Raw genomic sequence first — 57,671 nt, forward strand, 5'->3', positions numbered from 1 at the left:
TGGCAAAGTCTCCTACTTCTCTGAAACTGCGATTGATCCATGCTAGCGGTCGATTCCTATCCTCCGTCAAGGGAGAAACAACCGCGGAAGAAAAGAGGAAAAAGTTCAGAGAGACATTCTACCAAGTTCTCAAAGAAGAAGCCGAGAAAGAAGACTGCGAGTACATTCTTCAGGGGACCATTGCTCCTGACTGGATTGAGACGCAGGGCGGTATCAAGACCCAACACAATATCCTGGAACAAGTGGGAATAGATCCTTCGACAACCTACGGTTTCAAGATCATCGAACCTCTGGCAGACCTCTACAAGGATCAGGTGAGAGCGCTCGGACGCCATCTGAATCTTCCAAGCGAGCTGTCAGAGAGACAGCCGTTCCCTGGTCCAGGGCTTCTTGTCAGATGCATTGGAAACGTAACTAAGGAAAAGGTTCGAGTGCTTAAAGAGGCAACAAGAATAGTTGAGACAGCGCTAGCTCCCTTCAACTACGAGCAGTACTTTTCAGCCGTAATCGAGAACAGGTTCGCTAGGGAGCCCTCGACTAAAACACTCTCAGGGGCGGCAGGTGATGCCCTTGGACTTCCAAAGTCCGAGATCCAGGCCGAGGTTTTTGAAGACCGAGTGACTGGAGTGAAGGGCGACCAAAGATGCTACGGACTACTGGCCGGGGTCAAACTCTCAGAAGAATCCCGCGAAACCTACGGCTGGCTCCAAGATCGACTTCGACTGCTCCAAGCTGGACTCGTGGAAAGATTTCCGGACGTCACTAGGGTCGCGTTGCTCGTCAAGGAGCGAAGAGGTGGAGGACCCTTTTCTATGATCGTCAGAGCTGTTTCGACCAGGGACTTCATGACCGCCGCAGTCTCCCCTGCACCGTGGAAAATCCTCAAAGACATCGCCCAGGAGATCCTGAAAGGAGAAGACGTCAGCCGAGTCTACTACGATATTACGCCCAAACCACCCGGAACCATCGAGTTCGAATAGCAAATGACCACAATACCAGTCGTTTACGTCAAAGGCCAATACAATCATTTGATTGTCCGAAACCTCAAGGAGCTGGGAGTGGAATCCAAGCTACAGCCACCCTCTATTCCCCTCGAACAACTCGAAGCGATGCACCCAGACGCGCTCGTTATGGGCGGTGGCCCGCAAAGCGTAAGATCTCCTGATCAGCTCACGGGAGAGTTGGCCGATGCTGCTCGACTGATAAGACAAGTCAAACTCCCAATGCTGTGCATCTGCGTTACCCACCAGCTACTTGCCACGGCTTTCGGTGGAGTCACTGAAGCTGCTCGGAAGCCTGAGTTCGGTCCAGTCGAAATCTCGGTATTAGAAGATGGTCGGATTCTCGAGGGATTAGGGCCGCGTTTTACCGCGTGGGAGTCGCACAACGACGAAGTGGTGAAGGCCCCCGAGGACTTCCAGGTTATGGCAAGATCGAGCAACTGCGCCGTTGAAGCTATCAGACACAATAGTAGAGACGTCTATGGAGTCCAGTTCCACCCGGAAGTATCGCACACAACGAAAGGGGTAGACTTGTTCAAGAACTTCCTACAAATCGTCGAAGAGGACAAGTAAGCTTAGCCCCGCTGCTCGCAGATACTCATTCGAAGGGAGCTGGTATATTCCTAAGCTGCCAGGTGACCTCGCCTTTCACGGTATCGATCCAGATGAGGAACGCCCTACCTGTCGGCCTTTGCGATCGATACGAGTTCAGATCCGCAACAAGCTTAGGATCGACGAGAGCCTCGGCAGACGCTCCTTCACCGGTGTTTGGATCGACGAGTTCGAAGCTCAGCCTAGTCATTCCTTCCTCGGGAATCGCTGAGTATCGTAATACATGGAATCCTCGGCCGTCTAGACTCAGAAGGACTGGCTTTTCGGCAGGATCAATGGTCAAGCCAAAACCAAATTCGCTGTCCCAGGCAGGTGTAATAGAGTCTTCTCGTCGACTCCTAGGTTGTGGGAACGACTAGGCCCCTGCGCTTCCAACGGGTCGCGATGAACCGAGTCCCATGTCCACTACTGACTCTCTCTCGATGAGAGATGTTCGGATCTTTTTCGCCAGGTCTTCGGCGTTCGTCGAGAAGAGAATCGGCCATCCGTCGGGGGCGTTCGCGATTGGGTGAACGATGATTCCTTCATCCTGAATCATCTTCATCTCGTCGGAAGCGTTCTTGAAATTGGACTCAGGCACCAGTAAATCGGTGACCTTGATCTTCTCAGCCTTCAGAATGCCCACCAGCTTCCCGGCCTCTCTGCCTCTTCCACCGAGCCCGCCTACGGGGCCAACGTCCATTTTGAGTCCTATCGTTCCGGTCATCACTCTCGACTGTGGGATCGGGATTCCCGACAGTTCTGAGACTAGCGCGTTCAGCATCGCGTAGCCCGCGCTTGGACCCGACACTCCCTGGCCGGGGGCGCCTTCAAGAATGGATCGTATCTGGAACGCTACGTGGAACCTTGAGAGGTTCGCCCGAGCTTTCAGCCACAGCCATGACCTGACGGCCTCGACAGCATTGGTTGCGCTTTGTATCACGGAATCGTCGGGAACGAAGCTCTGTCCGAGCATCATCGAGCTTGCTTGGCCAGTAACCGACACGTGCCTCTCCCCAGCATTGATGGGTCTGACCGTGCACTGAATAGTCAGGATACCTCCACTTCCCCTATCACTCGTGTAGAGACCATACGTGACTCCAGGTATCGCTTGGGAGAGAATCAAGGCCTCCGCGATTTCTCTATGCTCTTTATCTTCCAAGGATTCAAGGCTTGAGATCGCACGCTGGAAGTGGAAGAGTCGTATCTTGTAGTTGTCTTGGTTCACCTGGTCAGGGGTGAGGGGAGTCCCTTCGTTTTTGTAGATCGCTAGTAACTGGTCGAGCCGGTCGAGATCGTCTTGATACCTGAGCGAGATGGCCTGAAGAGAGGTTTCCTTGCCCTTAGCCTGGGCGACCTCTCGAGCCGCAGCAACTTCCGATGCCCACATTCGATGAGCCTCAGAGACTGTCTCCGCAGCACCTCTTGGGCTGAGAATTCGCTGTCGCCGGAACATCTTGGTGATCTTTGCGGCGTCGACTTCCGAGTGTAGGTATCTGCTGAACTTTCTCAGGTGTATTCCGACGACTTCGTTCCATTCGCTGTCGTTTTGTGGTGGGTGGACGTAGTAGATGTTGGGTTCGAACCTGTCACGGGTGGCCTGGTCGATCAGTTGTTCTTTGTTTGAGGTTGCGATGACAACAACTCTGTCCTCTGGTCTCAGTTCACTCAGCTCTGCTTTTACTTGGGCGAGGATTTTGTTGCTCGAGGGGTCTCCTCCCCAGAAGATTGCGTCCGCTTCGTCCAGCAGCAGTATGCAGGGACTCTTCTGTCGCACCAGTGAAAAGAGATCCTTGACCCTTTTCTCGGGGTCACCCATGTAGTTCGCCCCGCTCATGAGTTCGCCGCCTCTGACCTTGATGAATCCCACGTTGTTCTCCGCGGCAGCTACCATCGCCAGCAGAGTCTTGCCCGTGCCCGGTGGACCCATCAGGAAGAATCGCGGGTTGGACTGGTGTCCCAGCTCGGCCATTGAGGGATTGAAGGCAAGTGCGATATGGTTGAGAATCTTGTTCTTGACATCGTGTAGGCCTCCAACATCTTCTCGGTTCACCTTGGGTTTGCTCACGTAAACGGCGTCCGTCACTTCTTGCGACTTTTCTTGCTCTGAGTATAGCTTGATGTTTCTTGCCGCCACGACGAAGTCATCAATCTTCACAGATATTTTTGGTCTCTCGATGTTCGCGTAAAGGTTTCGACTATCTCTGAACTTCTCCCTCAGTGGTGCTTCCTTGGATTTCCTAACCTCACGAAAGATTTCCTGAATGTCGCTAGGCGTGAGTGAGGCTCTCCGTCTCATAGTAACTTCCCTCTCCATCAAGTCGAGGAGGTCCTCCGCCTTCAGTCCTGTCCATGCTTCTCGTTTTATCGAGTCCTCAACAACGGCAAGAAGCATTTCTCGGGTTACTCCATCGTTAAGACTGACCTTGGTCAACCGCCGCCGTATGTCTTCTCGAATTTTCTCATAGGCATTTGTCGCGACGACAACAAGCGTCCGGGTTTTTCCGCTAACTATCTTGTCGAGCCATCGGTTAAGCTCGTCTTGCAGCCTTGTATCCTCTATTTCCGCACCAGTTTCTCCCCTCACTTTTCTACCGAAGCTTTGGAATTCGTCGATGTAGACTACTGACGGGACCGAACTCGCATAGTCCAAGAATCGACCTAGTTGCCGGGTGCTCTTTCCGTAGAACTCTGAATATACATCTGAGCCTTTCAGAATGACGGGTGTGACTAACACGCCGCTTCGATAGCCCTCCAGAAGCATTTGTCTCAACGCGACCATGGTGAGAAACGTTTTTCCTGTTCCGCTATCACCGGCGAGGCAGATTGCCTTTGGGAGCTCTTCGCGGCCGAAGTACTTTGCAAGCATCGGATGTCTTAGAACGTGCAGTCTGAAGGAATCCATTAGAATGTTGAACTCCTTGTCTCGCCCGATGAGGTTTGCTGGCGAAAATTTCTCCGGCGGATACTCTCTGTCTAGGCGCTCTTGAATTTTCTTGAAACGTCGGGGCGATACCCTGGCCTTGCTCCATCTGGAGTAGGACTTGTCTACCGACTTCAGTGGAATGACGAACAATCGCCTGAACCATGGTTGTCTGTCCCACCATGGTCTTACGGACCCGAAGAGGAATTCTGACAATTGATCGTCGTTTGACGCGACTCTTCTTTTCGATGCCACTCTTGGATCAGTCCTCCATGATGGGTTTGAGGTCGAGGATACGATCGAGGCCTTCCCTTGCAAGATAGACTAATGTTCCCAGGGCTGCAGCGAAGAATATGGAGAAGAAATCAACGAGTGATATGAGGTTCAAGTTGACAAAGAAGAGATACTGTGCAATTAGGAGAACTAATACCTCGCCGATCATTATTGCCAGACTGATCGCAAAACCTGCGATGAGGGCGCGGAAAGCAACCTCAGTCCAAAGATAGATCTTGTTCCCTCTATCCAGCGGAGGCAAATGCCCTTCAATTCTCCTCCGCTCATCTTCGAATTTTATCCATCGGTACCCAACGAACGCGAATTGTACTCCTAGAATTGAGTAGAGTATTTTTATCCAAAAGGGAAATGCTCCCCCGAACTGTGATACCCAGCCATAGAAGGACGACCAACCTAGGGGCGTGCTTGGCCCTGGTGATGGCGCTACTTGGAATGACGCGAAAACGGTAAGGTTGAGATCACCACCCGAGATGAAATAGGAGGTGTACTGGGTTTTCGACCCTGAGGACGGGTCGCTGATGAGAATGTTGGTCGTGTAGGGCGCTTGATACGATAACAAGAGGTCGACTGTGTAAAGCTGGGTCGAATTGGTGGTGAGCGTGAAGTTGCGCGCGGGATACACATTATTCGACAGTTTCGCCGCCGTGAGGTTTCCGCGAATAACTACAGATTTTATCGAGGGTTGGTTTGAGGTGATGATCAAACTGTTACCGGAATATAGATTCACGTTCTCTATTGGATTCATCGTAGCCGAGTAGACTGGGAGAATGAGCACTGCGATTGCCATCACAATGAGGACAGCTATCACACCACTCGGTTTTTTCAACTAACGAGTCAACCTCTGAAGTTCCAGCTCGGGCAACTACCGCGCGACCATAGAATCGCGTACCGCAACGTGAGGGCTGTTCGAGGAATAGACTAAGCGTCCGTAACTCTGAGAGAAACTATGCGGTTACAGAGTCCATTGGTTTTTTAACAAGGCCGAGAACGGTCAACAGACGCTTCGGGAACATAGAATTGTCTGAACAATACCATAGACTCTTCCTAAGGTGGGAGGTTCTCCGTGGTTGGATTCCAGCAATTATTTTCGCCGCGATCTGCGTTGGGATGGAACTCTTGTTCTTCTATAACGCACTGAACACCGGCTTCGTAGACAAGGCAGTGTCTATTCCCATTGGCTCATGGAATGTGCCCATTTCCATTGCGCTTAGCCTCTCACTCGCAAATGCCCTTGTGGTGGTTACCCTCTGGATGAACGTATTCGAAAGCACGGCCTACGTTAGGGCAGGATCAGACAAGCAAGTTCGAAGAATATTGTATCCTCTCCGAATGATCAGGACAGCGGCATTGGTGCTGGCTCCTTTTGCGATCATCCTGTTCGCACCGTATATCGTCGAGGCAAATTGGTTCGTAAACACCGCCTCATCCATTCAACAATTCAAGCAGACATCAGAGTCGTTCTACAGTTGGGCGTTCAGCGTCTCGCAGATTGACGGTGCCACGCGGTTCATAATATCCCAGATAGTGGCTGCCTGGGGCGCGCTAATAGTCGCAGGACTACAGCTTTGGCGCGTAAAAGGCACCAAGAACATAGTAAGAGCGTTTCGACGGCGCAAGTAGGACTGCATAGAGTCAAGTTGATTGTCATGTGGATTGTCCGCGCATCGCGATCTTAATTATAGAGGCGAGCGCTAAACCTCCTACCTTGGCCTCCGCCCGTGAGAAACTCTTCTGGAGCAGTCTGTGGATATATTCCTTAGCCACGGGTTTGGCGAGCATGATCTTCATGGCTTGGGCGTTCTACGTCGAAACAACCGGACGGGGCGCGCTGTTCATAGAACCTAACAGAATGCTAGCCGCGGGGGAGCTTGCCACTGTCGCTTCGGGGATGCTGGCCCTTTTCATCCTCTTTCTTCGAAGCCTCGGCCGCTCCGAGTGACTCCTCACTTTCGAATTTCAACCGGAAAATATCCGCCAACACGGGTTTTAGCCTACTAGAGTATCCCCTTGGAAAGCTAGCTACGAGCAAAGCGTTCTCCGTTCTCAAAAAGAGCCGGCTTTTGATGAGTCTTACCTCCGACAGATCATCATATTCAATCTTGATATCATCCTTTCCAACGATGGTCAATTCGTTCTCCCGACTGATCTTGTTTCGCATTCTCTGTGTAAGAAACTCTTGCAGAGAGAATCCTGTAATCCCTCCCATCAAAGCTCCCACAATGAAGAGAATCTCAAGTCCGACCACCGCCAGGACAAGGGCGAGGATGACGGTCACGCCAACCGAACTTAGCCGCTTGAGTACTAGCTTGGAATCCAGAAAAACGAACTGGTATATGCTTGCCCGCACAACTCCTCTGTCGATCAATAGTTTGATGCCGGCAGACTCGGGCTGAGTTTCCAGCCCTCGAGACGCTTTGGTGAACAGCCCGAGAATTATGTTCAGAGCAGCAACGGGAAGGCCAAATAGAAGGCTGCTCGGATACGAAGCTCCATAAACGAGGGCCAATGCAAGCAGGGCACCTCCGGCAACAAGAACGTTCTTTCGCAACTCGTCTCACTTAACGAAGGGAAATTCGTCCTGATTAGTCTCTGGACCCCGTGCTCGGATCCACAGTACTCGAGGCTCACCGAGACGAGGCTAGTTTCGTCATGTACTTCTTTACAAGTTCTTCGAACATTTTTTGCACGATTTCGGGTGAAGGACCCGCAACTTCTACCTCGTAGTTCCCTTTTTTCACCCTGAGCTTCCAGGAATTGGTTTGGTCAGGCATACCCTTCTAAAAGAAATCCATCCGCTATTAACCATTCCATATTTGCCTAGGACGAGACGCGTTGTCCAACTTAACGCTGATAAGGTGATGATTTAATTGAGGTGCTCGGGGCCGGTAGTCGAGCCAGGACCAAGACGGCGGCCTGCGGAGCCGCAAATCGTGGGTTCGAATCCCACCCGGCCCGCTTTCTAGCTCGAACCGGGTCGGGGAACCGAGGTAACAATCGGAACTTATCGACCATCTCCCAAGGCTACCGAGAATTGGGACGAGAAGGGGAGTTGCAGATGTGACCAAACTGCCGGTTACGACTCGAATTGGGGTGAGGAGAATAGTAATCGAGGTGAACCGAGACTTGACCGTAGAGCAAATTCAGATGCTGGATGAGACCCTGAAAAAGCTCGGCCTGAAAAGCACAACGAAAGTTACCCTCCATGATCAACAGCCCCACAGGGTTCGCTCGCCGCGAGCGTCTCACCTTAACAGGCTTCCAGCCCACGGCAAGTACTCAAATGACCCACCAACCGAGGTTCAGGGCACGCAGAGCGCCTCATCCTGAACATATTTTTGTTAACGTCCAGGTATTTTGGGTAAACTGTTAAATTCTCGTCGAGATTGCAATTACTATTCATAGCTACCCAGTATGACCGCACAAGCGTCTCGGTCCAGTTACGTCAAGACCGACCAGTTCCGACGAAGTAGACGGGACAGAACTGCGGCCGATCTCAAACACAAATTCATACAAACCGTAGGTGATGAAATGTTCAAGGAACTGGAAATGATTGCCGACGAAAAGGGGATACGGGTTCAGACTCTGCTTAGAGCAGTAATAATTCCTGAATGGGCTCAAAGAGAGAGGCTGTCAAGGGACCGTGGTTGGACGCTGGTGAGCACTCAAGACTCGCGCGCAGAGAAACGTAGCGTAGACCGGCCTGCGAAAGTCTAGCTCTCCACCAAGGCTTCCTTGACGGGTATCTTCTCCATGCTGAGGGCGTCTTCACCATCCGCGTAGTATCCCTCAGTTACTCCGGTTTTTGCGAACCCCATTTTCGTGTAGAGCCTGATTGCGGCCATGTTGCCTTGACGAACCTCCAGTCTCAGAGGCCTATCCTTTGAAAGTCGTTTTTCGAGTTCCCGAAGCAACGCCTCTCCTAGACCTTTCCGTCTACTCTCGGGAACTACGGCGACTGAAATCAGATGATCGTGGTCCTCCCAGCGATCAACCACGGCATACCCTAGTATCGCCTCGTTCTGGGTGCTGACGAGAAAAGTATCTGGATTGTCTCGCGCAAGTTCAGAGAGGAAGTAGGATGGATAGGGATCCGTGAAGCTTGCTTGTTCCAGGGCTGAAATTTGTTCAATGTCCTCTTGTCTCACCGGTCGGATTTCGTGTTTCGCGATTGCGAGCAATCTATTCCTGTCCCTTCGAGGATCGTGCTGCGGCGGTTAGGGCGGCTGCAACGTTTTCCCTTCCCATAGCGAGGATGTACGGTCCTAGTCGGGGCCCGGAATCCGCTCCGATCAGTATCCGATACAAGGTCTTGAAGAACGGGCCGGTTTCTAGCCCATGTTTTTTTGCAATGGTGAATACCGAGTTTTGCAAATAGACCTCGTCATTGCTGGCGTTCATTATTCCCGCTAATTCGAGGACCGCGTCTCTCTCCCTACCCTCGATGTGCACCTCTCTGGTTGAGATGACATCGATGTTCCGTGCCCAATTGGTCGCTCTCTCCAATCTTGCCAGGAAGTCAGGGTCCGTTGGGTTAACTTTGTAGCCGTAGCCAGCGAGTTTCTCCCGAACAAACTCTGTCTCCTTGCCCTTGGGAGCGACTTTGGCGAGGTAGACCAGCAGGTTGTTTGGGATGTGAGTTACCGGTGCGGCTGGGGGTTTCATGTTCCAGCAGTATTCATACAGTCCCCTAAGCTTCGCAAGCTCTTTCGGATCTCTCACCAGTTTTCGGCCGAAGTACACGTCCTCTAGCTCATCCAACTCGGCGATGTACATCGGTATGTCCTTGACCCAAACGTGTCTGGAACCAACGCTCCTCTTGAACATTAACAGAAGCAAGGATTGAGGAGGCCCGTACCTTAGCCAGAGCTGGGGAGCTATGACGTTTCCGACCGATTTTGAAATCTTAGATCCTGTCTTGTCGACAAAATGCTCGTACCTGGTGTGGAAGGGAGCAGGCTCGCCTAGGATCTCTTCCATCACGCGATCGTTTGCCTTTACTGCCTCTATCAGGTCTTTTCCGTAGCCTTCGTAGTTAACTTTGAGTGCGGACCATCTAGCTGCGAACTCCACCTTCCAGCTGAGCTTTCCATCTCCACTTCTAACATCAACTTCACCGCGGTAACCGCAGCCCAGGAGGGTTTCGGCTCTGAGTTTCGTTCCTTCACAAATGTACTTGACGATATGTCGCTCAGGAATATACTCAACGGCTCTTGTCGTGTAGATTCGGCCACAATTCTTGCAAACGGGGAAGTACGGTAGAACTTCGGTGTATTTCTCCTGGCCCATGGTTTCCTTGATGATCAGTCCGACTTTTGTCGCGTTGCGGAGAATCTTGTCGATTTGTTCATTGAACAAACCGTCCTTGTAGGATTTGGTCCCGGATACTGCGCGATATTGTATTCCAGTCTTGTCCAGAGAATCGAGCACAAGCGAACTCATGTGACTCCCATAGCTATCATGGCAACCGAACGGGTCTGGAATGCTGGAGACAGGAAATCCAATGTATTTTGATAATGATTTTGGAAACCCTGCCGGGACCTTCCTCAGCCCATCCTTGTCATCTGAGAAGGCGATGAGTTCCGTCCGGACCCCGATGTTCTCCAGGGCCATCTTGACCCCGTGAGCTCTCGCGAAATCTCCAAAATTCCCTATGTGAGGTATGCCCGATGCGCCTAGCCCGCTCTCAACTCGCAAAGAATCTATCCTGCGTCCGAGCTTCCTTTCCCGCTCGACGATGTCGGCTGCGACCTTGTCGAGCCAGGTTCCTCTTCCGATGATCTGCGGAGATTCGAGGATCAAGGGGTTCGCACGACATTATGTCATGAGTGGTTCATAAAGAATGACGAAGGCGTGTTCGACCGTAATTCATCCACCGGAACATATTAATTACAACGGTCGATTTTCGCCAGTGCTGACGTATGGACTACCGAAGACTCGGGTCTGCGGGACTCAAACTGAGCGAACTCTCACTTGGATCCTGGGTGACATACGGTGGGCAGGTTGGCGAAGAAGTTGCCGTAAAGTGCATGTCAATCGCCTACGATAATGGTGTGAATTTTTTCGATAGCGCGGAGGCCTATGCTGACGGGAAGGCCGAGATCGTCCTGGGAAACGTGTTCAAGAAACTCGGATGGCCCCGCGAGAGCCTGGTCGTCTCTAGCAAGGTCTTCTGGGGAGGCGATGGACCCAATGACAAAGGATTGTCTCACAAGCACATCTTTGAGGCCTGCCGCAAGTCTCTCAAACGATTGCAACTGGATTATCTCGATCTCTTCTTTTGCCATCGCCCTGACCCGAACACTCCGATTGAGGAAACCGTTCGTGCTATGGATGATCTTGTTCATCAAGAAAAGATACTCTACTGGGGAACCTCCGAGTGGGAGGCCGCGGACATCATGCGCGCACATGCCCTGGCTCGAGAATACGGACTGACTCCTCCCCAGATGGAACAGCCACAGTACAATATGCTGCACCGGGAACGCGTAGAGAAAGAGTATCTGCCGCTGTATCGAGAAATAGGCCTAGGCACTACGATTTGGAGCCCTCTTGCTTCGGGACTCCTCAGCGGAAAGTACGCCAAAGGCATACCCCCAGGTTCTCGTGCGACACTCTCAGGGTACGAGTGGCTCCGGAAGAACGTCATTACCGCTCAGAACATCGAAAAGGCCAAGCAGCTTGAAGCAATTGCTCTCGACCTTGGTTGCACCGCGGCTCAGCTTGCAATCGCTTGGTGCCTGAAGAATCCCAACGTGAGCACCGTAATCACGGGTGCCAGTCGACCTGAACAGGTGACTGAGAACATGAAGGCCATCGATGTCGACCAAAAACTTGACTCGGGTGTCTTGGAACAAATAGATGACATTCTGGATAACAAGCCGCAAGAACCCTCTGACTGAGAAACCTTGAATTTGTTGAATATCTAGGCGGGACCGGTGGGATTCGAACCCACGATCTTCGGGTCTCTCCACTTTCTCGGTGCCGGAGCCCGATGTCCTATCCTGGTTATCCTCACGGGGCAGTCTCTTCCTTCCCCGTGATCTAGACTACGGTCCCGTATCGCGTTTTCCGGGGATGAGCATCATAAAAACTAGCGATGGAAACTTAATGATAGTCGAAACCAGCGGCTTGGCTGGCTCTGGTATTACGGATTGCGAAGGCTAGACCTTTGCTATCAGAATCTCGGCGATCCTGCTGAAAGCGCCGAACGAATCTGATTCTACAGCCGTGAACTTCTGGCCAGCCACACCACCCGTGCCCCTGCCATAGGCGATCACACGTAACTTTCCGCCCGTGTCTTCTATCAGAGTATTCGCGTCAATCAGCTTCTTTGCCGCCATCTCGGTTATCAGCGGCACCGCTAGGATGTCGGGTTTGTGGCGTTTGACCTTGCTAGCGACCTGTTCGGGTGAAAGATCGGTTCCTCCGTCTATGGCTGTGAAGCCTCCGATTTCGAGCATCGTTAGAAGAAGGGTTCTGTCGAAACTGTGAGGATCGCCCAGGAGAGAGCCTACCATGACTCGTCCCTTAGTCTTCTTCTGGTCGATCTTGATCTTCGGTCTAATGGCCGCAAGTGATTTTTCTGCTGCATTCTCACATTTTTCCACTTCGGCCCCAGAATAGCGCTCCATTTCGTGAAGGTCGGAGACTATGTTCATGGCGTCCGATATGGTGTCCACCACGTCGTTGGCGCTACCGCTTTTTGCCACGATCTCTACCGCAACTCTGGCAGCATTTTCATGGTCGCCTTTCAGAATCATGTCGGTGAGTTGCTTCGCCCCATCGGTGATTTGGGCCTGTTCTTCAGTAGTCATAGAAGCCCCTCTTTGTTTTCCTTCCCAGCTTTCCTTCTATGACCATCTGTTCCAGAAGAGGCGTTGGCGAAAAGGTTTCGCCGAATTCAGTTTCTAGAACCTTCAGAGTGGAGAGTACGACATCGATTCCAATGAAGTCCGCAAGTTGTAAGGGCCCCATGGGATGATTTGTTCCTAGCAGGAATGCCTTGTCAATGTCGTCGCGAGTTGCGACTTTTTCTTCGAGAAGCTTAACGCTTTCGTTGATGAATGGCATAAGGGCCCGGTTCACTATGAACCCTGTTTTGTCGGCTGATTGGACCACGGTCTTGCCGAGGGTTTCTACAAAAGATGTTGCCGCTCTGACTGCGTCTTGAGATGTGCGTTCGCCTTTGATCAGCTCGACTAGTTTCATTGTAGGTACCGGGTTGAAGAAGTGCAGTCCTAGGACCCTTTCAGGTCTTTTTGTGGCAGAGGCAATCTTGCTGATGCTTATTGACGATGTGTTCGAGGCTAGAATCGTGTTTTTTGGGCAGACCTTGTCGAGGGTCGAGAATACCTCTTCTTTGATTCGGGGATCTTCGAAGACGGCCTCCACGACTAAGTCTGCGTTGTTACACGCTTTCGCGAAGTCTACGCTCCCCTTCACCTTGGCGTGGATTTGAGACGCTTGGTCCTTGTTGATGTGCCCACGGCTGAGGTTCCTTTGTACATAGTCGTCGACACGTTTCATTCCCTCGTCGAGGAGCTTCTTGTCTTGCTCGATCACGGTGACGGTGTGTCCAGATGCGGCGGAGGAGTAGGCTATGCCTGAGCCCATTGTGCCTGCTCCGACGACGACGATGTTCATGAGTATCTTGACCGTTGTTAGCTGGATTGACTCATAGGGTTTTCCACGGTAGCAGGGGTCGAGGCGATGAATGGAAGATCTTCGTCGTAGGGGGTTACGGCGCTCAAGAAGTTCGGAAATCTATCCGCCGAGACGAGTATTGCGTCAGCAGACAGTTGAGTAGGGGGTTCGCGCAGTGTCAGGATGACGGGTAGCGCTTGCAGTCCCGTGTTTCTGTCAGTCATCCTATTCGTTAGTGTCGCAAGGAGATGCAAAATGGCATGCCGTTGGTGGCTCGCCGGCATTTTGAATCGTGAGAGATGTCCTGGGGTGTTCCAGTGCTTACAATCGATCGCGAGAACCAATTCTCCTCGTAACCCAACTACATCGATCTGCCAGGCACGCCCTTCGCCTTTGACTCTTACATTCCTCTTCGCTTCAAACCCCGCTTCCTTGAGGCATTCTTCGGTAAGCTTTTCGAACTCTTGCCAGGTGAGAACATTGGCGGCGTCTCTCAGCCTTCCAGAACGAGCGACATCGAGGGCAAGCTGGATTCGAAGTCTAGGGTTCAGAGAAACCCAAGCGTTGTCAGCTTCGTCAAGGGCTGTCGTTAAGGTGCGCTTTGCGAATGATTCAGAGACTTTGGCGCTCGATGCGATATCCACCAGTTCGAGTCTGTTCGTAGCCTTACTCAGTTTGAGAGTCTCGGTGAGAACTCGGAGGGTCTCCTCTTTCATGGGAGGACGCATCGTGAATCTTCTAGAACGGAGAGAAGGCGAACGTCAATAGTAACATGGCAAGACCTAGGACGTAGAGCATTTTTCTCGAGTTGCTGACTGGGCTGATGTCGTCGAGAGGTTCTACTCCCGCGAATCCTCGGCGCGAGAAGATCATGAAAGCGAGGACTAGAAACGCGAATGGATAGTATCTTCCTGCTATGAGCACTAGCAGCCCGATTACGGTTGCTGTGCGGTGTCCTCCTTCACCGAAAACCGATCGCGAAATGTGACCTCCGTCGAGTTGCCACATAGGAACCAGATTCAGGAAGGTGAGCAGGGCTCCGATTTGAGCAGCAAACGCAAGTTGTGAGTTAACAAGGATCACACCTCCTGTTACCGGCCGGAGAAACGTGGCTAGGCTGCCCACGATAATAGTGAGAGCGGGTTGCTGGAAAGGCCACGAACTCCAATCTACGCTTTGGACGCCGTATTGCTGTGCTTGCGGGAGCTGAGAAGGAGAGAGATAGATACCGAATACCACGCTCAAAACAATTACCGCTACCGTCACAATGAAGCCAACTAATGGGCCACTCAGCCCTAAGTCGAAGAGTTGATCTCGGTTTGCAGGAGGCGATCTTAGCGAGATGACCGCGCCAAATGTTCCAATCGGCGGAAAGCCAGGAACAAAGTATGGTAGAGTAGCATCCATCTTGTGATGCATCGCAGCGGCTTTATGCCCGAATTCGTGAAGGCCGATTATTGCCAGCAATCCCGCAACAAACGCAACCGCCTCAACGTAGATGTTTGAGTTTGGTTCTATTGTCTGAATGAAACCTTGCTGGAGCTGGCCCAGCCAGAGAAGGTAGCCCGATACAAATACCGTTATGATGGTCGCCGCAAAGAGCGCGAGGTTGATGGTCCGCCGAGGCGGCTTCATCTTTGGTTTCTGGAATACTTTGATGGTTAGAATTTCCTCTGATCCTCTCGAACCCCTAATGGCAGCGATTAGTCCTTGCTGACTCAGCTGCTCGAGTAAAAGCTTGAACTTCTCTTTAGCTGGCTCGCGGACGACTTGGACAGTTGGAATGCCGTAGGGATCTATGAACGCGTCTTTGACTTTGAACTCTGTCGCGACCATGGTCTTGATAGAATCCAGCGAGGGCCCGGAATAAGACCCGAAACTATTTTGAGTTCCCGGCAAAGGAGTCGGCGTTTGGGGCGCGTCACTCACTCAAGAGTCGCCTGTCTTTCGCGGCTCGCTCCGTTCTGAGCGATTTAAACGTGTTGTCAAACTCATAGAAATTATCGAATTCGACGACAAGATATTATACATCAAGATTCCCAATTATCTTAGGTAGAGAGTTGCTCGAAGCGCCGTACCTGTTGCGTCCGTTCCGCCCGGACGATCTCTCATCGGTTATCGAGATCAACAGGGTCTGTCTTCCCGAGAATTACAGTCCGTACTTTTTCATGGAAGTTTACAAGAGCTGTCCCGAAGCGTTCATTATCGCAGAAAAAGAACGAAACGTGGCAGGCTACATCATGTGTAGACTCGAGTTTGGCTTTTCGGATGTTCGCAGGTTCCGAATGGTCCGAAAGGGACATGTCGTCTCTGTCGCTGTGATGCCTGATTTCAGGCGGCAAGGAATCGGGAAAGAACTCGTTCTGGCAGCGATGAAGGCTTTGGAGTTGCACGGTGCGGAGGAATGTTTCTTGGAGGTTAGGACCGCCAACGAGGACGCGGTACGGCTATACAAGAACATGGGATTCGAGACCGCCAGAGTGGCGACGCACTATTACCATGATGGCGCTGATGCTTATGTCATGAGCATCAAACTGCCTCATAACCCGATCGTCAACTAGTCGAACTGTCAGTCTTTCTTCTAACCTTCGCTAGGAACGGGCCGATAATCAGAACCGCCGTCGGTAAATAGACGAACGCGATGTTGAAGGAGATCGCGAAAGGGTTCGCGTTTAACAGGTTGGCCACGCCCGCAACCAGAGACAGTATTAGCATTGCTACGAGAGCGACTCTCCATGAGAATTTCTCGTCCTCGGCGTTTACTCCCGTGACGGGGGCCGGTTCTGGAGATGGCTGGATGGTTACTCGTCTTCCTTCTTTGACCGGGGCTTCTTCTCCTCAACAGGATGGAGAAGCCATTTCAACGGAATGTTCTGGCTTGTCCCGTCAGGCAGCGCTCGGCGTATGCTGATGGGGAGAACACCTTCTTCCAGCTCTAGAAGAGCAACATCAATCGGCGACAGCCGATCCTGTTTCAGGTCGAGAAGAACCGGGGCGCCCATTGATATTTGGAGGGCCCTAGCCCCTACTACTCTCGCTTTCTCGAAGCGTGTGAGTTTTGGGGGTCCGATCTCGATGCTGTCGGGCTCTCTAGTAATCGCTGCTTCCCTCGTCGTCACCCTCGTCCTTTCCCTTCGGACCGCCCTGACCACCAGGGCTAGATTTTGCAGCAGCGATCACATCGTCGATTTTGAGTATCATGCCCGCTGCCTCAGCCGCCGATTTTATCACCTGGACTTTTACTCCAAGGGGTTCAAGAATGCCTCGTTCCTTGAGGTCGGCGACTTTGGACTCGTTCACGTCCACCCCGGCCCAGAGCTGTCCTTTCTCATGAGCAACTCGGAGCTGGACGAGGATGTCGATCGGGTCGAGACCTGCATTTTCAGCCAGGGCAGTCGGAAGCGTTTCGAGGGCCTCGCCAAAGGCTATGACTGCCAACTGTTCTTTTCCGGAAAGTTTCTGTGCGTACTCTCTGAGGCTCCTGGCAACTTCGGCTTCAGGGGCCCCTCCACCTCCAACGACTCGTGGATCCATCACGACGTCGCGCACAACGCATAGTGCATCGTGGATTGCTCTTTCGGCTTCATCAACGAGTCTCTCACTTCCACCACGCACGAGGATCGTAACAGCCTTGGGGTTCTTGCTTCCTTCCACGAACGTCATCTTATCGTCTGCAACTTTTCGTTCTTCGACTAATTTTGCGAATCCCAGATCTGCGGGACTTAGATCGTCAACGTTGCTGACGACTTTTCCTCCGGTTGCTTTGACGAGCTTCTCCATGTCAGATTGTTTTACGCGTCTGACTGCTAGTATCCCCTTCTTCGCGAGGTAGTGTTGGGCGACATCGTCTATTCCTTTCTCGCAGAGTAGAACGTTAGCTCCCGAGCTCGAGATCTTGTCTGTCATATCCTTGAGCATTTTTTCCTCCTCGTCGAGAAATGCCTTCATTTGCTCTGGATTCTCAATGTTGATCTTTGCGTCAAACTCTGTCTTCTCCACCTCTAGGGGTGCGTCTACTAGGGCGATCTTTGCATCTTCCACTCTCTTGGGCATGCCGGGGTGAACGATTTCCTTGTCGAGAACTATTCCTTTGATGAGTGCCGTGTCGGTCAACGACTCGCCTGGCTTCTTCTCCACTTTTACATCGTCAATGTCTACTTTGTATCCGTCGGCTGTTTTTTCAGCGACTTGGAGGATCGCGTTTACCGCGAGCTCCGCCATTGCCTCCTTGTCTTCCGCGAGGATTTTGCTCGCGAGAGAGACCTCGGCTACTCTTCTAAGGGTCGCCTTGTCAGTCGGATCGATTTTGATGGCGATTTGGTCGAGCACTTCTAATGCTCGGTTCGAAGCTTGCCTATAACCGTCAACTATGACCGTTGGATGAATTCCCTGATCCAGCAGTCCTTCGGCTTTCTTGAGCAGTTCTCCTGCTACAACGACAGAGGTTGTTGTTCCATCCCCAACTTCATCGTCCTGTGTCTTTGCAACTTCCACCATCATTTTTGCGGCAGGGTGTTGTACTTCCATCTCGTCGAGAATCGTAGCTCCATCGTTTGTGATCGTAACATCTCCGAATCCATCTACTAGCATCTTGTCCATCCCTTTCGGCCCGAGTGAGGATCGGACAGATTCGGCGATTATTTTTGCGGCCATGATATTCGCTTTCAGCGCGTCCTGGCCGCGGCTTCTCGAAGTCCCTTCTCTAAGAATTATTACCTGCTGACCTGCTAGTTCTGCTGACAATTTCTTGTTATCCCCAAGTCTCGTCGGGCGAGAGATTTCGCGTGCAATATAAAATTTATCAAGCGCTAGGGCTCCGAAACTGGAAGCAAACATGACCTAGACGGGTTATGAGGCGCTAATTCCGTATTATCGACTCATTTCTGACGATTTGCCCGTTTCCAGACTCCACCAAGTCTTGGATTGAGATCAAGGTCGTAATGCTTTGACGTTACCATCTGTTCCTGCACGACCGTTTTCCATTTTGCGATTTCTAATCGAGACAAACCTGCTCCGAGACCTGATTTTGGGCCAACTCTTTTAGGCACCAGGCCGCACGATGCTGAAAACCGGAGCCAAGCTAAACAATTGCGGGAATTGATCAGGATCAACCAACCATTTCTTGGAAAGGAAGAGATCGATGCAGCTGTTGAAGTCTTACGCAGTGGAATCCTGACCGACAAGAGCGGGATGGGGCCTCGGGTTCTAGAGTTTGAAAGAAGCTTCGCAAAGTTCGTCGGAGCAAAGCATGCCGTAGCCGTAGTGAACGGAACAGCGGCGCTACACGCGTCGTTACTGGCCGGGGATGTTGGTCCCGGTGATGAAGTAATTCTTCCCTCATTCACCTTTGTCGGGGCTGCCAACGCTGTCGTGCTCACCGGCGCGACCCCAGTTTTCGCTGACATCGACAAAGACACGTATTGTCTCAGGACTGAAAGTGTCGAGGAGTGTGTTTCACGAAAGACGAAGGCGATAATTCCAACGGATCTCTATGGCCTCCCCTCCGACATTTCTGGGGTAACCAGCCTGGCACATGGGAAGGACATTGTTGTAATTGAGGACGCGGCCCAGGCTCACGGTGCCCAGCTTGACGGAAAGAAAGTCGGCTCTATTGCTGACATGACCTGTTTCAGTTTCTACGCCGGCAAGAATATTACGACTGGAGAAGGAGGAATGGTCACGACGAACGATGATGGGTATGCTCAGGCTCTGAGAATGGTTCGTTCTCATGGGGAACAACGTCCCTACTGGACCGTCAGACCGGGTCACAATTACCACATGACCGAGATCGCGGCAGCGATCGGCTACGCGCAGCTGAAGAAGCTACCTTCTTTCCTTGAAAAGAGAAGAAAGAATGCTGAGCTAACTACTGAGAAATTGAACATGACCGGCAAACTACTCTTGCCTAAGGAACCTGACGGTCGGAGGCACAGCTGGTATCTGTACACCGTTCGCTTGAGAGGTGTGAACGCGGCGAAACGAAACAAGATTGTAGATAAGTTGTGGAACAAGAACATCGAAGCGGGAGTATACTATTCCTCACCCGTGCATTCTACGCCGCTTTATCGGGACTCGAATATTGCTCGGAGAGGGCGATTGCCTGAGACTGAGAAGGCGTCGAGACAGGTGTTCTCTCTTCCCGTTCACCCGAGACTTGGAGAGACCGAGATCGACTATGTGGCCGAGACGCTCCGGAAGACGATCGCCTAGCTGTTAGATAATCTAGATAATCCCTTTTGTGCGGAGGACGTCCTTGATTCCCGGCCTGGTCTGCTCCTTAAGCTCGTAACCCACTCTAGCCGTGGGTTTGGGGAACTTCATGATTCTCCTAATATCGGCAGGAGTCGCGATTATGATGGTATCACAGTCTACCTTAGCGATGGTCGCTTCCATGTCGCGTACTTGCCGGTTTCCGTATCCGACTGTAGGCAGAACCTCGGTGACATGAGTGTATTTCTTGAAGATATCTTTCACAATTCCGACGGCATACATTCGGGGATCAACGATTTCTTTAGCGTGGAAGGATTTCGCAGCTATGTATCCGACTCCATAGGCCATGTCGCCATGAGTTACGGTTGGACCATCCTCTATGACAAGGACTCGTTTCCCTCTTACCAGCTCAGGCTTGTCTACTGTAACTTCTGAAGCTGCCTTGATCACAATGGCCGTTGGGTTCAATGCTTTCAGATTTGATTCTACCAGCTGTATTTTTTTCGGTTCCGCGACGTTGACCTTGTTGATGATTCCGACATTAGCGATCCGAACGTTGACCTCGCTGGGATAGTGTGTCAATTCGTCGCCAGCGCGTAGTGGATCTAGGACGGCGAAGTGGACGTTTGGCTGGATGAAGGGTATGTCGTTATTTCCTCCATCCCAGAGTATTATGTCAGCTTCCTTCTCAGCCGATCTCAGAATCTGTTCGTAGTCTATGCCCGCGTACACGACGAACCCGTGTTCAATATGCGGCTCGTACTCCTCTCTTTCCTCGATTGAGCAGTCTGCTTTGTCTAGATCTTCGAATGATGCGAATCTCTGCACTCCCTCCCTGGTGAGGTCGCCATAGGGCATGGGATGTCGAATTACCACAACTTTCTTGCCCGCATCTCGAAGAGTTAGCGAGATCTTTCTCGAGACGGTACTCTTTCCAGCTCCGGTCCGGACTGCGCCAACCGAAACCACTGGCAATCTCGAGCTAAGCATGGTGTTCCTTGGGCCAAGCAACTCGAAGTCCGCTCCTGCGGCGAGTGCGGAAGACGCGATGTGCATCACATCCCCGTAGGACAAGTCACTGTACGACAATATTGCTAGGTCGGCCTTCAATTCCTTGATAAGGCGAGCAAGTTCTTTCTCTGCAAATATTGGGATTCCGTTGGGGTATCTCGGTCCCGCAAGCTCTGGCGGATAGGTTCTTCCCTCTATTCCGGGGATCTGGGCGGCTGTGAACGCGACTACTTCATGATCGGGCGAGTTCCGGAAGACCATGTTGAAGTTATGGAAATCCCTTCCCGCCGCTCCAATTATGATTACTCGTTTCATGTGTGGGCTCGTTCGTCGGCGGTCCGCCCTGAGCGAGCTATATAACTTGGTTCACGTGGAGGCCGACAGTCTTGTCCCAAGGATCTGCATCAGAGGTATCGCGACCCAAAGTCGCGTTTTCGATCGAAGGACTAGGGGATGCTCAGGGGGAGTTCTTCAGGTTCGCCGCCCCTCGGACATCTGACGCTCTGCTGCGCAATCTTCCTGTTAATGGTAGGGCGGTGAGGTACGGGGAAGAGATCTACTTCCAAGTCACAGTGAAGGCCCCAAGCGAGAAGCCCCGCAGTAATATGGAAGTTGGATCGATAGGCTATTGGCCGCAGGGCGATGCAGTTTGTGTCTTCTATGGTCCAACTCGGCCCTACGGTCCGGTTAATCTGCTAGGCAGAATAACAGCTGGCCTTGAACTGTTTAGGCAGGTGAAGGAGGGCACTGTTATTACGATAAGGAAGGTTTAGGCCGCTGCTGGCTGGTAGATTCTGATCCGCGCGTTCCCGCCGACAAGCCTTACGAGCCTTTTCTTCTCAAGGTCCTCCAAAAGATCCTTGGCCACGCTAAGTCTGAGATTGAACTGCGACGCTATTGAGAAGGGTGTGATTGCACCCATTTTCTGGACTTCAGCTAGGAACTTTGGGTCAGAAAGGTCTGGGCTCTGCAATCCTCTTGGCCTCTTTTCCACAACTGTCTTCGCCTTTCCCTTTTTCGATCCAGGTTCATCTTTCTTGTCAGTCTGATCCTGGGTTCTTTCCATCTGTGCCATGCTTTTCTTCTTGGCGCCGCCCATGAACCGTCAAAGTGTTCCTATGGTTTGGTGGATAAATACGTTATCGGAAAACTGGGGAAACCCTTATTCGCTTTATGGTTCAGTGAGCCCTGCGTTGCTTTGAGGCTCGTAACCGTTAAGCTTCCTGAGAAACTCATAGACGATGTCGACCAGTTGGTCAAGGCTGGAATCTATCACAGTAGGAGCGATGCTATACGGGCGGCGGTCCGGGATCTACTGCGACGTGAATTGTGGCAGCCGGGTCAGACCTAGTCGTCTTGGACAGACGCCCTCGCAAATTCCTCTGCTGCCTTTCCGGGGTTCGGTGCTTTCGTGATTGATCTCCCGATTATGAAATAGTCTGTCCCTGCCTTTAGGGATCGGGCTATTTCTCCTCCTTGAGTTCCAACTCCAGGCGAGAATATCGGGACGTTCGCGGCAAGTATTTCTTTAGCTCTTCTGACAATGCTGGGGCGGGTCGCGCCAACTACGGCGCCATCGGCATCCCATTCGACTGCTTTCTCGGCGAAGATTTCGAACTCTGGTCTCGCCCTTTTGGATCTCCCACTCATCACTTTCTGTCCGTATCCCTCAGAGGCTCCTGGATGGCTCATGTACACGAGAGCTAGGAGCCCCATCCCTCCTTCATGGGCGAACTTGAAGGTACTCTCTAGTCCTCCTCTCCATCCAGCGAATGGATTAACAGTTATCGCGTTGAATCCAAAATTGAGATAGGTTCGTGTTATCGCAACGTTCGTCTCGTCAATGTCGTTGAGTTTGTCGTCTATTATCGTCGCGAGTTTGTAGCCGTGTATTGTCCTGAGGAGCCGAGACGCCCTCTCGGGGCCAATACTAAGAATTGTCTGACGTCCAAGCTTTACCGCACATATCGACTGGCGGGTTTGTTTGACCAGTTTGGCTGCTCGGTCAACGAGCTCCGGAGGTCGGGCGTTATGGACATCGATGGCAAGAACTACTCTGCTCTTGTTCGATCGTGAGGCTTGGAGGATTCGGTCTTTGAATTGTTTATGGCTATTCTGCCTCAATTCGGCGTTGGACCCTTCGGGATCCAGCCTATCTCATCGTTAAGGTTTGCTAGAGGGACGCGTTTTGGAGGTGCTTTGAACCCGTAGGACGAGATCGCGTTCAGTGCTCCGGTCTGACCTTTTTCTGCTGCCAGTCTTACCATCCGTATCACGTCAGTCAGAATGCCCGCGCACGCTGGCCCATCCTCGAGGGAGATTCGCATGTCGAGTGTAAAGTCTGTCCCTGCGAAGTACTCGCCTTTGATCCAAAAGTAGCTTGTCCGACGGTTCTCCATGAAATCCACGAAATCGGATGACCCTGCCACGATCGGGAACTTGTAGGGCACCGCGGCAGCTACGGCTGCGGTCTTTATCCCTCGTTTAATCTCGTACCTTTTCTTGTCGAGGGCTAGCTGCGACTCTGTTCCGCCGCCAATGTCGAGTTGGTATGTTTCGCCAATCTGAGTGCCCCTGTCGACTAGAAGGGATAAGAGATTCTTGTGGAGGATTGTTGAGCCGATCTGGTCCATGATGTCATCACCGACGAGGATGGCTCCCTTCTTCCTGTACTTGGCTTGCCACGCCTGGTTCGAGGCTATCTTGGCGGGCGTAGCATTGATGAAATCGCTGCCTGCTTGCAATGCCGCTTGGGCATACATTTCGCTGGCCTTAGATGCGCCTGTTGGGGTAAGGTTGACCAACACATGGGTCTTCGTATCTTCCAGAACCTTGCTAATGTTGGATGGGTTCGTGTTGCTTCGCTGGACCTTGTCGCCCGCGATCGAAGATATTCCGTCTAGCGGCTGGGCCATATGGACTTTGACTCGTGTCTGGCCCACTTGAACGATTTTTCTTGTGTTGTTAGGTTCTCCGTAGATTGCTTCTGAGAGGTCTTTCCCAACTTTTCTCGCATCGATGTCGAATGCGGCGACGAACTTGATGTCTGATACTTTGAAGGGACCGATTTTCTCGTTCATGAGTCCGACTCTCTTCAGGGAAGTGCGGTAGAATTCTATTCCTTGGACTAGGCTTGATGCGCAATTTCCAATTCCGGCGATGGCGACTCTAATTTCTCTTGTCAAGAGGATATCCTTAGGGCCGTGAGAGTGTCGATTGCTGAAAAGTCTTTGGCCCGAGTCTATTTTGGAAAGAGTGGAAAGTCCATGACGTCTATGATCTTTGTGTAGAAGTATTTTGCATCAGTGGCGGCGTTCGTGAATTCCAGCTTTTCACCGTGTGGCTTTGCTGCCAGGTATTTGAGAAAGGGTCCTGATGGTGGAGCTGCGGTCGACGTGTAGAAGAAGATTGGAAGGGCGTCGGAATCGTAATAGTGTTCGAATGGTATGCAGTTGCCCAATATGTGTCTCTCTCCTCTGCGGAAGTGCCACAGAGGGAACACATTGCCGTCTCGCATCGAAAGAGTGAGTAGAACTCTTGCCAAAGATTTCGTGTCTTGGAGCTCTGTCATAACAGGATCAGGGGCGTCTGGAAATTCGCCTTCGATACTCTTTACAAAAGCATCCGGAAGGTTTTTTACGTCAATTACTGATGCGTACTTGAACCGGGTGTCGTCGGCTTCATCCGAGAACTGCCATTCCTCTCCCTTAGGGGAATCACTCTTGTATGCGAGGAACGGTTTGCTCACGTCGAAATCCGCTTCGGTGTAGGCTAGAATTGGAATGTCTCCGTCCCAGTACATGTACGCGGTAAAAAATGCCAGAATGTTCCTTGAGTCGTGTTTGAAGCTCCAAATCATTTGCGATCCTTCTGTCAGGCCAAGTGCTAGTCGAGCGAAATTCTGGATGTCTCGTACGCGGACTGGCATAGGGGGCTTGATTGGCTCCATTGTCAAATCTTGATCGTCTCTTCAGCGAGTTCTTGGTGGCATTAAGACTTGGCAGGTGGGACGTACCGTGGTTCTATCTGAAAAGATCCATTTCTTCGGGTCTGAGAAGGTCCCTGCTCGTGCCTTTGCCCCGTTTGATTTTGTATCCTCTTATTAGAGCGACTGGGACTTTGTCGGCTTTGTTCATTACTAGCTCTCCGGCGCATGCTAGTTCGTCTGCAACCGCAATCTCGGTCACGTGAAGTGTGTGTCGATACATGTCCTTGGTTCCCTTGTAATCGTGGATTGGCTTCATTCCTGAGATTCCTATGGCGAAGTTGACCTGGCCCATTCTCCATGCTCGGCCAAATGTGTCGGTTATGATGACAGCTATCGTTTTTCCGGTGAGTTTTCGGATTGTCTTGGCGATGCGGTCAGCGGAGAAGTCAGGATTTAGCGGTAGAAGTGTGATTGTGTCTTTTCCTTTTCCAACGTTTGAGGCGTCAACGCCAGCGTTTGCGCAGATGAATCCGTGTCTTGTTTCGGTGATCAAATGTCCGGCCTTCATTCTTATGATCTTTCGAGTTTCTCGAAGGATAACTTCGACGTGGCGAGGGTCTTTACCTGCTTCTTTGGCAACGTAAGATGCGAAAAGTGAGGGGGTTACCTTGGAGAGGTTAACCACGCGGCCCTCGGCCTTTGATACAACTTTCTGGGAGATGACCGTGATATCGCCTTGTTGAAATTCCTCTCCCTGATCTTTCAGCCGGGTGACAATGATCTCGCCTAAATTGTTGCCAGCCTCAATGTCTGGGATTCCTTTCACCGGGATTATCGTAAGCAAGGCTTCGCTAGGCTCCGGAGAAGAAGGATGTTAGTTTCTTTGCGCCTGTGAGTTCTTCGTAGTCAAGGCCCACTGAGTCAAGGACCTGCTCGAAGGTCGATCGGATGTATTCATTGTACTTTTCCACATCAATCTCTTGAATGCTAGCGAGCTGGACAGGTTTCACTCCCCTTCCCGTTGTCACTTTTACAAAACTGACCAGGTCGCCTGCTCTTACATCACCTCCCTTGTTGCTCAGTTGTTGCGCGGCTTTGACGTGTTGCGGAGTTGTCTTGGTATAGCTAGAGACGGATTTTCCAATCATCATGTTAAACGCTAGGTCATCGAGCGAGTATTTCCTGTTCCGTAGCTTGCTATACGAGTCCTGGACAAGGGTCTTAATCTTGACCCTCGCCGCGTCGAAGTCAGTAGGCGTTTCGACCTGACCCAAGATCTCCACTAGTTGGCTGAAGGTGTTCTTGAGAAATTCTGGAATGTGTCTCTTTTTACCTGTGAGCCCTTTGATGTCGACTTTGTTGTCAGGGTGAACTCCGAGATAGTTTTTCTTTCTGAGACTCAAAGCGACGTATCGGTAATTCTTGTCCACCTCTAGTTCCATCCCGAGCTCCTTTTTCGACCAGCGGATTAGCTCGTCGAGCTTCTCCCGTGCGGGAGTGCCAAGGAAGAGTGAGTCAGTGTCTCCGTAGAACACCTCAATCCCTAGTCGTTTCGCCTCTTGAATTGTGTTTGTTATCGCGTATCTTCCAACAGCCGCCGTCGATTCTGCAAGGGGGGGACAATACAACGAGAACCTGTCTGAGCCGAAGACTCCGTAGCTCGCGTTCAATACTACTTTGAGGGCGTTCTGTACAACCTGGTACCAAGTAAGCTTCTCTGGCGAGAGTCCTTTGTCTTTGGATCTGGGCTTGTACCAATGTATTCTGAGGTCCCGGAGAGATCCTACTAGTTGGCTTTCCATTGCTTTTTTGCGTCTGCAGACCCAGTGATCTGTGTCAGGGATCTTGTTAGAGCGACATTCAGCATGCCCGCAAAGAATCGTCTCGTAGCCCAGGTTCCAAGTCTTGATTATGGATGGGTACAGCGATGCGAAGTCGAGCACGGCAACATCAAAGTGGACTCCTGGAACGGGATCGACGACCATCCCGCCCTTGTACTTCTTGCCCTTGATTACGGCGGTCGTGCTAGTCGATCCTTTCTTGGCAGTGATCTCCTCGGACCGTGGAATGATGAAACCCCGAGATCGGTGCTCACGGAACAGCATGCTTCTGATCCAGCCTGAGACGCCTTGGCGGGCCATGTCCTCCATTGGGAGGAAACTTATTCGCGAGAGTGCGGTGATCAGTTTCATAACGACCTCTCCGTCGAAACTCGTCAGATTCATGACGAGTTCAGCGTCTTGGTAGCAGTATGCCGCGAGTTCTGTTGGACTTAGTCTCGACACTGATGCGGAAATATCGAGCTTGCCCGTTTCAAGGAGAGCCTCGGAAACGGCGTCTAGCGTTACCTCTCTGTATTTGTTGCTGAAAGCGTAGACTTGGATGGACCTATTGAAGAAGAATTTGTAAAGATCTAGGTGTACTCCGTATTTGACGGTGGCGGATTCTCTCCCTAACTCAATGGGGATTTGGTCTCTGTAGAAGCCAAGATGGTTTAGCGCTCGATGGAACAAGTATCTGAGGTCGAAGTCGTCCCCGTTGAAAGTTAGGACGAACGGGTAATCGTTTAGAGCGGTAAATATTGCTGAAATGAGCTCCGGTTCAGAATCGTACACCTCAACTTCTATCCCTGGAAGTTCGACGGCTTCTGTGCCAGTCTGCTTAAGGAGCAGCACTCTTTTGGTGTCGTCTGACCCGCAGAGGCTGGCACAGATGACTTTGTACTCTGCAGTTGTGGGGTCGGGAACCCTTGTTTCTATAGGGGAGTAGACCTCTATGTCGAGTGCTACCCGTCTGAAGTTTGGAACTGGGTATTCGAGAAGGCGAAGCCATCTTTCCATTAGTTTGCGGTATTCTTCGTCTTTTTCCTCGATCGCTTCCTTGACAGCGGGAAGGGGTGCTGAGGTCCCTGGCTTCAGATCGCCTTGTTGGATGTTGTAGGACATTCCGGGCTCCAGATGTCTGTCGTAGATGTAGTTCTCGACGTACCGAATGTCCGCTTCCCAAGCCGTAATTATGTCTCGGATGCATCCGCTTGGCCGTCCGCCGATTGATAGAGGGTCTCTCGCGAGTACAATAGTTACAGGAACATCTTTGCCTTCTAAGGCATCGAATCGTCTGGCTGGTTCGAGTCCCAGGAGTCCCGGGTGACTCATCAGATCTTTGTTTTTCCTGAGATTTTCTGGTGTTTCCTTCGACAGGCAATAGGGCGTGTGGCCGGTGTTATCGTACCAGAATTGTATCTTCTCGGTTTGAGGATCATAGAGTTTGAGATATACTGCTCTTCTCTCACCGTCATATCCAGCCCCGACAAAATATGACTGAACCATCTCTCTCGGTGTCTCAGGCTTGAACCCCAGAGGTTGCTTCGTCAGAACCCTAGGCTTCGGAGTCTCAGGTTGAGGCTCCTTGAAATAGTGATCGAGACTGGACATCATGAGGAGGCCAAGCCGGGAAGGGCTTATCGGTAAAAAGGTTCCCCGTAAGGATCCAAAACATGCCCGACTCGAAACTTGTGGAGAGACTGCGCATGGCCCGAGAGGCTCTACTTCTTGTGTTGCAGGGAAGGAGTGAAAGGTCCGCAGTCTCGAGAATCGCTTCTGCTGATCCTCAAGTCCGGCCCGAGAAAACTTCGGCGCTTGTACTTGTCATCGATACGCTTTCGAGACTTGACATGCTGGAAAAAAAAATCCAGACGATATTTCCAGGCGAGAAATTTGGGAGGCGGAGCCTTGCTCTCTTCTATCTCGCTGCGCACCTCTTGTTCACGGACGATACTACTGCCAAGGCTGATTTGGTTCGCGCATTGAGGAGGATATCATCTGGACTCGAAGGTCAGAGGCTCGAAATGTTACTGGGCCACCTTGTAGCGGACGAAGCTCCTGATACTTCGGTTGTTGGCACCGAGACGGAGCGGGTGGGCCTCCGTACCCACAATCCATCCTGGTGGGTTACGTACTGCTTCTATCAGTTTGGTAGAGAAGTTGGTCTCAAGATCCTCTCGCCGCCGTTACGTCCTCGATACGTTAGGGTTAATCCGCTACGAAATCGTGGACGAGTTGCCCTTCCGATAGAGTTGAGAAAGTACTCGGATCAACTAGTAGAAGCCGATTCAGGCATTCGTATACTCAGTGGATCACCCTCGATCCTCGCGAAATACTTCGACACTGGACTCTTCCAGATGCAAGACCTGGCCTCTTTCTTTGCTGTCAAAGCCGCCGACCCAGTTCCCGGGGAAGCCGTCTTGGATCTCTGCGCCGCCCCCGGCGGTAAAACAGCGACGCTGGCCCAGTTCATGAAGAATCGCGGAAGAATCCTCTCAGTTGACTATTCCAAGAATAGAATGGTGTCGTGGAGTAGCGAGACGGAAAGACTCGGCGTAAAGATAGCGTCATCCATAGTTGAGGATGCATCAAATCTCGGCCTTGATGGAGAATTTGATCTCGTCGTTGTCGACCCACCCTGTACCGGAACAGGCATTCTTGACCGAAACCCTCGAATGAAATGGCATCTCTCTCCCAAGCTCCTCCAAAAATTCTCTCTTCTGCAATCTAGGATTCTTGAAGAGTCTTCAAGGTACACACGGCCAGGAGGGCGCATCCTATACTGTACGTGCAGCTTGACTCTTGAAGAGAACGAACTTGTAGTGTCAAGATTTCTATCCGCGAACACTGACTTCGAAACTCGCCCAATATTAGAAGGAAAGGGCTCACCGGGCCTCCGGGGCCAAACAAACTGTCGACGATTTTATCCTCACAGGGACAAGACCGCGGGATATTTCATCGCAAAGCTCGAGCGCGTCGTTCATGCCTAGTCGTTCTCTTCGACTATGGAAAGGGCTAGGCACTAGATGGGCGAAAGGCACATTGAATGGACTAACAACCTGAAAACGGAAGACCATCAAGTTTCCGAGTTCGACTGCTCGAGAATTGCCTAATAAGAAGCTTGGACGGAATCTTGCGAGCCTCGAAGGATATCGCACTTGGCGCATAAAACCGGACATGAGAAACATGAGCTGCGCAATCCTTTCGGAGCTTTTAGGCGCGAGTGCGAGACCGCACTAAGAACAGGATACTTATCGCTCCAGAAAACTGCGGAACGGAATTTTCCGGATCTCGATATCGTCTCGACCCTCGAGGATCCACCGAACCCAACATTCGGCCAGTTAGCCAGCTCACTGAGCTTCGAACTGGCGAGAATCCAGAAGAAGAAACCAATGGAACTAGCCAGCAGCGTGGCAGAAGCCGCCAGGACACATGCAAAGCTCGATCTTATCGAAACAATTGAGGCTACCGAACCTGGATACGTAAACTTCCGTGCGAACCTGACAAGGCTCACAGAACTCACTCTCAAATCCATTCAACGTGAAGGATCAGAGTACGGACTCCTCAAAACAAATGCTCCAGAAACGACTGTTGTTGAGCATACCAGCGCAAACCCCGCGAGACCAATCCACATTGGCACAGCTAAGGGCGCCATATTCGGCGACGCCCTTGCGCGACTCCTAACGGCGAGAGGGCACAGCGTTCGGACACACTTCTACATTGATGACACGGGCAGACAGGTCGCCATCATGGCCTACGGCTACAGACTAATCGGCGAGCCAATCCAGGAAGGGAAGCCAGATCACTTCATCGGAAAAATCTACTCCGTCACCGCAACACTTGTCGAGATTGAAGAACTGAAGAAACGACTTGCGTTACTCAGGAAAACCAAGGGGTCAGACGAGGACATCAGTGATACAACCAAATCCCTAGATGAATGGGTAGGCATAGCTGCAGACCTTCAAAGCAAGTACCCCGAAGAATTCGACCGACTTAGCAAGCTAATCTCCCGAGACCCTGACCCGGATAAGGCGATTGGGGAACTCATTAGGAAGTACGAGAAAAAGGAGCCCGACACATCAGCTTTGATGAGGCATGTTACCCGGATAATTCTGACTGGGTTTGAAGAGACTCTGCGCAGGGCTCGCATAAGGTTCGACCAATGGGACTGGGAAAGTGACCTGCTCTGGTCGGGAAAAGTAGCCGAACTCACAGGCCAACTGAAGGAATCAGGCTTCACATTCAGCAGGGGAGGGGCTTTGGAGCTAGACGTGGACAAGGCAGTTGAAAAGTTCGGATTACGCGAGACACTCGGCGTAACGTCCACGTTCGAGTTTCCCCCGCTCACACTCCTCCGATCTGACGGGACTTCTCTCTATCCAACACGAGACATCGCTTACACGCTATACAAGTTCCAGGGTGCTGAGAGAGTCATCAATGTGATCGGAACTGAACAGTCTCTTGCACAGTTCCAAGTCAAAGTTGCGTTCTGGATTACTGGGCACCGGAAGGAGGCTGAGAAATTCATCTACTTTCCCATCGGGCACCTCCAGCTTGAAGGGCAACGAATGTCGGCCCGACGTGGCCGATACGTCACCTTCGACCAAGTACTAGACGAGACCCTCGCTCGCGCTAGATCAGAGGTCGATCGACGATCGCCTAGCCTCCCGGACGAGACTAGGCTACGAATAGCGGAGAGAATCGGCATTTCAGCGGTTAGGTACGCGATCCTCTGCGTCGAGGCTGTCAAATCCACGAACTTTGTCTGGGACAAGGTCCTGAACTTCGAAGCGAACAGTGCAGCCTTCATCAACTACGCCTACACAAGAAGCTCCGGGATTCTCAGGAAACTAGGAAGACTAGAACAACCAAAGACGCTCAGCCTATTGAAGGACCCTACCGAACAAGAACTTGTCCTCGAATTGTCGAAGTTCCCAGAAACCTTCTCAAAGGCAGCTGACCACCTCAACCCAACACAGCTATGCCTCTACGCCAACCTACTCGCCCAGAGATTTCACGAGTTCTATGAAAAATCCGACATCTCCCATGTCAGCAATAATGAACTCAAATGGCAAAGAGTAGCACTCGTACTAGCCGTCAGAACAGTCTTGAAAACTGTTGCAGGGCTTTTAGGCCTGGAACTTGCTGAACGAATGTAACTCCTACTTCAACGACACGACTTTCTCGGCTATCGCTTTACCCATGTCACTTGTTCGCGCGTTTCCGCCGAGATCGTAGGTCAAAACCTTCCCTTCCTTGAGGACAGCCGTCGTGGCCTTCTCAACCAGGTTCGCGGCCTTGCTCTCACCCAAGTAGTCAAGCATCATTTTCGCCGCCTCGATCATCGCTACCGGGTTGACTTTGTTCTGGCCGGTGTATTTCGGAGCAGACCCACCAATAGGTTCGAACATGCCATAGTTCTCACCGATGTTTGCACCTGCGGCGACCCCTAAGCCTCCTACTGTGGCTGCGGCTTCGTCGGAGAGAATGTCTCCGTAAAGATTCATGGTCACTATTACATCGAAGCTCTCGGGTCGTCTGATCAACTGCATCGCCGCAGCATCGATATGGAGGTCCTCCAGCTCGACCTCCGGATAGTCCCTAGCGATGTCGAGGACGGATTGTTTGAACAGGCCGTCGGTGATCTTCAGTATGTTCGCCTTGTGTACGAATGCCAGCTTCTTTCTCCTTTTCATAGCCAGTTCAAGAGCGAACTTTGCAATCCTCTCCGAGGCCTTTCGAGTGATAATCTTCATCGCCACAGCGACCCCTGGAGTGACTTCGAACTCCTTCCCAGAATACAGCCCTTCAGTGTTCTCCCTTACGACTATCATATCAATTCCGGGTTTTAGCGCCGCGACATTAGGAAGGGTGCGGGCAGGGCGGACGTTCGCATAGAGGTTGAAGATCGCGCGCATCGTAACCGCGGCACTCCGAGGTGTTCCAGGCTCCTCCGGCGTCGTCATGGGACCCTTGAGGCATGCAGAAGTTCTCTTCATCATCTCAATGGTCTTGTCCGGCAAATTCGTGCCGTACTTCTTGATAGCGTCAAATCCGGCCTCGCCCTTCAGATACTCCAAATGTACTAGCCCCGTCTCTTGGACCGCGTCCAAGACCATGAGCGTCGCGTCAACGACTTCAGGCCCTATTCCATCCCCAGATAGAAGCGCGATCTTGTGCACTTTCGTCGTCATGAACTAGTCTCTCAGTCGGGAGCCAGCGGTTGAGGCGTTGAAAAAGGCTTTCCCGATCATCCGGAACCGGTTCTATTCTTTGAATCCATGTTTGTATCCTGATATTCCTTAACTAGGACTAGAATCCGTGCTACCAGCAATACCAATCATACGGTTCATGGCGATGGCTGCAACAAGTGAGATCGAGAGGGGCCTGGAAGGAGTTGTTATTGCAAAGAGCGCTATTACATTCATCGATGGACAGCAAGGAATCCTCCGGTATAGAGGGATTGACATTAACGAACTCGCAGCCAAATCGAATTTCGAAGAGGTCACATGCCTACTCTGGAACGGAAAACTCCCAAGCAAGGACCAGTTATCAGAGTTCAAGAACGAACTCACCACTCATCGTCCTCTTCCAGCGGAAGTCCTGAAACTTCTGCGGGGGATCCCGAAAGGTGCGATTCCTATGGAGGTCGCTCGAACCGCAGTCTCATACATGGCACTATTCCCGAGGAAAAAAGGGGAAACGTTCGAGCAGTTTAATCGGCGGAAGTCCTTGCAACTCACCGCTGCACTTCCCACAATTGTAGCCAGCTTCGAACGGATAAGAAAAGACAGGACCCCAATCAAGCCGGACCCGAAGCTAGGACACGCGGCGAACTTTCTCTATGGGTTGTGGGGAAAAAAGCCAGATGAAGCATCAAAAGCAGCCTTCGATACTCTCTCCATCCTGTACGCTGACCACGAAATGAACGCCTCCACGTTTGCCGCTGTCGTGGCGACCTCTACTCTCGCCGACCTGGGAGGAGCAGTCACGAGCGCCATCGCGACTCTAGCTGGTCCTCTCCACGGTGGTTCAAACCAGCGTGTAATGGAGATGCTCGAGGAAATCGGGACGAAAGAAAAGGTGGGGGGATGGATAGACGGTGAGCTAGCCGCCGGCAGGAAGATAATGGGGTTCGGTCACAGAATCTATCGAACCTATGATCCGAGAGCCAGGATCTTGAAGAGGACCGCGGAAGAATTGGCTGGGGAACGTGGAAACAGAAAGTGGTTCGATCTGGCTGAAGAGGTCGAAGCGGTCGTTATGGAGAAAAGGAAGCTGTGGCCTAACATCGAATTCTGGGCGGCCGTTGTCCTAAACTCGCTTGGGGTACCCAAGGATTTGATGCCAGCCGTGTTTGCCTGCAACCGGGTCTCTGGTTGGATCGCGCATATCTACGAACAATACGCCGACAATAGACTCATCCGGCCGCTCACAGAATACGTGGGACCCACTCAGGTTCCGTATGTGCCAATAGACCAGCGGTCTTAGCCTATCTTTTAGCGGGAATCCACTTCTCGGCTTTCCAGTCCCAGATAATATGCTGATTCGGGTCTGAAGCTTCCACTCTGGGCCTCTTCTCTGTCACCGTGTCCATGATGAACGAGGCGCCGCACGATGGACATTCTGCGAGTAGCCTCATTTCTGAGAGTTGAGTTAGCTGGAACTCCCGCTTGTCACATTTCGTGCACGTGAACATTAGACCGTCAGCGACGACTCGGGCACGTCCAGTCCCTTATCAATTTGCCCTTGGAGTCATTGAACCGCGAAGAGAGACCATCTCAGTGTAGACTGGTAGCGGAGTACCAGAGGTTCCCCTCCGGGTCCCGGGCTGAATACTCCCGCTGGCCGTACGATTGGTCTGTGGGTGGAGAATCGATGGTAGCTCCTGCAATTCTTGCGTGATGATAGTGCGCGTCTACATCCTTGACGAAGACAACGAGACCGCCTGGTTGCGCTGGAAGGGATCGGGCAGAGACCAGGCCGTGTTCAGGGTCGACGCGGTGTATCCAGATTACCGAGTCGCCGATCGATACCTCGGCATGCACCGGCCGACCGCTGGGATCTCGGTCTAGTCGTCCTCGCTTGAACCCGAAGACATCAACGAGGAATCGCTGGGCGGCTTCCATATCCTCGTACACTCGCAACGGAATGACAGCTTGGATTGCCATGCTAAAACCCCTCTCCTAGTTGGCCTGAGGAACGGAGACGGGGAAAGGCTCGGTTCGGGCGGATGAGCCGGCAACGGGCACGCGCAATACGGTTGTAGGGATACGAGAAGTTACAAGAGCCTCTCTCTTGGGTTGGGTCTTCGACTGTAGCCCGGCATTGTGTAGGACAAGAGCTCTGGTAAGTGCTCTAGCAAGTTCGAGATTGGTCACGATCGGAATCCCAAATTCGGCCGCCTTTCTTCTAATGAGATATTCATCTTTCAATATCCTATGAGACGCGGGATCTCCTTCATGGCTTGGAATATTGATTACTAGCCGAATCTCTCCGTTTTGGAGATAGTCCATGATGTTCGGTTTCTTCTTCTCGCTGACCTTGTATAGAATCTTGCATTCGATCCCATTTTTCGAAAACTCCTCCGCTGTGTGTTGTGTTGCGAATATCCGGTAACCTGCTCGCGCCAGCATTCTAGCATACGGGAGTATTCCCTTCCTCGTCTCACCCATCGAAATGAGGATAGCGTCGTCTTTCTTTGGAATGTAGAAGTTGCTAGCGATCAACGCGTTAATGAACGCGTCCTGGAAAGATTCACCGAAGCAGGCAACTTCTCCAGTTGACACCATCTCGACTCCCGTGACCGGGTCGGCTTTGTCCAATCTTGTGAAGGAGAATTGAGGTGCTTTCACTCCAACTCTTCGTGGGATTCCTTCGCCTGGCTTTATGATCCCATCGGTTATGGCTTCCGCGGCCAGATCCATTAAGTTTGTTCCGATTGTTTTGGATACGAATGGCATGCTTCGAGACGCTCGAAGGTTGCACTCGATTACCATGGCTTGTCCGTTCTTGACGAGGAATTGGATGTTGAACGGTCCCTGGATATTGAGACTTCTAGCGATCCTTCCCGAGTAGAATAGAAGTTTCTTTCTCACAGCTTCGGTTATTGAGAGAGTTGGTATAGTCATCGTGGCATCCCCAGAGTGGACCCCGGCGTTTTCTACGTGTTCGATGACTGCGCCGATGAAGACGCGCGACCCGTCGCAGACTCCGTCTACCTCCACCTCTCTTGCGCCTGTCAGGAACTTTGAGATGACAACCGGGTTCTTGCGAGAGACACGTGCCGCTTCTCGAATGTAGCCGGTGAGCTGTGCCTCGTTGAAGGCGACGTTCATCGCTGAGCCTGAGAGAACATAGGATGGACGAATGAGGACAGGATAGCCTATCTGTTTGGAGAATCGTCTGGCGTCCTCAAGGGACGTGAGCTTGTTCCATTTCGGTTGCTCGATCTTCAGCTTGTCAAGTAGCTGGCCGAATCTCGCGCGGTCCTCGGCTGCGTCAATGCTGTCCGGAGTAGTCCCCAAGATAGTCGCGAAATCGGACAGTCCCTTAACGAGATTGTTTGCGGTTTGTCCGCCGACGCTTACAACTACTCCACGGGGCCGTTCCTTGTCCAATATGTCCGAGACCCGTTCAAGGGTCAGCTCGTCGAAGTAGAGCTTGTCCAATATGTCGAAATCGGTTGATACCGTCTCGGGATTGCAATTTACCATAATAACCTCTGACACTCTCTTCTTCAGGGCTGTAGCCATGTTCACACAGCACCAGTCGAACTCGACGCTAGACCCGATTCTGTAGCAGCCAGAGCCCAAGACGACCACCCTGTCTCCAGGGACGTACTCGAAGTCGTCCGCTTCACCGCCGTATGTTAGATAAAGGTAGTTTGTCGCCGCGGGCCACTCGGCAGCCATCGTGTCTATCTGTTTCGTGACTGGCAGAATACCGTGAGCTTTTCTGTAGTCGCGGATCTGAAACTCTCTCTTTCCTAGAAGCTTTCCCAGCTTCTTGTCGGAGAAGCCGAATTCCTTTGCTTTCCTGATGATCTCGGGATTGATCCTCTCCTTCAGGATCCGTCTTTCCAAGTCGACGATATTCTTGATCTTGTCCAGAAACCAGCTGTCGATCCCGGTCAACCCTGTTATCTCCTCGATGCTGATCCCGGACTTCAGAGCCCTCGTCACATAGAAGATTCTCTCATCAGTAGGCTCTCGGAGCTCTTTCCGGATCCTATCGACACTTCGTCCCCCGATCCCGCTATCAGTCAGCTCCCTTCCGATGTCGAGCATTCTGATCGCCTTTTGCAGTGCTTCTTCGAAGCATCTGCCGATCGCCATGACTTCGCCTACGGATTTCATCTGGGTCCCGATTCCCTTGCTGACTTTGCGGAACTTTTGGAAGTCCCAACGTGGAGCCTTAACCACAACGTAGTCCAATGCGGGTTCGAAACACGCCGAAGTCACCCCAGTTATCTTGTTCGAGAGTTCCGGGAGAACGTAGCCCAAGGATAGTTTTGCGGCTATGTACGCTATAGGGTAGCCGGTGGCTTTGGACGCTAGCGCGGAACTTCTTGAAAGTCTCGAATTGACTTCGATCACTCTGAATTCCTCGCTCTTCGGGTCGAGCGCGAATTGGATGTTGCACTCTCCGACTATGCCGAGAGTCCGTATGACCTTCTGAGCTGTCTCTCTTAGCTGGTTGTATTCGCGGTTCGTGAGTGTCTGGGAGGGAGCGACGACGATGCTGTCGCCAGTATGAATCCCCATCGGATCCAGGTTTTCCATGTTACAGATGATGATACAATTATCATCACGATCCCTCATTACCTCGTACTCGACCTCTTTCCACTTCTCGAGGTATTCCTCAATCAGAACTTGTTTGATCCTGCTATAGGCCAGTCCTCGGAGAGCAATTTCCCCGAGCGTAGACTCATCGAACGCTACTCCCGACCCCTGCCCCCCCAAAGTGTAGGCAACCCTAACCATTACCGGGAAGCCAATCTCGCGCGCAGCCTCAAGTGCCGATTCTAGGTCGACTGCTTTCCGACTTTTCGGAACGGGGATTCCATGTTCGATCATGGTTTTCTTGAACAATTCACGGTTGTCGGCGATCTCTATGCTCTCGATTCCAGTGCCGAGAACCTTTACCTTGTATTTCGAGAGAATGCCGCGTTCCGCAAGCTCAACGCCGCAGTTGAGGGCTGTCTGTCCCCCAAAGCCTAGAAGAATGCCATCTGGTTGTTCCTTGGCGATGATTTCTTCGAGAAAGTCCATCCTTATCGGAACCGAGTAGACCTTATCTGCGAATTTTTCGTCCGTGTGAATGGTCGCAATATTTGGATTGACAACAATCGTTCTGATCCCCTCTTCTCTAAGCGCCTTGATCGCTTGAGAGGTTGAGTAGTCAAACTCGCCAGCCTCTCCAATCTTGATAGCACCACTTCCCACAATAACGACGCCCTTGATGCCGTCTATTTTCAAGCTTTCAAAGCCTCTTCAATGAATCTGTCGAAGAGAAATCTAGTATCGTATGGTCCCGGCGAGCTTTCGGGGTGCCACTGAATACCCAGGAACGGTTTCTTCCTGTGCTTGATACCCTCCACTGTTTTGTCGTTAACGTTGACAAAATTCGCCAAGAAATCTGTATTCTCTAATGAGTTCCGATCGATCGTGAAGCCATGGTTTTGAGTTGTAATGAAACACCTACCGGTTTCAAGATCCATGCATGGGTGATTGACCGCTCTATGGCCGAACTTGAGCTTGTAGGTCTCCGCCGCGGCAGCCAGACCTAGGATCTGAGCGCCTAGACATATTCCCATTATGGGGAGGTCAGTTTCCATCAAATTTTTTGCGGTTTCTATGGTTTTGACGTCAATTTTGGGGTCTCCGGGTCCATTGCTGATGACAATCCCTCGCGGATTCAATGCGAGGATTTTGTCTGATGGAAAGTCGTAAGGGACACGGACAATTCTCGCCCCCTTTGCGAGGAGACTTCGCAGAATCCCATACTTGACACCACAATCCACGATTACGATGGTCGATTCCTCCTCTCCATCATAGTAGATGGGCTCCTTCGGGCTTACTCGATGCACAAGGTCGTCATTGTTCGGGTCCCGCAGCTGGGAGACCCCGGTGGCAACGACCCGCGGATCAATAGTCGAACTGGAGACTCTCAGAACGCCTAGCATTGTTCCCTTGTTTCGCAGTCGCTGCGTCAGGACCCTTGTGTCAACGCCCGATATCCCGGGCACTCCTTGTTCGGTAAGCCATTCGTCCAGCGCTGTATGATTAGACCAGTGGCTAGGTCGGGAGAGAGAATGGACAGCGAAGCCTTTGACCTTTACAGAATCAGATTCGAAGTGAAGCGGAACTCCACCACCGTTGCGAATAGTGCTCGGGGGTACTCCGTATGATCCGAGAATTGGATAGGTCATTACTACAATCTGTTCTTGATAGGACGGGTCTGTGAGTAGCTCGGGGTAACCCATCATCGAGGTATTGAAAACAACCTCGCCAGAAATCTCGGTCTCGGCACCGAAACCTACACCTTGAAAGACAGAGCCATCCTCGAGGACCAGCACGCCTCTCTTATCTGGTTCCGCCCTTTCCATGTGGTGTTAGGGACCCAGAGGAGGGGGGTTGCACGCGGCCCTTTTCAAAGTTTTACTTTGAGATCTTTCTCTGCTGTTCCAAAACAAATCAAGATTTACAGCCATTCATGATGAATGTTTGATGTTGGCTGAAAGGATTGCAAGAGTAGAGATCCCTAGAGGACTCGTACTGCGTTTTTGCAATCTGGGCAGTACTGGTATAGTGCTATCAGATCTTTGTATTCCTGTTCTTCTCCCAAACTATGGGACGTATACACTAACACGTTCACGAGCGGTTTTGAACACGCGTAGTGACGACCATCCTCTGAAGTGGACACTTCGACTCGGGCATCTGGAATCTTGGCTTTCTTCAGTTCGGCGAGCAACTGTTCCAAGCTCGTGGCCGTAAATTCCTGGAAGGGCATGTGTGGAATGCCTCCGGCAATCTTACTTTTCACCCTGGAAGGATGTGCCATCTCTAAGACCTGAGCCCGATTCTTGCCGCGTTCCAAGATACGTGGAGCATGAACGTCTCGCATAAGCGCCAAGTATCGTGGCTGGACAAGTTGAAGTGTCAGAAGACTTAACACTCACACTCCGCCGAACGAATCCAGTTGTCATATTCGCCCAGCAAAGACTTAGTCACGCCCTAGTATTCACTGGAACCTCCACCACCCGAAATTGCGAGTCGTGAAAGGTTTCAAATATTCTAATCCTGCACTTGTCGTCTACCGTTATCTATGATTTCACTACGACGAGGTCAGTTAGCAAGTTCAATCAAGACCGGGAGGTGATAGATTACGATTTTCGTCAGTTTAGCGAAGTGGAAGCAGAAACCAACTCCAGAAATGATCCGGGAGGCTGACAAACTGTGGGACCTGTTGAGAAAAGAAGGCGGCAAAGTAGTTAGCGCCTACTGGACGATCGGGAGATACGACGCTATAGTCACCCTTGAAGCCCCTAGTGAGAGAGCCGCGCTGAAAGCCTTGATGAGATGGGGAGACTATCTCAACACCGAAACGCTGGTCGCAGTTCCCAGAGAAGAGGCCGTAAAACTCGTGGCATGAGTCGCCATATCGATCGACTCCTGCCTCCCCATTTTTTTCTATTGCTCTTAGTATGCCTCAAGTTAAGAGACGATAGAAGTTGCGATGTCGCGGAGGTCTCCGATGAATCCCGATTCCAAAAAAATGGGTTTAGTCGATAGCACTAGCTGATGCATCCTCGCATCAGACCTGATTGCGGTGTGAATAGTCAGTACTGTTGGGTTGGTGATTGGTAGTCTTGTCGCATTGAAGAGCTCATGGATGATGTCGAGCTGTCTCTTTCTTTCCATGCTTTGACAGCGTCGACCATGCTCATTCCTTGCGTCATCTTCCCTTTCAGGAAGAGGTTGTACTCGCTGGGTTTCCGTTTCTCTTTCTTGGCGCCTTTCTTGCCAAGCTGGGAGATTGTTGACTCTTGCTGAGCTATCGTGCTTTGCTGTTTCTTGAGCATCTCTGAATGCGACTTTATGGTACTCATCGTGCTCTTGAAGTCCTTGATCAGCGATGTATGGTTCTTTTCGAGCGCTGCTAGTTTTGTCTTCAACTTGTTTATGTCCGCGAGGATGGACTTTGGTATTCCTGACGTTTTCGGCATAGTTATTTGCTGATACGATGAGAAGAAAAGGGTTCCGTATGATTCAGAAACATGCGCTAATCATCGAAAAAACAGGCGTTTAGGACGCACCTACTAGAGGATCGAGCGCCCATTCCAGAAAATGCGAGCTTGGCAGGCTCCCATAAAGCTGGAGAAAGATACCGGTAGATTCAGAGAAAGGTTGAGATTTGGAGGTATCAGCATGAGCTGCTGCTGAAGTTCTGAACTGTGCTGTCGGAAGCCGCCTCAACCGCGCCGTACAGCCCCGCTACAACGGTGGCGCTGACCGCCAGGACAAGCTTCGATGACGGAGGAAGAACCGGTTGGTTGGCGGCTGGATTAAGGGTTGGATGTGTGAATGGGAGGCTGAAGGTTATGCCTTGACCGGGTCCGAACGAACCATCGCTCTGAGTAGTCGTCCCGAGACCCAAACCATCGACCGACAGAGTGAAACTAATGTGACTTAGACTGGTCTGGAGTGACGACGTGCTCCAGATCGAGCCTCGAATGTTGAAGTTCAGTGTCTTCAGTGAAGTCGACAAGTCCGTGGTGCAAGATCTTGAGATGTTGAACATCTTAACAGTGAGTCCGCGGATGGAGGTGTCGCTCATTATTCCGTATGCGGCCGATGCTGAATAGGCGAGAATCAGAATGACGGCAACGATGAATTTCCAACCTCCAATTCGAAAGCGTCTCTGAGGCGTTTCGGTGTTGTCGGTCATACGGGAACGAGCGTTAGATGTCTTTATGAAACTTGCACGAGCTGGTTCGAGGCCGTTTCGACGCGTGGCCTGACCTTCCCATCGTTAACGAGGCGACGGGTCTTCCTCGGGAAGAGCCTTCCCCTCGGTGGACTCTTCGACAAATCCTTTCAACCGTGACACAAGGCTCGTGAACTCCATCGGAAATATGTACTTGGTCGATGGAGACTTTCCGATTTCCTTCAAAGCGTCTAGGTATTGGAGAGCCATAGTTTTTGCGTCTATGTTCTTGGCTGCTGAGAAGATGAGGGCCAGCGCTTGCGCGTAGCCGTCCGCCACAAGAACCTGGGACTGTTTGTTTCCTTCTGCAACGAGGATTGCGGATTGCTTTTGTCCTTCCGCCTGGAGTATGGCTGCGTTCTTCGCTCCTTCGGCTTTGAGTACGGAGGACTCTCTGATACCGTCGGATTCGGTGACTAGCGCTCGCCTGCTTCTCTCGGCGGTCATCTGTTTGACCATTGCGTCTTGAACGTCTTTGGGCGGTCTGATTTCTCGTATCTCAACGTTGGTCACTTTAATTCCCCATCGTTCTGTCACTTCGTCGAGCCTTGTTCGCAGGATCGAGTTGATCTGCTCTCTCTTGGACAAGAGCTCGTCGAGAGGTATGTCACCGACAACGGCTCTGAGGGTTGTGGTAGCTAGTCCGACTGAGGCGCCGGTAAAGTTCTGCACTTGGACAATGCTCGCTGAAGCGTCAACGACCTTGTAGTAGATGAGGAAGTCGATGTCTACGGGGGCGTTGTCTTTCGTGATCGCGGTCTGGTGAGGGACCTCCAGGTATCTTTCTCTCAAGTCTACTTTGACGAGCCTGTTGATAACCGGGAAGATGAGAACGATTCCTGGTCCTTTTGAGCCCTTCAGTCTGCCGAATTGGAACTGGACGACGCGTTCGTATTCTCGTATGATCTTGACGGAGGAGGCGAAAATCCCTAGAACTATTATGATGAGGAGAACTATTCCGAGTATTCCGACGATGGTGGATGTTTCTAGTTGAAGGACGAGGGAATCGAACACGTCTCTATGCCTCCCTTCGCTCTACGACCAGCTTCAATCCTTGGACATCTTTGACCCTGACCTTTGTTCCTTTTGACAGACTTTCCGAGGAGGTTACGGTGTAGTCTTCGGAGCTGATTGTTGCCGTGCCGTACTCGCCCGCTTTCACATCAGATGTCAAATATCCTTCCTTTCCTATTATAGCCTTGGGATTAATGCTCAGAGGCTGTCGCATGGTCGCTTCGCGTATCTTGTAGAGGTAGACGCTTCCAAAAACGACGCCTCCGCCTACAAGTCCTAGAATGATGTATGTCAATATCCCAATAACAGGATTCGGAAGCGTCCCCGTCGGTTGATTGGGACCCGGTGCAGGCGCCGGGAGACTGAAAACTAGAATGAAGCCTACGATGAAGATTACAACGCCGATTGTTGCGCTGATCCCATGATGTGTCTTGAGTTCGAAGAAGATGAAGAGGGCCCCTATCAACATCAGGATTATTGAGACAATAGAGGCTCCGAATACTCCGAGACCGACAAGCGCTAAGGCTATGGCTGCTGCCCCTACAACCGATATTACAATTGTTGGGTGGTAGACGTCGGCGAGGATGGCGAATGTTCCAAGGAGGAATAATATCCCGTCAAGGTTCGGGTCACTTAGGATCGATAAGACGGAAGATCTAATCCCGGGAGTATGGATGTCCCCGCACTGCGAGCCACAGATGGCGAGAAGTGCTTCGTTTGTGGACGCGACGTTGATCACTTTGTCAACGACATGGTTGCTCAGGGCCTCACAATTATTGATGGCTTGGCACGAGAATGAGCGTCCTTTGGTGACCATGAGAGCTGTGCCGTTGCTGTTCCTGTAGCTCGGCGTAATGGAGACCATGAATGCGGTGAAGCCATTGATGTCCTTCGTGAGAGTCGTGTTCTCTTCGCCGACGGGAATGCCGTAAACGATGGGAGTTGCTGAGCCGATTGTCGTGCCCGGAACGATGGTTATGTTTGTTGATGCTTCTGCGATGTATGCTCCCGCGCTGAACGCGTGCGCGCCGAATGGTGCTATTAGGGCCGTGAAATTGTTGCCGGCGCCTCTATATTTCGAGATAGCTGTGATGATGTTGTCCATGTTCTGGCCGTTACCGCCGAACGTGTCCAGGACCAGGACGAAATTGTGAATGCCCTGACTTGTTGCGTCGTTGATGGAGGAGACGACAAAGTCTTCGGTTCCGGGGTCTATGTTCGCGTTAATCGCTGCCACATAGTAGCTGGAACTTGCTCTCACCGGTGGTGAAAGTGAAGACTGCAAGGTGAGGAAGATGAAGAGAGCAAGTACTAGGATACTGATCCTACGGGCGTGGCGAAACCGCTCCTTCAAGATAAGATTCTACTTGTATCTTGAAATTGGTTAGGCATAAGCATACCCTCAGCAATGAAGTCCTGGCTATCTCGAACCGAGAGGTTTGTTCGGCGCATCGGTTCTAAGAGCGTTAGCCACCCGTCGAAGGATCATGGAGGGTTTTTCGTTGCCAAGGCCGCTATTGCCTTGATGAGAGGTAGAAGCTGACCGCTCTTGCGTCGTGAGGGTCGCTCGCTAGTCCCCCCTTTTTGTCGAGGGGATTTCCCGTCTGGCGCTGATAATGGGCGAGTCTTGCCGATCAAGGCATGGTCCGGGCATGGATTGGTCGAGGGTTTGCGGGGCTACCAGCGTGGATACGGCGTGTTTCAAGAGTGATTGTTCAGATCTTGATTCAGGGCTGAGAATGGGCGATTTTCCAAGACTCTTGAGATTCGACGGTCGGGGTACGACAATGGGAAGCTATTCAAGAGATTAGCAAAGCCACGGACCCTGTCATGAACCTGGAATTGATGCGCTATTTTTCCCGACAAACGACAGTCCAAGAGATTGGAGTTGCAGGCCTTGCGAGGTTGCAATCAGCCAAGCTAGCGGTCGTAGGTACGGGAGGAGTTGGAAGCGCCGCGGCCTACTTTCTAGCCAGCCAAGGCATAGGACACCTGAAACTAATCGATCAGGACATTGTTGAAGAGAGCAACCTGCACCGGCTAATCGGGGTGGAGAAGAAGGATCTTCACCAGCCAAAGGCAGAGGCGCTCGCGCGAAAACTGAGCTCGCGTCACCCATGGACAGAAACCGAAGCAATAGTTGAGACGCTCCGATCAGGCAACATTTCGCAGCTGTTAGATGACATAGAGTTGATTGTTGATGGGACGGATAACCTCCGGACAAGATATCTTCTAAACAGGTTTGCCATGGAAAACCACATTCCCTATCTGTTCACGAGTGCGATCGCGAACCAGGGCCACCTCTCCCTGTTCAATCCTCCAGCCACCCCATGCCTTGAGTGCCTGATACCCAACTCGGGCGTAGAGTCCGTAGAAACGTGCGAGTTCACAGGCGTAACCCCTACGGTCGTTGGGATCATCGGGACTCTCGCAGCAACAGAGGCTGCAAAGAAAGTGCTTGAACTGCCCACAAGAATTCAAGGGCGCTTGCTGACTATAGATCTGGCAGGACCAGACTTCGTGTTCACAACGATCGCGAAGAAGCAGAACTGTGATGTATGCAACGGCTCTTCACACAAGACGATTGCATCAGACAAGGTGGTAATGTTATGCGGCGACAATGTTGCCAATATCTTCCCCAAAAGAGATGTTGTAATAGACCTTCAATCCCTCAAAACCAGGGTTCCAAAGGAATCAGTAGTCGCCAGTTCGGAGTCAGTCTTTGTTTACACCAAACAGCTCCACAGAGTATCTGTCTTCAAGACAGGTCGACTGCTTATCGGAAATGTCCCCACAGAAGAAGCGGCGAGGCAAATTGCGAGCGAAATCTGGAAGGAGATACTCTAACGTTAGAACGAACTACCACTTAGCTCGGATTCAGTTCATGGCCACCGTCGGGCATCCGGGAAACAGCCTGGTTTTCAACAAGCTTATACAGTTCAGGCAAGCTCGGTCCAAATTGCCGGGGGCACGAGGCCGGGGTTGGCTTGTCCACCGAAGGCCGATCGGCTCAGGCGACGGGCTGCAGATAAATCTCGTAGCAACCCGTAGTAAGCATCCAGCAATGGATGGCTGAAGTGGGTTCGACTCCCACCCCCGGCTCCACGACATAGATGGATCGTCTTGTAGCGAAACGGGATTGAATCTTAGACTGAAGGTTGAATTGGGGGAGCTTTGGCCGCGATTCCCTTCATCCGTCTTCTCGCAATCCAGACGCCTGCCCCAATCAGAGCGATGGCTACTATTCCAAGAACACCATACACCCACGGTAGCCATCCGGCGGAAAGCAGAGGGGATCTTGGCTGTCCTGGATTGCTGTTGCGAGGTCCGGCTCCACCATTTGTTTCGGAGGATCCTGAACTGGATCCGCTCCCAGCGTTGGTTCCAGAGTTCGACCCTGAACTCGTCCGTGAGCCCGCACCTGAACCAGATCCCGAAGTCGACTGAGACCCACTGGTTTGAGACGGGCTTGTCTGGCTCATCGAATGGGTCAGGCTGACGGTGGTGCTAGCAAGCTTCAGCGCGGCCTGAATGTCAATGCCGAATTCTCTCATTAGCATCGTCGGGCTAGACGCTGGAAGGCACGCGCTAGGCGAGATGGGCGTACTGCACGGGGTTGGCTGAATCGTTGTTTCTACTCCAAACCCAATGTGAATGTCTGCGTTCGCAGTGAGGAGGAGGTCACTGGCCTGGTCGTAGTTGAATGTGAAGGCCACTTCCGAGTTGTCGCGAATGGGAATCGATGATGTTGAGGTAGTTGCTGGCTCTGGAGGGATCAATGGCCGCGAGAGACTGTAGGCTAACGTCCATGCTGTTCGAGTTCCTAGGGTACCTCCGAGATCTACGCTTGATGCCCTTGTAACGTTTGTTGGGAGCACGAACACCGGAATTGTCTGATTGAGCTTGAGGGGTCCGTTCACCCACCACATAGTGTAGAGTGGTCGATTCATCATCGTGTTGTCGAGAATCGACATTGATGAGCTCCAACTGACACCCGTGGGCAAAATAGTAGCCATGTTGGTCTGAGCCATTTGGAGGGCTTGATCGATTTCCGGCACGATAATTGGGAGGAGAGTAACTATTCTGGTAGCTAGGTTGACCGACTCGATGAAACTGCCCGAGCTGCGGGTGACGGAAGTGCTGAGGTCGCCGTAGGATATCATGAGGTCTCGAGTGAGGTTCATGGATGCCGTGGTGCTATTGAGATCGGTCGCTGTCCAGCCGAGAGTTCCGTTGACGTCGATAGTCGAAGGCAGCGTCGCTATCATGGGGCATACGATCAGGCTGCTCGAAGATGAGGTTCCTACTCCGCAAGACTGGAGGAAAGAGATTGAGGCTGACAGATTGTAGATGGCCTGGTTCCCCTTTTGAAGGGAGGGAGCTGCACTCGCAGGAACCATAGCGAGAAGCAGTAACGCTAGGATTGCCAGTGTCAGACTCGTTCGCTTCATGTTTCTCGAGACAGTAATCGTACACTATGTCTCGTAAAAAGAGTTAACGGTTTCTCACGGTTGAACCCGGTCATTCTCGAAGTCTGTGAATCGTCCGTTGAAGTGTGGCTCTACGGGAATTTGGGAGAAAGCGCACCAGCAGGGCATGCATCAATGCACGCCATGCAAAGGATGCACTCAGAGTCGTTGAACTTCTTCCAATCAAGATCCAAGATTGGGATCTGCATGGGGCATGCCGTTTCGCATTCTTTGCAGTTTGAGCATTTGATCGGGTCGCGGTGCATTCCGAGCAGGCTGTTCTTTTGGAAGACTGCCATGATCCCTCCGACCGGGCAGATGTACCGGCACCAGAATCTCGGGATTCGCCATGCTGCGTAGATGAATCCTATCAGGATGAGAATGTTGATCCACGTAAGTGCCGATATGCTTCCTAGCCCGGATCCAATAGTGGCTGCTGAGATGTCAGATATTTGAGCGGTGGCCAGAAATCTCCAGGAGCGAGCAAGTAGCACCGGTAGAGTTCCGAAGAGGGTGCCATCAGGAGTTATTGCAATGAAGAGCCCGGATGCAAAGTCGGTTCCAAGACTTTGCTGGTAGTCGGATCCGACTCCATAGTAGAGTGCGATAGCTAGCGTACCGCTGATCAAGAAAGTGATGCCAACAAGGACATACTTCAAACGTATCCAGTATTCGTGTGTACGTGACTGGACCGAATCGACTCTTCCCTTAACCCCTGTAATGACATCTTGAAGGAATCCGACTGGGCAAATCCAACCGCACATGAACCGTCCTAGAACTGCTCCAACCACGAACATTATGCCGATGGGCAACCAGGGAAAAATTGCTTGAGACAGGAGAAGCGTGGTCGCGTCCAGAGTTGAACCGACCGTGCCCTGCGCTTTGACACTAGCAACGACCGGGAGTACGACCCAAGATCTCGCTCCGTTGAATGCAGGAATCAAGCGAGCGAGAGCAACACCGGCGAATAGTAGGAAGAAGCTTAATTGTACGATAGCTCTGATTGGCCAGTAGTAGATTCTCCCTCGCCGCAACATCAGCCATGTTCGTTTGCCGATGCCGAGTTTCGATTCGCTTGATGCGACGGGTTGCATTGGGAAGTCTAGCCTAACCGATGAAGGGAACGAACGAACGGACTAATCGCTGGATGGCAGTCCATTGTTCTGAGTAGACACCCAGCATCATTGCTGCGAGACCTAAGAAGAGTGTAAGAGTTGCAATGACGCGATTCAAATTGGATCACCATGGCTCGGCGAATCAGTTTGGCATTCCCCGAGTCGCCGTAGTTATATTGTTTCCGAAGACTATTTTCACGTCTGTTGTCTGCGTATGATATAGACAAGTCTTTAATAGCGTGGAAACGAACCGAGCGAAAATTATTCTTGAGCAACGGAGGACATGTTCATGGACGATAAGAAGCCTAGTGCGTCCACGACCTCTACGCCGCCTCCTTCCGCGACACAACAATCGGCTCCACCTCCCGCAGCGGCGCCAGTGAAGGGTCCTCTTATCTCACGAAGGAGATTCCTCCAAGGAGCACTCGCCGCCTCGACTATACTAGCTGCAGCTTCAGTCGGCGCCTCAGGCCAAATACTGGGACCACAAGTCCCTACCCCGCTTCCTCCCCAGGTCATCGGGAATTGGTACTCCCTCAACAAGCAATATCTGAACGTAAAGGATACCCCGACGATTAATGGAGGGCTGTACGACGAGAGCCAATACTCGCAGTTTTTCTATTGGCCCTATGACTCGTCTGTCAGCCCATACTACAAGAACGTGTTGGCGCGGCTCCCCGACACAGACCCCTCCGGTAAACCCTTGGTAAACCCTCTTTATCCCACCGACCCCATGCGGTCGCATCTAGTTGCTTTCAATACCACTTGCGTGCACCTGAGATGCCTCGTCAACCCAATTTATTCCGGGAACCCAGGCTCCGGAGAATTTAGGCTCCAATGTCCATGCCACGGTAGCCAGTACCGACTAGTGGACGCCGTCCCTGTTGCAGGGCCCGCATTCGACCTAGGGCTGAATCCGCTGCCCCAAGTCGAACTATCAGTTGACTCATCCGGGAACATAAGCGCGACAGCAATGAGGGGAACACCAGGAATTGGCCGCACCTAGCAACAAGAAGAAACGGGTCCTCGACCCAATCATTGCCCTCCTTCAGTGGACATGGGAGAGGCTTGAACGGACACTCCTCCTCGGCCTAAAGATCGTATTTCCTTCCCGGTTCATCAGCCCACTCGGCTTTCTGGGAATGCTCACCGTAATCGTGTTCATCATACTCGGCGTCACCGGAGCGCTTCTGCTCTTCCATTTCACCCCGTTCTTCGGAAACTGTCCACCAGCTGTTAACGCTTCGAGCTATATTCCATCATCAACATGCAACCAAGCCTACAATAGCGTCCAATCGATCAATAACAATGTTGCATGGGGATCGATTATCCGGAATATCCACTACCATGCTTCCAACGCCATGGTTCTTCTTGCGGTAATGCACATGTTCTATCAATATTTTGGTGGAAGATACAAGCTCAGGTACGAGATACTGTGGGTAACCGGAATAGTTCTCGGCGTTGTCACAGTGATCGAGGCTTATACGGGATACGACCTGATATTCAATATTCGAGGTCAGTTGGCGATCAACATTGGACAGACTCTCACTTACTATAGCCCGGTGATCGGTGCGAATCTGGCTCAGATAATATTCGGCTTCAGTTTCAACGATTTAGCAATCCGATTTTACGCTTTCCATGTCTTCATCATCCCAATAATCATGCTTGCCATTATGGCTGTCCATCTGCCAAGAAATCTAGTGCTAGACATCCCCGTCGCATCTGCGATTACAGGAGTGATCCTGATCATGGGGGGATTATTCCCAGTGGACGTCGGCGTGCGATATGATCCGAATTTGGCTACTCAAATAACATTTCCAGAATGGTACTTCACCAGCCTTTACGCCTTCATCAGAGTTCACGGGTTGAACCCGTTCATCGCAGGCGCAATAATCCCTGCCATATTCGTCCTCATCTTTCTCGTCGCTCCATTCTTTGACCGTGGGAGGAAAATTGCGATGATCGACAGACCATTCTGGGTGGCGCTAGGCGTTGCGTCGCTTGGGCAGATTGCGATAGTGACGGTGTGGGGTTTCAGGGCAGCTAACCCCCTTGTGGCGTTACACAACGAGAATCAGCTTGTCATCGATCCCACTCCATTTGCTGGCTCTTTACTAATCGCTACTGCGATAGCGTATGGTTCAGTCTACGCCTTTGCCCGTTGGAGGCGCGCCAAGATAGATCAGTTGAGAGCGGCAAAGAAGCCCCTGCCCTTCAGGAAACTGCCGCCTTACATGTTTTCGAAAAGCGAAGTTTACTCCTTGGTTGGAGGATTGCTTCTATTGCAGGGCTTCCTCGATCTTGCAATCTTCCGGGCCCTACTCGACAACCTCAACAACCTCGTACTGCTCGAGATCGGGATGGTCCTAGTCGCCTTCGCCGCGACGGTTCATATATACAGAGTGGCAAACCAAGCCAAGTGATTGACCGATCGTGCAGGTTCCAAAGCGACACCTACCAGTTGTCGGATTGCTCGGTCTGATAGTTATCGCGGCCACCGGAGGGACGATTTACTACTATCAATTCCTGACCCCTCACTTAGTCTCACATGCTGAGCCAGTCCACAGACTAATCTTCATGACAGCCATTGTGCACGAGGAAGGCGGTTTCACCATCTCCAACACCGCATATCTCAACCAGACTACCCTTCCCAGCTACAGCCCCTCCACCGGGTACAACCTCACAGGGGTCAAGTACCAAAATTACAAATCGAGCCCCAACGATAACAAGACAGTATACGCAAACAGTGGGGACACGCTCACATTCTATTTCTATGGAGAAAACGCTACTCACACGGCACCGCTTTTTTCTGATCATCACTCCTTCGTACTTGACGTCATGCCGACACCTGTCACGGTCTTAGACGGACAATTGGGAGGCAACATTTTCTTCAAATCATGGTATTCAGTGACCTTCAAAATCAACGGTTCGGGTGTGTACGAGTTCAGATGCCTCGTACCTTGTAGCGGTGAGCACTCGCTAATGTTTGGAAATATCGTTGCAGCGTAAGACGGCTGAACTCACCCTCCAACGCGAAGTTGAAACCTCGACGAAGAATCGCGTTCTGACCTATTACGAGTACACGAAGCCGAAAATCTGGTATCTTCTAGTTTTCACCTCTCTGACTGCAACATTTGTCGCCTCAAACCTCGTTTCGACCGGCCTTTCCCCGATCAAATGGGTCGTCGCAGCTCTAGCGATAGCTTCAGGCTGCGCAGGTTGCAACGCCCTCACAAACTACAACGACAGAGACATAGATGCAGTCATGAACCGTACAAAGCACCGTCCGCTGCCAAGCGGAAGACTCACCGCTGCGGCAGGACTCCGATTCGGACTCTCTCTCATCACAATATCCATCCTGCTGTCATTCACCCTAAACCTCCTTTCAGTTCTATGGATGGCTCTTGGAGTTCTCGATAATGTCGGGGTTTACAGCTTGTGGCTGAAACGACGTAGCGCATTGAACATCCTCCTCGGAGGGTTTAGCGGCGGGCTGCCAGTTCTCTTCGGCTGGTCGGCCGCAACGCCCGGTCCAATCGGGAGCATCGCTCTACTTCCAGTCCTCATGGCCGGTCTTGTGTTCCTCTGGATTCCGATTCACATATGGTTCCTCGCTGTCACCTATCGCACGGACTACGCGAAAGTCGGGGTCCCAATGCTCCCGGTAGTAATTGGAACTGTGCCAGCCATCCGACTGATAGTAATCTTCTCGATGATTTTCATCCCATTTTCCCTTGGAGTCTATCTACTCGGTCACTTCGGTCTCGTTTATGGTCTGGTCGCACTTGTGGGTGGACTGGTGAATCTGATTGGAAGCGTATGGGTCCTTTACAAGCCCACGGAGGCGAATGCCTGGAAGATGTTCAAGATCTCGAGCCCCTATCTCTTCCTGCTCTTCCTGGCAATGATACTAGATGTTGCGCTTAGGGCTTAGGCCAGTAGTCGCATGAATGTTCCCATTCCACCGGGTATCTGGCACATTATCACATCGGCAATCCTCTTCGTGCCCATTATTCGGAGCATAAGGTCGAAGAGAAATCCGTGGGCCATGACTCTGTCTGACGCTTGACGCATCAACTTGGAATTCTCCATCTCCAAGCCAATCTGCTCCTTCCAAGCGGCCTCATAACTCGACAATGGAGTTTGACGCTCAAAATAGTTGACCGCCGCCTCCGCCGCCAAGTCTCCTGTAATCAGAGCGGTCTGTATTCCGCCACCGTTAGTGGGCATGACCATTCCGGCAGCGTCGCCAACTGCCATGACGCGATCAGAATAGGTCCGCGAAAGAGGTCCGTCTACTGGTAGGCTGTCCCCGATCATCGAGGCCTTGTTCCCCCCAATCAATCGTTTGGAGGCCACAGTGTTCTTCTCGATGAACCCGGTGAGGAGATCTCGTATTTGCCAATCTCGCCTGACGTACGGTTCCCTGATCCCGATCCCGACGTTCGCTCGTCCGTGTCCCTTAGGAATTATCCATCCGTACCCACCAGGTGAGTATCGAGGGTCCATGTACATCTCGGCGACATCCTGCTCAACATTCAGATCCGTCATCAGATACTCGATGTTCGTTGCTACCGCGTAGGGACCCGCGTAAGCTCTTTCTGGCAGACCGGCTCTCTCCGCCGTCTCGCTCGGATAGCCATCTGCTGCAATGATGACATTCCCATGAACCGACTTTTCCCGTGTCGGTCCAACCCAACCACCCTGTTCATCCGGAAAATAGTGGGCTTGTACCCCAACGTCAATATCCGCCCCGTGGGTTCGAGCAATATCGGCCAAGTGACTCTCAAAGATATGACGATCGAGAATATAGGCCCCGAATGGAAACTCAAACTCGTGTCCCTTCGGACTTATTAGGCGAATGGAACGACAGGTTGTGTCGACAGACTCTGGTGGCGCGTCGATAACGTCGAGGTTCTTGACTCTTGGAACAAGCTTCTCCATTTCTGCTTTGACCGGAAAATATTCGCCGCACCTGACCGGTGTGCCGAGAATTTTCTTTTTCTCAAAGACCTTCACTTTCAGGCCTTTCTTTGACAGATGGACTGCCGCAGAGAGGCCGCCTGGGCCCCCGCCGACGATTACAACGTCATATTTGCCTCCGTTCAAATCGTCAGCTCTTCTCCTAGGTATTCGAAGTGAAACGTTGGTAGAAGTGATTTATGGGTTTGGCCCGGTTCACACTTGTTCATGCGATCCAGTGAATAGATTTATAATCCGCGCGGGAGGGTTGACGGAAATTCCATAGTTTGAAAAAATAGCAGGAACCAAAAACTTGGCGTTCGACCCTCTTCTCCTAACGACTTCTCTCGCGGTCGTCGGGGTCATCGCCTCAATATTTCTCGTTCTATCGGTCAAAAAGTATCCGACTGGGAACGAGAAAATGATCGCAATATGGACGGCAATCATGGAAGGCGCAAACGCCTACCTGAAAAGACAATTTCGGACCATTGGTGTCATCGCAGTAATCATCGCCTTCGTCATTCTAGCGGCGTTCAGCGCAACCTTCACTCTAGGTTACGCCGCTGAAATTGCGTTCAGCTTCCTCCTCGGAGTCACATTCTCCCTCGTCGCAGCCTACATCGCAATGTACTCCGCCACAAATGCGAATGTCAGATCGACAGCAGCTGCTGAAAAGTCGACATATCTTGCCCTCAGGGTAGCCACGCTCGGAGGCGGAGCGCTGGGCTTAGCCGTTATCAGTATGAGCCTACTGGGTCTCTCAATCCTCTATGCCGCCTTCCGAGACCCCGGGGTCTTGGCAGGCTTTGGATTCGGAGCCTCGCTGGCGGCATTGTTCGCGCAGTTGGGTGGCGGAATATTCACGAAGTCCGCCGATGTCGGTGCTGACCTCGTCGGGAAGGTGGAGGAGAACTTCCCAGAAGACGACCCTAGAAACCCAGCTGCCATAGCTGACAATGTAGGCGACAACGTGGGAGATGAGGCGGGGAGAGGCGCGGACCTGTTCGAGTCTTTGACCGCAGAGAACCTTGGAGGCATGATTATCGGTCTTATTGTGTCGATCATTCTCTTCCAGGGAATAAGCGTCTACTACGTAACAATGCCTCTCATCGTGAGATCGCTGGGAATAATCGCGACGTTCGTCGGGCTCGCAGTTGCAATCTTTGAGAAGAAATTCAAGAACCCGATCAAACCGACCAGGGACGGACTCTTAGTAGCGTCCGTCGTGGCGGCGATTCTCATGTTTGTTGCGACATGGTACGTTTTCGGTCCATCTAGTTTGACGCCGAGCGGAACTGCTCTGGCTGCGTATGCGCTATACGGCTGTATGGTCTCGGGATTGGCGGCAGGATTGCTTATCGTGCTCTACACTGAGTACTACACAGGTTCTGAAGCGAAGTCTGTGATTACGATAGCTGAAAGATCGAAATCCGGTCCAGCCCTCACCATAATGTCCGGGACAGCTGTAGGCATGATCTCAAGTGGACTTCCAGTAATTACTGTCGCAATCACCCTTCTCATTTCGTTTGCGCTGGGGGAACAGTTCGCCGTCCAAGCGGGAATCACCGACACGTTCCTGGGAGGCGTCTATGGCACAACCATGGCAACGATGGGCATGCTATCGACAGCTGGAATAGTACTGACTATGGATGGTTTGGGTCCAATAGTAGACAACGCTGGAGGAATCGCCGAGATGTCCGGTGCCCCCAACGAGATCCGCGAGCGAATAGAACCTCTCGATACACTTGGCAATACGACCAAAGCGCTTACCAAGGGCTACGCGATGGGTTCCGCTGCTCTAGCGTCTCTGTTACTCTTCCAGGCTTTCGTTCTAGAAGTCGCGAGATATCAGGCCAAAATAACCGACCTAACCGCAATCACGAGCGCCCAAGCGGCACTTCTGGGAACGAAACTATCCAGCTTGGGATCGGCACTGGCTCTCAACCACCCCGATGTCGTCATCGGGGCATTGGTTGGGGCAATGCTTCCCTTCGTATTCTCTGGAACGGCAATCAACGCCGTAAGCGTTGGCGCCTACCGCATGGTCGAAGAAGTCCGAAGACAGTTCAGAGAGATTCCAGGGCTCAGAGAAGGGACCGCTAAGCCAAACTATGCAGCAGCAGTGGACATTTCCACGAGAACGGCCTTGCGACTAATGGTCGTTCCGGGAGCCATTCCAGTGGTAGCGCCAATAGTTGTGGGAGTATTCCTTGGCTGGGCAGCCGTCGGAGCGCTGGTTGTTGGAGCTACGCTCTCCGCCATACCCTTGGCTATCATGATGATGTGGGGCGGAGCGGCGATGGATAATGCGAAGAAGTATGTTGAGGCAGGACACTTCGGAGGCAAGAACACCGAAACACACGCCGCAACAGTCGTCGGTGACACGGTCGGGGACCCATGGAAGGACACAGCTGGCCCAAGTCTGCACATCCTCATAAAGCTCCTCAACACGATTTCCCTAGTATTCATTCCGCTATTCTTGGTAGCCCTAATCTCTCTAGCCTAAGTCGGAGTCGGGCGGATTTGAGTTCCCCCGCCAAAAACAACGTTCTAAGAGCAATCCTTGCAGATGACGCCTCAGTCAAAATTGCAACCGCACTTGCCGCACCAGGAAACACAGAATCGAAAAAAATCGCCCTCACATCCGGACAGCTGACGACCGAGCAAATCGTCAATCGCGTTAAGGAACTGTCGAAGCTACGAGACGAGATCCTCCAAGTAATGCGGCAAGTCAGTCTGACAAGAGAATCCGGCCCGAGCAAAGCTGATCGGCTGGACTACAATAGTGAACTGGAATCGGCAAAGCGAGAGTTGGACCAGGCCAGAAACGAGTACCAAGAAGTTCAAGGAAAGATCGAGAAGATCCAACGACAAATCGATGAATCCAAGAAGCAGATCGCGGCTCTCACAGAAATATCTCAGGCGGGTTTTGCGACGGATCAGTTGGAATCCGAGAACGGAGATTTCCGGAGGGTCCTTGGACGATTGCCAGTCAAGAAACTAGATGCCGCACAGAAAGCATTGCGGTCACAATACAAAGACCAAGCTGTGTTGGCCGTCGGCAATAGAAAGCAGGACATATACTACGTCCTCGTCGCCGCACCAAAAGAGAAGTTTTCCCAGGCCCTTCAAACTCTCCTTCTCTATGACTTCACACCCATCGAGGTTCCCGAATACAAATCGGCGGACGTGAAATCGGGAATTCAAGCGGAGGAGGAGAGAGGAAAATTGTTGTCTGAAGAACTTGAAGCGTTGAAGCTAGAACTAGACGATTTGCGTCGGAGGGCGGGACAGAATTTGAACCGGAGACTTGACGAATTCGTGGAAGCTTTGATGCTGCTCCGCGGAATCCTCAAACTTGGCGAGGGATCTCAGGCATCCCGGATCTATGCTCACCTGGACAAGGTCGTTCCGGCTGAAACCCTAAGCAACTTATCCAAGAGAGGGATCATTGAATTGGAGTCTTCCTCGTAGAAGCGCGCGTATTTGTGAGCAGCCCAGATCTCGAAGCACAAGCAACTCCCAGAATAAAGGATGCACTAAACGCCGCGATCCGATACACGGGAAAAGAAGAGTTTGCCAAAACATCGGGAACTGACCCCTACGAGCTAGACAGAATCCTCCAAGGCGATACAGAATTTGTCCCGCTAGCGACCATAACACAAGCGTGCCAGATCAATAGGAGCCACAACGACCCCAACTCTGCCCATTCGAGCATTAGCGAATGCTTGAAGGGATCAATTTTGAGATTGCCCCAGAAAAGTAACGGCGCAGAGACAGCGACTCCAGTTGAGTCATCGACTCCCAGAAATCGACGAGCCCAATTCCTCAAGGGTCAGGGTCGCAATGAACGAATCTATGATGCCGTGGCTCTTCGAATAGCGGGATTCAGCGTTAACCTATTCACCTTTCTCGTCCTCGGATACTTTCTCGGCGGAATAATTCTAGGGCCGCTGTTCGGACTCGGCTCATGTGTAGGGGTATTGGCAACTCCACCTTGGATTGCTCCGTGTGCAGGGTCAGGGATAGGACTGGTAGTTGGATCGATTGTTGGACTTGCATACACGTACTACTATTTCGTCAAGAAACTCTAGTCAGCCAGGGAAGATGGTCTCAGAAATCACTCGGGAATGGCGACCAAGGATCGGATCTGGTCCGGTTTCATTCCTGCTCCAACTCCTGCGACGATGGCCGCGAGATTTCTAGCCTCGTTTTCCTTAGCGATCAAGAAAGCATGAACAACTCCCAATGTGTACGGGAATCCGAGGAATATCCTCTTGCTGATTTGCGTAGCGTGCTTTCTCGATGCGACTTCTAGGAAGGAGAGAGACTTTGTCTCTTCATACTTCTGCCTGGCTCCGGAGAGAATGCTGTGATAGTATGAATGTGAAGAAGCCAAATCAAGAGCTTGAGTTACGTCCTGAGCGGCTAGCAGTTGGTCAATCGTCCGATCATCAAGTTTCCAAGAGGAGGGGATAAGGTGCTCCCGGACATTAGGATTTCCGATGAGTTTGCTTCTCAGAATCATAGACAGATTTGCTAAGTCAACTGTCCCTCCAGCTATGGGAAGACAACTCTCTCGGTCGAAACCACCAAGCTTGTCTTTTACATAATTGTAGAAACGTTCCTCTCCCCAGCCACTAATGATATCTCGAACAAGGGAAGCTCTTTCGCCGGCGAGATCCTCCATCGAGAAACT

General features: G+C 51.7%; 57 protein-coding genes and 3 tRNA genes (2 of these 60 running past the window's edge). 24 read left to right on the top strand and 36 right to left on the bottom strand.

Annotation, left to right across the window (positions count from 1 at the left end; translation table 11 throughout):
• Positions 1-980, top strand: the 3' portion of a protein-coding gene (locus tag VGS11_08560) for an ATP-binding protein (protein ID HEV2120137.1). 532 nt of this gene lie to the left of the window's left edge; 980 of the gene's 1,512 nt are visible here — the last part of the coding sequence; the start codon falls outside the window, past its left edge; it ends in the stop codon at positions 978-980.
• Between the two features lie 3 nt (positions 981-983).
• The gene (locus tag VGS11_08565) at positions 984-1,574 is read left to right on the top strand and encodes a GMP synthase subunit A (protein ID HEV2120138.1); all 591 of its coding nucleotides are present in this window, start codon (positions 984-986) and stop codon (positions 1,572-1,574) included.
• Positions 1,575-1,599: 25 nt separating this feature from the next.
• Here VGS11_08565 and VGS11_08570 read toward each other — a convergent pair whose 3' ends face one another.
• The 3 genes from VGS11_08570 to VGS11_08580 all read right to left on the bottom strand — a co-directional run bounded on the left by VGS11_08570 (position 1,600) and on the right by VGS11_08580 (position 5,635).
• Complete coding sequence (locus tag VGS11_08570; GenBank protein HEV2120139.1) at positions 1,600-1,896, bottom strand: hypothetical protein; 297 nt, start codon at positions 1,894-1,896, stop codon at positions 1,600-1,602.
• A 72-nt stretch (positions 1,897-1,968) separates the two neighbouring features.
• Positions 1,969-4,770, bottom strand: a complete 2,802-nt coding sequence (locus VGS11_08575) for an AAA family ATPase (GenBank protein ID HEV2120140.1) — start codon at positions 4,768-4,770, stop codon at positions 1,969-1,971.
• A gap of 7 nt (positions 4,771-4,777) precedes the next feature.
• A complete protein-coding gene (locus tag VGS11_08580) occupies positions 4,778-5,635 on the bottom strand; it encodes a hypothetical protein (protein ID HEV2120141.1) in 858 nt (285 codons plus the stop codon).
• A gap of 191 nt (positions 5,636-5,826) precedes the next feature.
• Between VGS11_08580 and VGS11_08585 the strand changes: the two genes are divergently transcribed.
• A complete protein-coding gene (locus VGS11_08585) occupies positions 5,827-6,429 on the top strand; it encodes a hypothetical protein (GenBank protein HEV2120142.1) in 603 nt (200 codons plus the stop codon).
• A gap of 232 nt (positions 6,430-6,661) precedes the next feature.
• On the opposite strand, the gene VGS11_08590 is transcribed toward VGS11_08585, so the two are convergent.
• Complete coding sequence (locus tag VGS11_08590; GenBank protein HEV2120143.1) at positions 6,662-7,357, bottom strand: hypothetical protein; 696 nt, start codon at positions 7,355-7,357, stop codon at positions 6,662-6,664.
• A 76-nt stretch (positions 7,358-7,433) separates the two neighbouring features.
• Entirely contained in the window at positions 7,434-7,580 is a 147-nt protein-coding gene (locus tag VGS11_08595) for a hypothetical protein (GenBank protein HEV2120144.1), read from the bottom strand.
• A gap of 108 nt (positions 7,581-7,688) precedes the next feature.
• On the opposite strand from VGS11_08595, the gene VGS11_08600 reads away from it, so the two are divergent.
• The 3 genes from VGS11_08600 (at position 7,689) to VGS11_08610 (ending at position 8,523) form a co-directional block, all read left to right on the top strand.
• Positions 7,689-7,764, top strand: a tRNA-Arg gene (locus tag VGS11_08600).
• 102 nt (positions 7,765-7,866) lie between these two features.
• On the top strand, positions 7,867-8,136 hold the full coding sequence (locus VGS11_08605; GenBank protein HEV2120145.1) for a hypothetical protein: 270 nt from the start codon (positions 7,867-7,869) through the stop codon (positions 8,134-8,136).
• A gap of 84 nt (positions 8,137-8,220) precedes the next feature.
• On the top strand, positions 8,221-8,523 hold the full coding sequence (locus tag VGS11_08610) for a hypothetical protein (GenBank protein ID HEV2120146.1): 303 nt from the start codon (positions 8,221-8,223) through the stop codon (positions 8,521-8,523).
• On the opposite strand, the gene rimI (VGS11_08615) is transcribed toward VGS11_08610, so the two are convergent.
• Both rimI (VGS11_08615) and lysS read right to left on the bottom strand, forming a co-directional pair.
• Complete coding sequence (gene rimI / locus VGS11_08615; GenBank protein HEV2120147.1) at positions 8,520-8,987, bottom strand: ribosomal protein S18-alanine N-acetyltransferase; 468 nt, start codon at positions 8,985-8,987, stop codon at positions 8,520-8,522. The two genes, VGS11_08610 and rimI (VGS11_08615), sit on opposite strands and share 4 nt — an antisense overlap.
• Before the next feature lies 1 nt (position 8,988).
• Positions 8,989-10,608 carry a lysine--tRNA ligase gene (gene lysS / locus VGS11_08620; protein ID HEV2120148.1) on the bottom strand — a complete coding sequence of 540 codons (1,620 nt, stop codon included), beginning with the start codon at positions 10,606-10,608 and terminating at the stop codon, positions 8,989-8,991.
• A gap of 119 nt (positions 10,609-10,727) precedes the next feature.
• On the opposite strand from lysS, the gene VGS11_08625 reads away from it, so the two are divergent.
• The gene (locus VGS11_08625) at positions 10,728-11,705 is read left to right on the top strand and encodes an aldo/keto reductase (GenBank protein HEV2120149.1); all 978 of its coding nucleotides are present in this window, start codon (positions 10,728-10,730) and stop codon (positions 11,703-11,705) included.
• Positions 11,706-11,733: 28 nt separating this feature from the next.
• Here VGS11_08625 and VGS11_08630 read toward each other — a convergent pair.
• From VGS11_08630 to VGS11_08650, 5 genes are all read right to left on the bottom strand, one after another.
• Positions 11,734-11,862: transfer RNA gene (locus tag VGS11_08630), tRNA-Arg, on the bottom strand.
• Positions 11,863-11,966: 104 nt separating this feature from the next.
• On the bottom strand, positions 11,967-12,620 hold the full coding sequence (locus tag VGS11_08635) for a B12-binding domain-containing protein (protein HEV2120150.1): 654 nt from the start codon (positions 12,618-12,620) through the stop codon (positions 11,967-11,969).
• Positions 12,610-13,449, bottom strand: a complete 840-nt coding sequence (locus tag VGS11_08640) for a 3-hydroxyacyl-CoA dehydrogenase family protein (GenBank protein HEV2120151.1) — start codon at positions 13,447-13,449, stop codon at positions 12,610-12,612. The genes VGS11_08635 and VGS11_08640 overlap by 11 nt, the downstream gene beginning before the upstream one ends.
• Before the next feature lie 17 nt (positions 13,450-13,466).
• Complete coding sequence (locus VGS11_08645) at positions 13,467-14,165, bottom strand: restriction endonuclease (protein ID HEV2120152.1); 699 nt, start codon at positions 14,163-14,165, stop codon at positions 13,467-13,469.
• A 22-nt stretch (positions 14,166-14,187) separates the two neighbouring features.
• The gene (locus tag VGS11_08650; GenBank protein ID HEV2120153.1) at positions 14,188-15,285 is read right to left on the bottom strand and encodes a site-2 protease family protein; all 1,098 of its coding nucleotides are present in this window, start codon (positions 15,283-15,285) and stop codon (positions 14,188-14,190) included.
• Between the two features lie 224 nt (positions 15,286-15,509).
• On the opposite strand from VGS11_08650, the gene rimI (VGS11_08655) reads away from it, so the two are divergent.
• Positions 15,510-16,010, top strand: coding sequence for a ribosomal protein S18-alanine N-acetyltransferase (rimI, locus tag VGS11_08655; GenBank protein HEV2120154.1), 501 nt, complete (start codon positions 15,510-15,512; stop codon positions 16,008-16,010).
• Positions 16,011-16,250: 240 nt separating this feature from the next.
• On the opposite strand, the gene VGS11_08660 is transcribed toward rimI (VGS11_08655), so the two are convergent.
• Entirely contained in the window at positions 16,251-16,568 is a 318-nt protein-coding gene (locus VGS11_08660; GenBank protein ID HEV2120155.1) for a DNA-directed RNA polymerase subunit K, read from the bottom strand.
• On the bottom strand, positions 16,540-18,192 hold the full coding sequence (gene thsB, locus VGS11_08665) for a thermosome subunit beta (GenBank protein HEV2120156.1): 1,653 nt from the start codon (positions 18,190-18,192) through the stop codon (positions 16,540-16,542). Before thsB ends, VGS11_08660 begins: the two co-directional genes overlap by 29 nt.
• A gap of 345 nt (positions 18,193-18,537) precedes the next feature.
• Between thsB and VGS11_08670 the strand changes: the two genes are divergently transcribed.
• Positions 18,538-19,659, top strand: a complete 1,122-nt coding sequence (locus VGS11_08670; protein HEV2120157.1) for a DegT/DnrJ/EryC1/StrS family aminotransferase — start codon at positions 18,538-18,540, stop codon at positions 19,657-19,659.
• Between the two features lie 12 nt (positions 19,660-19,671).
• Here VGS11_08670 and VGS11_08675 read toward each other — a convergent pair whose 3' ends face one another.
• The gene (locus VGS11_08675) at positions 19,672-20,985 is read right to left on the bottom strand and encodes a cyclic 2,3-diphosphoglycerate synthase (GenBank protein ID HEV2120158.1); all 1,314 of its coding nucleotides are present in this window, start codon (positions 20,983-20,985) and stop codon (positions 19,672-19,674) included.
• Positions 20,986-21,056: 71 nt separating this feature from the next.
• Here VGS11_08675 and VGS11_08680 point away from each other — a divergent pair, with 71 nt between their 5' ends.
• Entirely contained in the window at positions 21,057-21,443 is a 387-nt protein-coding gene (locus tag VGS11_08680) for a cyclophilin-like fold protein (protein HEV2120159.1), read from the top strand.
• Here the strand turns inward: VGS11_08680 and VGS11_08685 are convergent.
• On the bottom strand, positions 21,440-21,745 hold the full coding sequence (locus tag VGS11_08685; GenBank protein HEV2120160.1) for a hypothetical protein: 306 nt from the start codon (positions 21,743-21,745) through the stop codon (positions 21,440-21,442). The genes VGS11_08680 and VGS11_08685 overlap by 4 nt on opposite strands.
• 123 nt (positions 21,746-21,868) lie before the next feature.
• Here VGS11_08685 and VGS11_08690 point away from each other — a divergent pair, with 123 nt between their 5' ends.
• Positions 21,869-22,021 (top strand): ribbon-helix-helix domain-containing protein, encoded by a 153-nt coding sequence (locus tag VGS11_08690; GenBank protein HEV2120161.1) that lies wholly within the window; start codon positions 21,869-21,871, stop codon positions 22,019-22,021.
• Here VGS11_08690 and VGS11_08695 read toward each other — a convergent pair.
• The 5 genes from VGS11_08695 to VGS11_08715 all read right to left on the bottom strand — a co-directional run bounded on the left by VGS11_08695 (position 22,018) and on the right by VGS11_08715 (position 28,035).
• Entirely contained in the window at positions 22,018-22,794 is a 777-nt protein-coding gene (locus VGS11_08695; GenBank protein ID HEV2120162.1) for an orotidine 5'-phosphate decarboxylase, read from the bottom strand. The genes VGS11_08690 and VGS11_08695 overlap by 4 nt on opposite strands.
• Positions 22,791-23,855 carry an inositol-3-phosphate synthase gene (locus VGS11_08700; GenBank protein HEV2120163.1) on the bottom strand — a complete coding sequence of 355 codons (1,065 nt, stop codon included), beginning with the start codon at positions 23,853-23,855 and terminating at the stop codon, positions 22,791-22,793. Before VGS11_08700 ends, VGS11_08695 begins: the two co-directional genes overlap by 4 nt.
• A gap of 56 nt (positions 23,856-23,911) precedes the next feature.
• A complete protein-coding gene (locus VGS11_08705; GenBank protein ID HEV2120164.1) occupies positions 23,912-24,598 on the bottom strand; it encodes a hypothetical protein in 687 nt (228 codons plus the stop codon).
• Positions 24,599-24,692: 94 nt separating this feature from the next.
• On the bottom strand, positions 24,693-25,442 hold the full coding sequence (gene cofE / locus VGS11_08710; protein HEV2120165.1) for a coenzyme F420-0:L-glutamate ligase: 750 nt from the start codon (positions 25,440-25,442) through the stop codon (positions 24,693-24,695).
• Positions 25,443-25,449: 7 nt separating this feature from the next.
• Positions 25,450-28,035, bottom strand: coding sequence for a DNA-directed DNA polymerase I (locus VGS11_08715; protein HEV2120166.1), 2,586 nt, complete (start codon positions 28,033-28,035; stop codon positions 25,450-25,452).
• 59 nt (positions 28,036-28,094) lie between these two features.
• Here VGS11_08715 and VGS11_08720 point away from each other — a divergent pair, with 59 nt between their 5' ends.
• On the top strand, positions 28,095-29,411 hold the full coding sequence (locus tag VGS11_08720; protein HEV2120167.1) for an RsmB/NOP family class I SAM-dependent RNA methyltransferase: 1,317 nt from the start codon (positions 28,095-28,097) through the stop codon (positions 29,409-29,411).
• Positions 29,412-29,579: 168 nt separating this feature from the next.
• Positions 29,580-31,580 carry an arginine--tRNA ligase gene (locus VGS11_08725; protein ID HEV2120168.1) on the top strand — a complete coding sequence of 667 codons (2,001 nt, stop codon included), beginning with the start codon at positions 29,580-29,582 and terminating at the stop codon, positions 31,578-31,580.
• 3 nt (positions 31,581-31,583) lie between these two features.
• On the opposite strand, the gene VGS11_08730 is transcribed toward VGS11_08725, so the two are convergent.
• Positions 31,584-32,615: an isocitrate/isopropylmalate dehydrogenase family protein gene (locus VGS11_08730; GenBank protein ID HEV2120169.1), complete on the bottom strand. Its 1,032-nt coding sequence runs from the start codon at positions 32,613-32,615 to the stop codon at positions 31,584-31,586.
• A 127-nt stretch (positions 32,616-32,742) separates the two neighbouring features.
• Between VGS11_08730 and VGS11_08735 the strand changes: the two genes are divergently transcribed.
• Positions 32,743-33,912, top strand: coding sequence for a citrate/2-methylcitrate synthase (locus VGS11_08735; protein ID HEV2120170.1), 1,170 nt, complete (start codon positions 32,743-32,745; stop codon positions 33,910-33,912).
• Between the two features lies 1 nt (position 33,913).
• Here the strand turns inward: VGS11_08735 and VGS11_08740 are convergent, their stop codons facing one another.
• The 5 genes from VGS11_08740 to VGS11_08760 form a co-directional block, all read right to left on the bottom strand.
• Entirely contained in the window at positions 33,914-34,120 is a 207-nt protein-coding gene (locus VGS11_08740) for a hypothetical protein (GenBank protein HEV2120171.1), read from the bottom strand.
• Positions 34,121-34,202: 82 nt separating this feature from the next.
• Positions 34,203-34,592 carry a VOC family protein gene (locus VGS11_08745; protein HEV2120172.1) on the bottom strand — a complete coding sequence of 130 codons (390 nt, stop codon included), beginning with the start codon at positions 34,590-34,592 and terminating at the stop codon, positions 34,203-34,205.
• Positions 34,593-34,607: 15 nt separating this feature from the next.
• Positions 34,608-37,901 (bottom strand): carbamoyl-phosphate synthase (glutamine-hydrolyzing) large subunit, encoded by a 3,294-nt coding sequence (carB, locus tag VGS11_08750; GenBank protein ID HEV2120173.1) that lies wholly within the window; start codon positions 37,899-37,901, stop codon positions 34,608-34,610.
• Positions 37,898-39,031, bottom strand: coding sequence for a glutamine-hydrolyzing carbamoyl-phosphate synthase small subunit (gene carA, locus VGS11_08755; protein HEV2120174.1), 1,134 nt, complete (start codon positions 39,029-39,031; stop codon positions 37,898-37,900). The genes carB and carA overlap by 4 nt, the downstream gene beginning before the upstream one ends.
• A gap of 155 nt (positions 39,032-39,186) precedes the next feature.
• Complete coding sequence (locus VGS11_08760) at positions 39,187-39,600, bottom strand: hypothetical protein (protein ID HEV2120175.1); 414 nt, start codon at positions 39,598-39,600, stop codon at positions 39,187-39,189.
• Positions 39,601-39,813: 213 nt separating this feature from the next.
• On the opposite strand from VGS11_08760, the gene VGS11_08765 reads away from it, so the two are divergent.
• The gene (locus VGS11_08765; protein ID HEV2120176.1) at positions 39,814-40,077 is read left to right on the top strand and encodes a GYD domain-containing protein; all 264 of its coding nucleotides are present in this window, start codon (positions 39,814-39,816) and stop codon (positions 40,075-40,077) included.
• Positions 40,078-40,264: 187 nt separating this feature from the next.
• On the opposite strand, the gene VGS11_08770 is transcribed toward VGS11_08765, so the two are convergent.
• From VGS11_08770 to VGS11_08785, 4 genes are all read right to left on the bottom strand, one after another.
• Positions 40,265-40,651: a hypothetical protein gene (locus VGS11_08770; GenBank protein HEV2120177.1), complete on the bottom strand. Its 387-nt coding sequence runs from the start codon at positions 40,649-40,651 to the stop codon at positions 40,265-40,267.
• A 197-nt stretch (positions 40,652-40,848) separates the two neighbouring features.
• Positions 40,849-41,373 carry a hypothetical protein gene (locus VGS11_08775; GenBank protein HEV2120178.1) on the bottom strand — a complete coding sequence of 175 codons (525 nt, stop codon included), beginning with the start codon at positions 41,371-41,373 and terminating at the stop codon, positions 40,849-40,851.
• An 84-nt stretch (positions 41,374-41,457) separates the two neighbouring features.
• Positions 41,458-42,426, bottom strand: coding sequence for an SPFH domain-containing protein (locus VGS11_08780; GenBank protein ID HEV2120179.1), 969 nt, complete (start codon positions 42,424-42,426; stop codon positions 41,458-41,460).
• Between the two features lie 4 nt (positions 42,427-42,430).
• The gene (locus VGS11_08785) at positions 42,431-43,780 is read right to left on the bottom strand and encodes an NfeD family protein (GenBank protein ID HEV2120180.1); all 1,350 of its coding nucleotides are present in this window, start codon (positions 43,778-43,780) and stop codon (positions 42,431-42,433) included.
• 476 nt (positions 43,781-44,256) lie between these two features.
• On the opposite strand from VGS11_08785, the gene VGS11_08790 reads away from it, so the two are divergent.
• Positions 44,257-45,273, top strand: coding sequence for a HesA/MoeB/ThiF family protein (locus tag VGS11_08790; protein ID HEV2120181.1), 1,017 nt, complete (start codon positions 44,257-44,259; stop codon positions 45,271-45,273).
• A 128-nt stretch (positions 45,274-45,401) separates the two neighbouring features.
• Positions 45,402-45,531 (top strand) — tRNA-Cys (locus VGS11_08795).
• A gap of 41 nt (positions 45,532-45,572) precedes the next feature.
• Here VGS11_08795 and VGS11_08800 read toward each other — a convergent pair.
• The 3 genes from VGS11_08800 to VGS11_08810 form a co-directional block, all read right to left on the bottom strand.
• Entirely contained in the window at positions 45,573-46,877 is a 1,305-nt protein-coding gene (locus VGS11_08800; protein HEV2120182.1) for a hypothetical protein, read from the bottom strand.
• Between the two features lie 110 nt (positions 46,878-46,987).
• A complete protein-coding gene (locus tag VGS11_08805) occupies positions 46,988-47,989 on the bottom strand; it encodes a 4Fe-4S binding protein (protein ID HEV2120183.1) in 1,002 nt (333 codons plus the stop codon).
• Between the two features lie 13 nt (positions 47,990-48,002).
• Positions 48,003-48,128, bottom strand: coding sequence for a hypothetical protein (locus tag VGS11_08810; GenBank protein ID HEV2120184.1), 126 nt, complete (start codon positions 48,126-48,128; stop codon positions 48,003-48,005).
• Between the two features lie 171 nt (positions 48,129-48,299).
• Here VGS11_08810 and VGS11_08815 point away from each other — a divergent pair, with 171 nt between their 5' ends.
• The 4 genes from VGS11_08815 to VGS11_08830 are packed head-to-tail and all read left to right on the top strand — an operon-like array spanning position 48,300 to position 51,944.
• Positions 48,300-49,016 (top strand): Rieske 2Fe-2S domain-containing protein, encoded by a 717-nt coding sequence (locus VGS11_08815; GenBank protein HEV2120185.1) that lies wholly within the window; start codon positions 48,300-48,302, stop codon positions 49,014-49,016.
• A complete protein-coding gene (locus VGS11_08820) occupies positions 49,003-50,433 on the top strand; it encodes a cytochrome b N-terminal domain-containing protein (protein HEV2120186.1) in 1,431 nt (476 codons plus the stop codon). Before VGS11_08815 ends, VGS11_08820 begins: the two co-directional genes overlap by 14 nt.
• A 10-nt stretch (positions 50,434-50,443) precedes the next feature.
• Complete coding sequence (locus VGS11_08825) at positions 50,444-51,019, top strand: hypothetical protein (GenBank protein ID HEV2120187.1); 576 nt, start codon at positions 50,444-50,446, stop codon at positions 51,017-51,019.
• Positions 51,009-51,944 carry a heme o synthase gene (locus tag VGS11_08830; GenBank protein HEV2120188.1) on the top strand — a complete coding sequence of 312 codons (936 nt, stop codon included), beginning with the start codon at positions 51,009-51,011 and terminating at the stop codon, positions 51,942-51,944. Before VGS11_08825 ends, VGS11_08830 begins: the two co-directional genes overlap by 11 nt.
• Here the strand turns inward: VGS11_08830 and VGS11_08835 are convergent.
• On the bottom strand, positions 51,941-53,119 hold the full coding sequence (locus tag VGS11_08835; GenBank protein ID HEV2120189.1) for a geranylgeranyl reductase family protein: 1,179 nt from the start codon (positions 53,117-53,119) through the stop codon (positions 51,941-51,943). The two genes, VGS11_08830 and VGS11_08835, sit on opposite strands and share 4 nt — an antisense overlap.
• A 166-nt stretch (positions 53,120-53,285) precedes the next feature.
• Between VGS11_08835 and VGS11_08840 the strand changes: the two genes are divergently transcribed.
• Genes VGS11_08840 through VGS11_08850 form a run of 3 tightly spaced genes read left to right on the top strand, consistent with a single transcriptional unit; the run spans position 53,286 to position 57,066 of the window.
• Positions 53,286-55,478, top strand: coding sequence for a sodium-translocating pyrophosphatase (locus VGS11_08840; GenBank protein HEV2120190.1), 2,193 nt, complete (start codon positions 53,286-53,288; stop codon positions 55,476-55,478).
• A gap of 17 nt (positions 55,479-55,495) precedes the next feature.
• Positions 55,496-56,446, top strand: a complete 951-nt coding sequence (locus VGS11_08845) for a hypothetical protein (protein HEV2120191.1) — start codon at positions 55,496-55,498, stop codon at positions 56,444-56,446.
• A gap of 14 nt (positions 56,447-56,460) precedes the next feature.
• Positions 56,461-57,066, top strand: a complete 606-nt coding sequence (locus VGS11_08850; protein HEV2120192.1) for a hypothetical protein — start codon at positions 56,461-56,463, stop codon at positions 57,064-57,066.
• Positions 57,067-57,092: 26 nt separating this feature from the next.
• On the opposite strand, the gene VGS11_08855 is transcribed toward VGS11_08850, so the two are convergent.
• Positions 57,093-57,671, bottom strand: the 3' portion of a protein-coding gene (locus tag VGS11_08855) for a V-type ATPase subunit (GenBank protein ID HEV2120193.1). 495 nt of this gene lie beyond the right edge of the window; the window shows 579 of its 1,074 coding nt (coding positions 496-1,074); the start codon falls outside the window, past its right edge — the gene reads right to left on this strand; its stop codon occupies positions 57,093-57,095.

The sequence above is a fragment of the Candidatus Bathyarchaeia archaeon genome (assembly GCA_035935655.1).
GTDB lineage: Archaea > Thermoproteota > Bathyarchaeia > 40CM-2-53-6 > 40CM-2-53-6 > 40CM-2-53-6.

What these genes read in the sequence shown, in the direction of transcription:
- VGS11_08645 (HEV2120152.1), bottom strand. Translation starts at nt 14,165, where the DNA reads ATGAAAGAGGAGACCCTCCGAGTTCTCACCGAGACTCTCAAACTGAGT.
- VGS11_08715 (HEV2120166.1), bottom strand. Translation starts at nt 28,035, where the DNA reads ATGATGTCCAGTCTCGATCACTATTTCAAGGAGCCTCAACCTGAGACT.
- VGS11_08685 (HEV2120160.1), bottom strand. Translation starts at nt 21,745, where the DNA reads ATGGCACAGATGGAAAGAACCCAGGATCAGACTGACAAGAAAGATGAA.
- VGS11_08625 (HEV2120149.1), top strand. Translation starts at nt 10,728, where the DNA reads ATGGACTACCGAAGACTCGGGTCTGCGGGACTCAAACTGAGCGAACTC.
- VGS11_08720 (HEV2120167.1), top strand. Translation starts at nt 28,095, where the DNA reads ATGCCCGACTCGAAACTTGTGGAGAGACTGCGCATGGCCCGAGAGGCT.
- VGS11_08705 (HEV2120164.1), bottom strand. Translation starts at nt 24,598, where the DNA reads ATGCCAGTCCGCGTACGAGACATCCAGAATTTCGCTCGACTAGCACTT.
- VGS11_08730 (HEV2120169.1), bottom strand. Translation starts at nt 32,615, where the DNA reads ATGACGACGAAAGTGCACAAGATCGCGCTTCTATCTGGGGATGGAATA.
- VGS11_08640 (HEV2120151.1), bottom strand. Translation starts at nt 13,449, where the DNA reads ATGAACATCGTCGTCGTCGGAGCAGGCACAATGGGCTCAGGCATAGCC.
- VGS11_08610 (HEV2120146.1), top strand. Translation starts at nt 8,221, where the DNA reads ATGACCGCACAAGCGTCTCGGTCCAGTTACGTCAAGACCGACCAGTTC.
- VGS11_08565 (HEV2120138.1), top strand. Translation starts at nt 984, where the DNA reads ATGACCACAATACCAGTCGTTTACGTCAAAGGCCAATACAATCATTTG.
- VGS11_08740 (HEV2120171.1), bottom strand. Translation starts at nt 34,120, where the DNA reads ATGTTCACGTGCACGAAATGTGACAAGCGGGAGTTCCAGCTAACTCAA.
- VGS11_08745 (HEV2120172.1), bottom strand. Translation starts at nt 34,592, where the DNA reads ATGGCAATCCAAGCTGTCATTCCGTTGCGAGTGTACGAGGATATGGAA.
- VGS11_08805 (HEV2120183.1), bottom strand. Translation starts at nt 47,989, where the DNA reads ATGCAACCCGTCGCATCAAGCGAATCGAAACTCGGCATCGGCAAACGA.
- VGS11_08650 (HEV2120153.1), bottom strand. Translation starts at nt 15,285, where the DNA reads ATGGTCGCGACAGAGTTCAAAGTCAAAGACGCGTTCATAGATCCCTAC.
- VGS11_08800 (HEV2120182.1), bottom strand. Translation starts at nt 46,877, where the DNA reads ATGAAGCGAACGAGTCTGACACTGGCAATCCTAGCGTTACTGCTTCTC.
- carA (HEV2120174.1), bottom strand. Translation starts at nt 39,031, where the DNA reads ATGGAAAGGGCGGAACCAGATAAGAGAGGCGTGCTGGTCCTCGAGGAT.
- VGS11_08815 (HEV2120185.1), top strand. Translation starts at nt 48,300, where the DNA reads ATGGACGATAAGAAGCCTAGTGCGTCCACGACCTCTACGCCGCCTCCT.
- VGS11_08775 (HEV2120178.1), bottom strand. Translation starts at nt 41,373, where the DNA reads ATGACCGACAACACCGAAACGCCTCAGAGACGCTTTCGAATTGGAGGT.
- VGS11_08595 (HEV2120144.1), bottom strand. Translation starts at nt 7,580, where the DNA reads ATGCCTGACCAAACCAATTCCTGGAAGCTCAGGGTGAAAAAAGGGAAC.
- VGS11_08635 (HEV2120150.1), bottom strand. Translation starts at nt 12,620, where the DNA reads ATGACTACTGAAGAACAGGCCCAAATCACCGATGGGGCGAAGCAACTC.
- VGS11_08770 (HEV2120177.1), bottom strand. Translation starts at nt 40,651, where the DNA reads ATGCCGAAAACGTCAGGAATACCAAAGTCCATCCTCGCGGACATAAAC.
- VGS11_08790 (HEV2120181.1), top strand. Translation starts at nt 44,257, where the DNA reads ATGAACCTGGAATTGATGCGCTATTTTTCCCGACAAACGACAGTCCAA.
- VGS11_08675 (HEV2120158.1), bottom strand. Translation starts at nt 20,985, where the DNA reads ATGAAACGAGTAATCATAATTGGAGCGGCGGGAAGGGATTTCCATAAC.